Annotated in this window: 35 protein-coding genes and 3 pseudogenes (2 of these 38 cut by a window edge); 15 read left to right on the top strand and 23 right to left on the bottom strand. The window is 60.7% G+C overall.

Going from position 1 to position 57,671, the window contains the following annotated elements; all coding sequences use genetic code 11:
• Both JG746_RS35690 and JG746_RS35685 read left to right on the top strand, forming a co-directional pair.
• A protein-coding gene (locus JG746_RS35690) for an amidase (RefSeq protein ID WP_199202198.1) crosses the window boundary here: on the top strand, positions 1 to 1,471 show its 3' portion. Its footprint begins 47 nt before the window's first position; 1,471 of the gene's 1,518 nt are visible here — the last part of the coding sequence; its start codon lies off the left edge, out of view; it ends in the stop codon at positions 1,469 to 1,471.
• A 123-nt stretch (positions 1,472 to 1,594) separates the two neighbouring features.
• Positions 1,595 to 2,509, top strand: a complete 915-nt coding sequence (locus JG746_RS35685) for a LysR substrate-binding domain-containing protein (protein WP_199202197.1) — start codon at positions 1,595 to 1,597, stop codon at positions 2,507 to 2,509.
• Positions 2,510 to 2,787: 278 nt separating this feature from the next.
• Here the strand turns inward: JG746_RS35685 and JG746_RS35680 are convergent, their stop codons facing one another.
• The 6 genes and pseudogenes from JG746_RS35680 to JG746_RS35655 form a co-directional block, all read right to left on the bottom strand.
• Positions 2,788 to 3,867 carry a GlxA family transcriptional regulator gene (locus JG746_RS35680; RefSeq protein WP_199202196.1) on the bottom strand — a complete coding sequence of 360 codons (1,080 nt, stop codon included), beginning with the start codon at positions 3,865 to 3,867 and terminating at the stop codon, positions 2,788 to 2,790.
• Positions 3,860 to 4,648, bottom strand: coding sequence for a CoA-transferase subunit beta (locus JG746_RS35675; protein ID WP_199202195.1), 789 nt, complete (start codon positions 4,646 to 4,648; stop codon positions 3,860 to 3,862). The genes JG746_RS35680 and JG746_RS35675 overlap by 8 nt, the downstream gene beginning before the upstream one ends.
• Positions 4,645 to 5,501, bottom strand: a pseudogene (locus JG746_RS35670) (CoA transferase subunit A). Before JG746_RS35670 ends, JG746_RS35675 begins: the two are co-directional and overlap by 4 nt.
• Before the next feature lie 58 nt (positions 5,502 to 5,559).
• Positions 5,560 to 6,888, bottom strand: a complete 1,329-nt coding sequence (locus tag JG746_RS35665) for an aspartate aminotransferase family protein (RefSeq protein WP_244731024.1) — start codon at positions 6,886 to 6,888, stop codon at positions 5,560 to 5,562.
• A gap of 20 nt (positions 6,889 to 6,908) precedes the next feature.
• Complete coding sequence (gene fdxA / locus JG746_RS35660) at positions 6,909 to 7,232, bottom strand: ferredoxin FdxA (RefSeq protein ID WP_199202194.1); 324 nt, start codon at positions 7,230 to 7,232, stop codon at positions 6,909 to 6,911.
• 48 nt (positions 7,233 to 7,280) lie between these two features.
• Positions 7,281 to 8,711: a KamA family radical SAM protein gene (locus JG746_RS35655; RefSeq protein ID WP_199202193.1), complete on the bottom strand. Its 1,431-nt coding sequence runs from the start codon at positions 8,709 to 8,711 to the stop codon at positions 7,281 to 7,283.
• A 683-nt stretch (positions 8,712 to 9,394) separates the two neighbouring features.
• Between JG746_RS35655 and JG746_RS35650 the strand changes: the two genes are divergently transcribed.
• Positions 9,395 to 9,799: a hypothetical protein gene (locus JG746_RS35650; RefSeq protein WP_199202192.1), complete on the top strand. Its 405-nt coding sequence runs from the start codon at positions 9,395 to 9,397 to the stop codon at positions 9,797 to 9,799.
• Positions 9,800 to 9,825: 26 nt separating this feature from the next.
• Here the strand turns inward: JG746_RS35650 and JG746_RS35645 are convergent, their stop codons facing one another.
• The 10 genes from JG746_RS35645 to JG746_RS35600 all read right to left on the bottom strand — a co-directional run bounded on the left by JG746_RS35645 (position 9,826) and on the right by JG746_RS35600 (position 27,731).
• Entirely contained in the window at positions 9,826 to 10,236 is a 411-nt protein-coding gene (locus JG746_RS35645; protein ID WP_199202191.1) for a hypothetical protein, read from the bottom strand.
• A gap of 515 nt (positions 10,237 to 10,751) precedes the next feature.
• Positions 10,752 to 12,206 (bottom strand): argonaute/piwi family protein, encoded by a 1,455-nt coding sequence (locus JG746_RS35640; RefSeq protein WP_199202190.1) that lies wholly within the window; start codon positions 12,204 to 12,206, stop codon positions 10,752 to 10,754.
• Positions 12,203 to 13,564, bottom strand: a complete 1,362-nt coding sequence (locus JG746_RS35635) for a DUF4365 domain-containing protein (RefSeq protein ID WP_342216574.1) — start codon at positions 13,562 to 13,564, stop codon at positions 12,203 to 12,205. Before JG746_RS35635 ends, JG746_RS35640 begins: the two co-directional genes overlap by 4 nt.
• Before the next feature lie 257 nt (positions 13,565 to 13,821).
• On the bottom strand, positions 13,822 to 15,927 hold the full coding sequence (brxL, locus tag JG746_RS35630) for a BREX system Lon protease-like protein BrxL (RefSeq protein WP_199202189.1): 2,106 nt from the start codon (positions 15,925 to 15,927) through the stop codon (positions 13,822 to 13,824).
• A gap of 12 nt (positions 15,928 to 15,939) precedes the next feature.
• Complete coding sequence (pglZ, locus tag JG746_RS35625; protein ID WP_199202188.1) at positions 15,940 to 18,441, bottom strand: BREX-1 system phosphatase PglZ type A; 2,502 nt, start codon at positions 18,439 to 18,441, stop codon at positions 15,940 to 15,942.
• Positions 18,442 to 18,445: 4 nt separating this feature from the next.
• Entirely contained in the window at positions 18,446 to 22,012 is a 3,567-nt protein-coding gene (gene pglX, locus JG746_RS35620; protein WP_342216573.1) for a BREX-1 system adenine-specific DNA-methyltransferase PglX, read from the bottom strand.
• Entirely contained in the window at positions 22,012 to 25,569 is a 3,558-nt protein-coding gene (gene brxC / locus JG746_RS35615; protein WP_199202187.1) for a BREX system P-loop protein BrxC, read from the bottom strand. Before brxC ends, pglX begins: the two co-directional genes overlap by 1 nt.
• 7 nt (positions 25,570 to 25,576) lie before the next feature.
• Complete coding sequence (locus JG746_RS35610; RefSeq protein ID WP_446721240.1) at positions 25,577 to 26,179, bottom strand: DUF1788 domain-containing protein; 603 nt, start codon at positions 26,177 to 26,179, stop codon at positions 25,577 to 25,579.
• Positions 26,180 to 26,190: 11 nt separating this feature from the next.
• Complete coding sequence (locus JG746_RS35605) at positions 26,191 to 26,808, bottom strand: DUF1819 family protein (RefSeq protein WP_244731023.1); 618 nt, start codon at positions 26,806 to 26,808, stop codon at positions 26,191 to 26,193.
• Positions 26,808 to 27,731, bottom strand: coding sequence for a helix-turn-helix transcriptional regulator (locus tag JG746_RS35600; protein WP_199202185.1), 924 nt, complete (start codon positions 27,729 to 27,731; stop codon positions 26,808 to 26,810). The genes JG746_RS35605 and JG746_RS35600 overlap by 1 nt, the downstream gene beginning before the upstream one ends.
• Before the next feature lie 291 nt (positions 27,732 to 28,022).
• On the opposite strand from JG746_RS35600, the gene JG746_RS35595 reads away from it, so the two are divergent.
• From JG746_RS35595 to JG746_RS35585, 3 genes are read left to right on the top strand one after another with little or no spacing between them, the layout of a single operon-like run.
• A complete protein-coding gene (locus tag JG746_RS35595) occupies positions 28,023 to 30,677 on the top strand; it encodes a PD-(D/E)XK nuclease family protein (RefSeq protein ID WP_199202184.1) in 2,655 nt (884 codons plus the stop codon).
• Positions 30,674 to 34,069 (top strand): UvrD-helicase domain-containing protein, encoded by a 3,396-nt coding sequence (locus JG746_RS35590; RefSeq protein ID WP_199202183.1) that lies wholly within the window; start codon positions 30,674 to 30,676, stop codon positions 34,067 to 34,069. Before JG746_RS35595 ends, JG746_RS35590 begins: the two co-directional genes overlap by 4 nt.
• A 14-nt stretch (positions 34,070 to 34,083) precedes the next feature.
• Positions 34,084 to 37,425, top strand: a complete 3,342-nt coding sequence (locus JG746_RS35585) for a DEAD/DEAH box helicase (protein WP_199202361.1) — start codon at positions 34,084 to 34,086, stop codon at positions 37,423 to 37,425.
• A 109-nt stretch (positions 37,426 to 37,534) separates the two neighbouring features.
• Here JG746_RS35585 and JG746_RS35580 read toward each other — a convergent pair.
• Positions 37,535 to 37,743, bottom strand: a pseudogene (locus JG746_RS35580) (AAA family ATPase); the annotation flags it as partial.
• 393 nt (positions 37,744 to 38,136) lie between these two features.
• Positions 38,137 to 39,285, bottom strand: coding sequence for an RHE_PE00001 family protein (locus JG746_RS35575; RefSeq protein WP_199202181.1), 1,149 nt, complete (start codon positions 39,283 to 39,285; stop codon positions 38,137 to 38,139).
• A gap of 353 nt (positions 39,286 to 39,638) precedes the next feature.
• On the opposite strand from JG746_RS35575, the gene JG746_RS35570 reads away from it, so the two are divergent.
• Both JG746_RS35570 and JG746_RS35565 read left to right on the top strand, forming a co-directional pair.
• A complete protein-coding gene (locus JG746_RS35570) occupies positions 39,639 to 40,736 on the top strand; it encodes a hypothetical protein (protein ID WP_199202180.1) in 1,098 nt (365 codons plus the stop codon).
• Between the two features lie 9 nt (positions 40,737 to 40,745).
• A complete protein-coding gene (locus JG746_RS35565) occupies positions 40,746 to 41,915 on the top strand; it encodes a site-specific integrase (protein ID WP_199202179.1) in 1,170 nt (389 codons plus the stop codon).
• A gap of 935 nt (positions 41,916 to 42,850) precedes the next feature.
• Here JG746_RS35565 and JG746_RS35560 read toward each other — a convergent pair.
• Complete coding sequence (locus JG746_RS35560) at positions 42,851 to 43,381, bottom strand: hypothetical protein (RefSeq protein WP_202359574.1); 531 nt, start codon at positions 43,379 to 43,381, stop codon at positions 42,851 to 42,853.
• Between the two features lie 345 nt (positions 43,382 to 43,726).
• Here JG746_RS35560 and repA point away from each other — a divergent pair, with 345 nt between their 5' ends.
• The 5 genes from repA (at position 43,727) to groL (ending at position 50,356) form a co-directional block, all read left to right on the top strand.
• The gene (gene repA, locus JG746_RS35555) at positions 43,727 to 44,941 is read left to right on the top strand and encodes a plasmid partitioning protein RepA (RefSeq protein ID WP_199202177.1); all 1,215 of its coding nucleotides are present in this window, start codon (positions 43,727 to 43,729) and stop codon (positions 44,939 to 44,941) included.
• Positions 44,938 to 45,933: a plasmid partitioning protein RepB gene (repB, locus tag JG746_RS35550; protein ID WP_199202176.1), complete on the top strand. Its 996-nt coding sequence runs from the start codon at positions 44,938 to 44,940 to the stop codon at positions 45,931 to 45,933. The genes repA and repB overlap by 4 nt, the downstream gene beginning before the upstream one ends.
• Before the next feature lie 156 nt (positions 45,934 to 46,089).
• On the top strand, positions 46,090 to 47,295 hold the full coding sequence (gene repC / locus JG746_RS35545) for a plasmid replication protein RepC (RefSeq protein ID WP_199202175.1): 1,206 nt from the start codon (positions 46,090 to 46,092) through the stop codon (positions 47,293 to 47,295).
• Between the two features lie 1,040 nt (positions 47,296 to 48,335).
• The gene (gene groES / locus JG746_RS35540; RefSeq protein WP_006203049.1) at positions 48,336 to 48,632 is read left to right on the top strand and encodes a co-chaperone GroES; all 297 of its coding nucleotides are present in this window, start codon (positions 48,336 to 48,338) and stop codon (positions 48,630 to 48,632) included.
• Between the two features lie 62 nt (positions 48,633 to 48,694).
• Positions 48,695 to 50,356 carry a chaperonin GroEL gene (gene groL, locus JG746_RS35535; RefSeq protein WP_199202174.1) on the top strand — a complete coding sequence of 554 codons (1,662 nt, stop codon included), beginning with the start codon at positions 48,695 to 48,697 and terminating at the stop codon, positions 50,354 to 50,356.
• Positions 50,357 to 50,496: 140 nt separating this feature from the next.
• Here the strand turns inward: groL and JG746_RS35530 are convergent, their stop codons facing one another.
• Entirely contained in the window at positions 50,497 to 51,714 is a 1,218-nt protein-coding gene (locus JG746_RS35530; RefSeq protein ID WP_199202360.1) for a DUF1173 domain-containing protein, read from the bottom strand.
• 206 nt (positions 51,715 to 51,920) lie between these two features.
• Between JG746_RS35530 and JG746_RS35525 the strand changes: the two are divergent.
• Both JG746_RS35525 and JG746_RS35520 read left to right on the top strand, forming a co-directional pair.
• Positions 51,921 to 52,424 (top strand): annotated as a pseudogene (locus tag JG746_RS35525) (hypothetical protein); the annotation flags it as partial.
• Between the two features lie 100 nt (positions 52,425 to 52,524).
• Positions 52,525 to 53,484 (top strand): ArdC family protein, encoded by a 960-nt coding sequence (locus JG746_RS35520; RefSeq protein WP_199202172.1) that lies wholly within the window; start codon positions 52,525 to 52,527, stop codon positions 53,482 to 53,484.
• 293 nt (positions 53,485 to 53,777) lie between these two features.
• Here the strand turns inward: JG746_RS35520 and JG746_RS35515 are convergent, their stop codons facing one another.
• The 3 genes in view from JG746_RS35515 to JG746_RS35510 are tightly spaced (each overlapping or abutting the next) and all read right to left on the bottom strand, a layout consistent with a single transcriptional unit that may run on beyond the window.
• A complete protein-coding gene (locus tag JG746_RS35515; RefSeq protein ID WP_199202170.1) occupies positions 53,778 to 55,919 on the bottom strand; it encodes a hypothetical protein in 2,142 nt (713 codons plus the stop codon).
• Positions 55,916 to 56,143, bottom strand: a complete 228-nt coding sequence (locus tag JG746_RS37480) for a hypothetical protein (RefSeq protein ID WP_244731020.1) — start codon at positions 56,141 to 56,143, stop codon at positions 55,916 to 55,918. Before JG746_RS37480 ends, JG746_RS35515 begins: the two co-directional genes overlap by 4 nt.
• Positions 56,140 to 57,671, bottom strand: partial view of a hypothetical protein gene (locus tag JG746_RS35510; protein WP_244731018.1) — the 3' portion only. The gene runs 22 nt beyond the window's last position; the window shows 1,532 of its 1,554 coding nt (coding positions 23-1,554); the start codon falls outside the window, past its right edge; it ends in the stop codon at positions 56,140 to 56,142. The genes JG746_RS37480 and JG746_RS35510 overlap by 4 nt, the downstream gene beginning before the upstream one ends.

Here is a 57,671-nt window from a genome sequence, read left to right as displayed (position 1 = left end):
ACTGGTCCGCAGGCGCGACGTCACCGCCGTGGAGCTCATCCGCCTCGCGCGCGAGGCGCACGACCAGATCAACCCGACGATCAACGCAGTCGTTGAGTTCTACGAGGACGCCGAGTCGGTGCCCGGCTCGGACAGCGGATCGTTCTCCGGGGTGCCTTTCTTGCGCAAGGACTTAGGTGCGAGCGAGGCCGGCCGGCTCCAGGAGCAGGGAAGCCGACTCCTTCGGGGCTATCTCTCCACTGTCGAGAGCTATTTCATGGGGCGTGCGCGGGCCGCGGGGCTGCGCATCGTGGGCCGCACCACCACACCTGAGTTCGGGGTCGGGATGGCGCGTATGAGCGAATCCTTGGCTTGCGGGATTACGCGCAATCCGTGGCAGTTGGACCGAACGGCTGGCGGCTCTTCGTCCGGGTCGGCGGCTGCTGTCGCCGCCGGCATCGTGCCGATGGCCAGCGCCAGCGACGGCCTCGGGTCAACCCGCACACCGGCGGCCTTCTGTGGCGTGGTCGGGCTGAACCCCTCGCGCGGCCGCATCTCCGGCGGTCCGGATCAGCAGGATCCCGGCTACGGCCTGGGCCGCTCGTTCGTGGTCTGCCGCAGCGTCCGAGATATGGCGGCGGCACTCGATGTCTTCAGCGGCGCCCATCCGGGCGATCCGTTCGTTATCGCGCCACCCGAACGGCCCTATGTAGAGGAGCTTGACCGCCCGACCGGCCGCCTGCGGATCGGCGTCGCAACCTCGCCATGGGGCGAGAGGAAGGTCGAACCGGAGATCCGCGAGGCGGTCGAGTGGACTGCGAAATCCCTTGAAGCGATGGGCCATCTCGTTGAGGAGATGGCCTCGCCCTACGTCCTAGCCGACATGCGTAAGCTCGAGGCCGGCGCGTGTGTCATGTGGATTGCGTCGCTCGATGACGCCGCGCGTGCGGTCGGCCGGACTGTCGACGAGCAGACCGTGGACCCCATCAATCTCGAATTCTATCGGGCGGCCAAGCGGCTGCCGCTCTCGTACGCTGCTGAAGTGTTCGAGGCCATGCGCAAGGTCCGCGCCGATGTGGGCCATGCGACCGAAGGCTTCGACGTCCTGCTGACCCCCACCATGCCTTGCACGGCGCTCCCTCACAGTACCAGCACTACGATCAACGGAGGCGTCACGATCGATCAGTTCCGGGATACCTACATGTCCCTCTATCAATACCAGGGGGTCTTCAACGTCACCGGTCAACCCTCGGTTTCGCTACCGCTCTTCCATGCCGGCGACGACCTGCCTATCGGCGTCCAGATCGTCGGTCGCTTCGGCGACGAGGCGACCCTGGTTCGCGTCGCCCGCGACCTGGAGCAGGCCGTCCCCTGGGCGACGAGGCGCCCACCCGTGTTCGCGGGTCATCGATCAATCGACGTGATTGGCGAGGTCGATGGCATCGAGAAAACGCAGCCGTCGGTCACCCTGTCGACGCGATTCCAACGATAGAAGTGCACGCGCCGGATCAGTGTCTCGTCACCACCGAATGCCTGGAGGAGATGCCCGTTGAAATGAACCGGGCGAACGTAATAGATACGAAGCATGAGTTCCGCTCACAAAAGGTGCTAAGCCGTGCATTCGGTGGGTCATCATAATCTGCCTTCCTATGCTCTGTTGCGCAGCTTCGAGTGCGCTGCGCGGCACGAAAGCTTTACCCAGGCGGCGGAAGAACTTCATCTCACGCAAAGCGCAGTCAGCCGACAAGTCAAAGACCTTGAAGACATGATCGGCGCGACCTTGTTCAGGCGGGTTGGACGACGCGTCATCTTAACCGAGAGTGGCAGGCGGTTTGCCGCGGATCTGGCGATCGATCTCGAGAATCTCAGGCAATCGGTGGTGCGGGCGATTGCAGTCGGCGAGCGAATTTCGACATTGCGCATCGGCATCCTGCCAACATTTGCCAGTCGTTGGCTGATCCCGAGATTAGCGACCTTTCTGAATGATCATCCCAACATCGAAATTAGGCTGGAGACCCGCACTCTGCCATTCGATCTCACGCGAGAGCGCTTCGATGTCGCGATCCATTTCGGAAAGGCTGACTGGCCAGACGCACGTATGACCAAGCTGTTCGATGAGGAAATGCTGCCGGTAGCATCCCCCAAATTCCGCGACACGCACTTGCCAACCGAGCCGGCTCGACTAGTGGAGGCTCCTCTTCTGCACCTCATTACTCGCGAGAGCGCTTGGATTGATTGGTTTGCCATGAATGGGATCCGCGACAGGCGGCTGCTGAGCGGCCGACATTTCGATCAGTTTTCCATGATCATTTCGGCCGCGGCGTCCTCCCTTGGCGCAGCTCTTCTACCCAAATATCTGATCGAACCGGAACTCGAGTACGGAATTTTGATCCCGCTGAGCGACAAGGCCTTGAAGACGCATAACAGTTATTTTGTGGTGAGCGCGGCCGGCGACGTCAACCCGCAGGTGAACGCATTTACGCGCTGGCTGATGTCGGCTGCACGACGCACCAATTGCAACCCAGGATAGTGCTCTTACAAGCAAATTTGACGCGATACTTCGTAAGCCCGATGCCCGCGTGGTGGCGGGGTCTCCTTCGCCGATCAAAAATTCGGCAACCGCCATCGTCTCGTTCGGGATGAGCCCAACCCGCTCACGCCGTCCTTCGAGGGCCCACGAGACTCCGCGGCATGTACCGCGGTAAAAGGCTCTGAGGCGCCGACCACTGGAATTCTGACCACGAGCCATGTGACGCGGCTCGGATCAGATACCAGGGTACATGCGCCATTGGTGGGTGTCGCTGCTATTCACCGAACGCTGCACTGCGTTGAAAACTGCCTATCCTCACACAACAGCGCTTGCCATGGACGAGTGTGACTGGGCAGGATGCTGAAATGATCTTTGAAGGCTTTCGAAAAATGAGAAGAGGACACATACCCGCAGGCCACGGCCACCTCAATGACCGACATATCTGTCGCCTCAAGAAGTTGTCGCGCTCTTTTTAGCCTAACCTGAGCGTAATAAGTCATCGGCGTGGTCTTCAAATGTTTTATGAAGAGACGTTCAATTTGGCGACGCGATAAGGACACTATCTGTGCCATTTTCTTGAGCGGCAACGGATCCTCTACATGCCTCTCCATCAGCTTGATGACACGAATGAGCTTTTCGACGGCTCCTGTGGCGAGAAGTCCAAGCGGCACCGATTGACAATGGCTACCACTACGAAATCTGTCCGCATTCAACTGAGCACAAACGCGGCGCGCTAAATCCTCTCCGTACCTAAGGCGAATCATTTCAGCTGCGAGATCGAACGCAGCGAACTCACCGACGCAAGTCGTAACGGAGCCATCCTGGACAAAGAGGCAATCTTCGGTGACCAACTCTGGGAACTTTTCGGCCAAAGCTGCCAGTTTCGACCAGTGAATCGTACATCCCATTCCGCTACGCAAGATCCCTACGTCAGCCAACAGCCAGGCTGCGGTTCCGATCGCACAAATTGGCAATTTGCGACGACTTTTTATACGCAAAAGAGCGGAGACCAGAGGTGATTTTTGCTCTTCGATGTGCGCTCCACCTATTATTACAAAATGTGAATCATCATCATCTTTGTAGGAATTGATATCGGTGTCGGTTGCGATTGCAACACCGCTCGAGCTCACCACGGGGTTTCTGTCTGTCCCGACAATTCGCCAATCAAAAAGCTTTTCGCCGACACTGCAATTGGCTTGATAAAACGGCTCTACGAACGAAGAGAAACTAAGCTGCGAGAACCCTGGCAGAACAAGGATGCTGAACCTCAGCGTGTTGTCAAACAGGGCCTTTTCCGATGAGCTTCCATTGAAATCGAGATCCAGTGCGGGCAAGCCCGCAGTTGCGGTCTCAGTCATGATCACCCCTTCTCGGCCCGGCTCTTCCTTCCCCCCTCCGTGCTTTCAGGTCTCGCAGCGTTGCAAGCTCAAGCCCGCTTGGCGGCGCTGTCTCTTCGAGTCGGTCAGCGAACTTGACCTTCCAGCCGCAAGTCGCCTGCACGGCATCCCGCGTCACCCCCGGATGAAGCGACGTCACCATGGACTCCTTTGTTTCCGGATCGGGCTTCCACACGGTAAGGTCCGTGACAAGGAGTGTCGGGCCCTTGGTCGAGATCCCGAGCTTCGTCCGCGCGTCACCGCCATCGCCGTGACCGAAGGAGGTGAAGAAATCGATCTTCTCTACCATACCCCGCAGTGACTGCTTCATTGTGATGAAGACCTCACCACAAGAGGTTGCGATCTCTGGTGCCCCGCCACCTCCCGGAAGCCGTGTCTTGGGATGGTGATAGCCGCCGATGACTGTGGTGTTGATATTGCCGTGGCGGTCGAGCTGGGCGGCGCCGAGGAAGCCCACTGTGATGCGCCCCCCCTGCAGCCAGTAACGAAACATCTCTAGCACCGAAACGGTCGTCACGGCCGTCTCGCAGAGTTCCCCATCGCCGATCGACAAGGGAAGCACCTTTGGGGCGGTGCCGATCGTGCCGCTCTCGTAGATGAGCGTGATCCCCGGCGCGTGCGTAAGGCGCGCCAGGTTGCAGGCCGAGGATGGCGCACCGACGAAGCAGACATCGTCGCTTGTTAGCGCCCGCGCGGCGGCGACTGTCATCTTCTCTTCCGACGTGAAGCCGAGCCCGCTCATGCCGCCCTCAGCAAATGGCCGACGCGGCTCGCAAAGTCTTCAGGCTTCGCGTCGAGCACGTTTGTTTTCATCCATGCGCCGAAGGTCTCACGGTCAGCGGCGATGGTCCCATTCGAGATAGGCCGCATTGTCGCGCGCATAATAGCCATGTGCATACGAGGGATGCGCGCCGCCTGGCACAACAGCTATCGCACCGATCGTCCACTGAGGCAGAACGCAGCAATTGGGGTGCACGTCGGCGAAGTCCTCGAGTACTTCCTCCACCGTCACCACCGCACGGTTGGCAGCCAGCACCGCCTCTTTCTGAATGCCGGTGATACCCTCGATAAGCACGTCTCCTTTGCGGTTCGCCTTCTGCGCGCGGATGAAGGTGACGTCGGGCCTGAGTGCGGGCACGGCCGCGAGCGTCTCGCCGGTGAATGGGCAGATGACCGATCTGATGTTCGGGTTGACTTCGGCGAGCCCTGCACCGCGGTAGCCGCGGAATACGGCGAACGGCAGCCCAGCCGCTCCCGCCTCGTAGGCGTTCGCCATACCGGCATGGCTGTGCTCCTCGATCTCGAGGGCGCGCGGGTAGCAATTTTCGATCGCATCACGGCAGCGTCGCAAGAGCCCGACGCCGGGATTGCCGAGATAGGAGAAGATGAGCTTCTTCGCTATCCCCATTCCCACCATCTGGTCGTAGACGAGGTCCGGCGTCATGCGGATCAGCGTCAGTTCCTGCCGCCCCTGCCGGATCGCCTCGTGTGCCGCCGCGTAAGGGATGAGATGCGTGAAGCCCTCGAACGCCACGCTGGTCGCCATCAAAGAGGTTCTCCGCAAGAGCTTCGGCCAGGGAGCAGAACTTCACCACGATTGGGGCTCCACGTTTAATTGTTCGCTCCGCGCAGTAGGCGGCTGCGAAGCGCCGGCTACAAGTAAGGCTTCATCTTGCGCAGGGCCACGAGAACCACAGCCGCCATGTCATCAATATCCTGCTCAGACATTGCCGTTGATAGGAAACCAGTACCCGTTTCGACCATGAGCAGGCCGCCGTCGAAAAGATGCCCGACGAACGCCGAAAGGAACGCGTGTTTCTCCGGCGACAAGTAGGCCTGCCGGTAGTTGGCCGGCGCATCGGCGGATAGATGGATTCGAAACATCGATCCCTGGCCTGTAACGCAAGCGGGCACGCCGGCAGTCTTGATAGCCTCGCCGATCGAGTGGCGCGCGCGGTCGCCAAGTGCATTGAGCCTGGCAACAGCTTGCGGATCGTACAATTTCATCGCTGTCAAGCCGGCGACCATCGTAATGGGGTTTGCAGAGAAAGTGCCTGAAAGCGGAAAAGGGGCCGGCCCGTTGAGGGGGTTGAGGACTTCCATCACCTCAGCGCGCCCGGCGATCGCCCCGACGGGAAAGCCGCCGCCGATCATCTTGCCTAGGGCCGTGATATCCGGTTGTGCATCATACCACTGCTGCGCCCCTCCAAAGTTGGACCGGAACGTGATCACTTCGTCGAAGATCAGGAGCGCCCCGTTTTGTTCGGTCCAGCGTCTCAGCGCCTGAACGAAATCTTCCGCGGCAGGAATTACGCCAATACGATGGGGAAGCACATCGATGAGAACGCATGCCATTTGGTCGCGGTGTTCGTCGAGTAGCTCGAGTGCCCTTTTTACGTCGTTGAACGGGATTACAACGACATCGTCTAGCAGGCGCTGAGGCGTTCCGCGCGATACCGCAACGCTGGATGGGCGCTCCGGCTGTCCCCAATTGTCCGGCTTGGCCGTCTGGCTCGCCTCGGCGTAGTCGTAAAGGCCGTGATAGGCCCCTTCTACCTTGGCGATCTTCGGTCGACCGGTGAATGCCCGCGCAGCTTTGAGGCTGGCCATGACAGCCTCGGTACCCGAATTGACGAAGCGGATTCTCTCAAAGGCAGGGTTTCGGCTGCAAATGTGCTCGGCGTAGTCGATCTCGGCTTCGGTGCCGACGGTAAAGGCGGTTCCTTTCCGCATTTGCTGACTGACAGCAGCAATGATCGCCGGATGTGCATGCCCGTGAATCAGGGAGGCCACGTTGTTCGCAAAGTCGGTGCGACGAACACCTTCCACATCATAGACGTGGCACCCTTGCCCTCTCTCGACGTAGATCGGATGCGGCTTGCGCAAGATCGTATTTCGGCTGCAACCGCCGGGCAAAAACGACTTTGCACGCTCAAACAGGGCCGCGCTTTTCGATATTTCGGTATGCAAATTCGTGTCCACGCGAAATCTCCCGATAGCAGCTAGCGCTCCAGATGGCTAAGCTTGCCCTCTATTCCATCCCACGCCGCTGCGTCGGGCAGTGGTTGCTTTGAATCCGTTATGTTCGACCAGTGTCGCGAAAGCTCCTCGTTGAGCTCGAGAAAGTGCTTCATATCTGGCGGCAGGTCCGTATCCCGGTAGATCGCCTTTGCCGGACAAGCCGGTCTACATGCATCGCAGTCAATGCATTCGTCCGGATGAATAACGAGAAAGTTCGGCCCCTCGTAAAAGCAGTCGACCGGACACACATCGACGCAGTCGGTAAATTTGCACTTGATGCAGTTCTCGGTGACGACGTAGGTCACGTCTGGTCCCCCATCCGTTTGGATATACCGGATATCCTGTCCGCGCAGCTATTCCGCCGCCTGCAGGAATGCGGGGTTGATCCCATACATGGAATAGAGGCCAGCCTCGTCGAAGATGACGCGATCATCATAGCCGCTGAACCAGATTGCCTCCGGATTTCGGCCAACTATGGTGACCTTGCAACGGTCCCGTGCATCCGCGGCCGAGCGCAACAATTTGAAGATCACAACGCCTTTTTCACCACCAGGGACGCCAGGTACGGGTTCGTTGGTGACGGCGGCCACTTCGGTCTTGCCCTTGTAGTGAGTGATTGAAAGTCGCGCATGGGCCTCGACGCCGGATAGACCCTTCTGCGACTCGTTCAGGATCTGCCATGCTCGCTCGATCGGCACATTGAATGCCTTGTGCCCGACGATGTCGCGACCGCAGAAGAAATAGTGGTTGTTGATGCCGTTTCGGAGCATCTCGCGTTGCATGATCCGCAGCGCTTCCGCATCGTCGTTGATATCGCGAATGATTGGAGACTGATTGTGGATCGTTATCCAGTGGCGCCGGGCCAGTTCCTGAACCGCAACCCGCGTTTCCGGGATCCAATGTAGCCCACCGCCAGGACTGTCGACATAACCGCCATCCGGGGTCTTGCGGAGAAATTCGTCAGGATGGTTGAAGTGCACCATCATCCGCAGGCTGACCTCCGGGTAGGCCTCGTGGAAAGCGTCGAGCATGGCAAAGAAAGTCTGGTCGAACCGCTGCGGATGAAAAGCCAGCTCCTTGGTCCCGATGCGCATATTCTCGACGCCGGCTTCCGCGAGCCCCGCCAGCCAGGCAGCAATGTTCTTGTTGCCCAGGACCATGGGATCGCCGCCTGACATCAGGATCTCTCGAAGCTTCTCACGGCCGGTCTGCGGATGGCGACCGCCATTCGCGGCCACCGCCCTGTTGTGATCGCGTATGTATTCGACAATCTCGCCGAGCTGCGCCAAGCCTTTGGGAGCAACCGTCCCATCCTCGCGCGTGATCTCTTTGCGGCCGATCAGTTCCTCGCGATAGCAGAAGCGACAGTGGGCGGAACAAGTCGACGCCACATAGAGCAGGCCAAGCTCGTACTTATGAATCAGCCCCTCGCGCGGGCTGTAGGTCATCTGCTTGCCCGGATCTTCGGCGCCGTCGAGATCGTAGGTTTCTTTCGGGCTGGCCTTCACCAGCGTCTGCATGGGTTTGCTGTATTGCGCCTGCTCATAATAGTGCCGCGTGATCTTGATCGGCATCCGGACCTCCAGATCTCTCGGGGTGCCTTTCAGCTCAAGGATCCGGTCTAGCTCTTCCTGCGAATAGAACCCCTGCATGTCCTGGGACACGTCACCGCTGGCGAACTTGGCTATGCCGGTGATGATCTGCCGGTCGTATTTGCCATTGACCACTTGGTCCAGAAACGCCTGCTCACGCTGCGTGGGCAAGTATTTTTCGATGGTATTCACGGCGCGTACCTCCAAGGCTGAAGTATTCCAGTCCGGCGCAGAAACTGGTCGCTGACCCACGTCTTACTTTTACTGCCGCAGTGTCAGATGCCTCGGGCCAACTTACAAACGCATATATGTCACCAGTTTGTGACTCATATTCATGAGAGGAGGATAAGGCGCTTAGATTTGCCATTAGTTTGCTCGCAGTCGGAACCACATGTTGGCGGGTATCTAAGAAGTTGCCCGCAACCGGTGCCTGTCACGACACGAAAGTGGTAGGACGTGCATCTATCCCGTCGCGAGACGCAGCGCCGGCCCGGTCCCATCTCCGCCGATTCAATGGGGAGAACGGGCCGCTTGGCTCTTGATAAATTCCTGCACCATCTCAGCAATACTTTATACTGTTTAATAACTCAACGATATACGACTTTGTAAATTTTTTAAATGATGTGTAAGTATTGTGACGGTCATGATAAATTATTGAAAACTACGGCTATCTCTTCTTGACGCATCGGTTCGAAGCTGAATATTCTCTAACTTTGAAGGAGGTGCTTAAGAGAAGGCTTATAGGAGCCGCAGGCTGTGCGGACGCTTTGTGCGGGAGCTCTGGATCCAGCGTGGCGTTACGGGAGCACTCCTGAAGGCGGTCTGGGCTTTGCTCTGTCGACAATCTCACTACACAAAGGGACAGGGAGATCGAGATGTTTCTGAAAGCGGACGGATCTGAAGTATGGCTCCAGAGTTCGACTAGGTTGCCGTACCTATCCCTCGCCGGCGTCATCGAGACTTCGGAGGACTATCTCATAGTTCGATCGAGGCTCGGTCGAGCCTATGAGCTGCTCTCCGGCGTCGCTTCCGACGACGCATTCTTTGTGCAAGAACTCGCGGCTGGCTGCGCGCTGATCTTCTGCGCCCGATCCGACAAAAATTGCGCCTTGGTGCTGCTGGGAAAATATGATCCCAGCCGGGAGAAGCGAAAACCGTGCGGTGTCCTCGAAGACCTCGTCGAAGTGATCGAGAACAGCGTGGATGGAATTATCCGGCAAGCCGGCGCGACCATCCGTTTCGAAGTCGTGCAGCCCGAGCTCGCAATACGTGCCGGCTGAAGGAAGGTGTCATGAGCCAGCGCGTCTTAATCAGCATCAGCTCGCCAGGCATCGAGACTATGCATCTCTATGCAGAGCGATTGCGGGTTTCCCCTACCGGTCGCCGTAGTTCGAGAAGTCGCTCCTGAATGGTAGGGACGCCAATAGCAGCGTGCGCCTTTCTCGCAGCTGCGGGCCGGGAACCATCTTGTTGCATTGCGCCCGGCGATCTCGGGCACGGCTTCATCACGAGGCCGCCTCCGAAAATGTTCGGTGATCAGTGCCGGCTCGCAATCGCGCACAAGACGAAAGCTCATGCCGAAGCCGGCATACTTGGAGCGGCTGTGGTGGACAGGCGGATCGAAGGCGAGCGAAATTCGGATCGTGCGGCGGCCGTTGGTGCTCTGAAAGAGCTGTGGGATCGGGAGTTCGTAGATCGCGAAGTGGCCGATTGCCACCTCGTCCTCAGCATAAGTAGCTGCGCTGCGCAGCTGAGTTCTTCGAGCCGCTTTACAACAGCAAGGCGAAAGCCAAACGTCATCGACGGTTCATCGACGTGATGAACGACCTGCAGGGTCATCTCGGCAGTCTCAGCGATATCGCCACCGCCCCCAATATACTGCGAGGGCTGGAGCTTTCGGACGTGGCTGTGCGGGGGATCTCTTCAGCGCCGAAGACAAGTCCAAGTTTCTTGAGGAAGCCGCGGAAGCGCACGACGCCTTCGTCAGAACGAGGCGCTTCTGGCGTAGATTTAGTATGCAGAACCAGATGGCCGGCTTCCAGGCGAAATTCCGAGCTTTTTCAACAATATCCGCCTCAAGTCGGTCGTTGATCTTTGCGCTACAGCTTCCCAAAAGCTGAATTCTGCGTTGGACAGCGTGGAGAGGAGGAATACCCGGCCAGCGGCTTACAGTCGAGCACGAGATAGACCCAGCTTGGGCCTGCCGGAGCGGCGGGCAACGGCAGGTTGCGCTCAAATGTATCTGCGGTAGTCGGAACTTACCTTCTCATCGGTGATGTACTTAAGGACCTCGCCTACTTTGCGTGCAGCACGAATGGGGATCGGTAGCTTCTGGTTCATCTGTGTGGAGTTCCAGTTGATTTTCGTTAGACCGAATATCTCGTTCGCGATCTGCGCGACCGTGCTATCGCTGGTTTTGTAGGGGCAGATCAACAGCGGTTTCGGATCATACATGCCGGGGTATGTCCCATAATAGGGAATGCTGCCGTTGGTGTAGAGCAAGCCTTTCCCGTCAAGTTCCACGAACGTGCCGCGCATGACCGGATAATTGCCGTCCCTGAACACCTTCACGAACGACGATTCCTGAACCCACACGAGATCGCGCAGTTCGGTGCCGACCTCATCAAGCGCTTCAAAAATCCCGTCGGCTTCTTCGTCGCGGAAGCGCGATGTCTTCAGCACTATGACCCGGGCCGGATAATTCATGTGATGCTTTTTGTAGGCGGCGAGAGCATCGGCAATCAGAGTCTTCGCATCGTCCTGCGTCAGATAGGGATGCCTGCCACGACTTTCCGTCTGCGCGCCTTTACCCTTAAGGATGAAGCCTCTTCCACGCTCATCGAACATCTGAGCTGCACTCGTGAAGAGTTGTTGTCCACCGGCCTCGCGATAAAAACTCACCCCGATGTAGCAGGCCGAAAACTCTCCCTCTTGAGGCGCCCGCCGCCACGGCACGCGCCCAGACCCTTTGTAGTAAAGGGTGGCCAGGAGATTCCATGTACGGCCGGCTTGATCCTGAATTTGTCGGGCGCTGCTCTCCTTGATCTTCAGAGGGATGACGGCGCGCTCATCGAGCACGTCTTCCCAGACGATCTGAATGGGAAAGCGAAAGTGCATCGCCTTGGCTTTGAGCATGCCGCGGAAATTGGGGGCATCCGAGCCCGAGCTATCTTCCTCCTCCACCGTTGCGTCAGAATCGACCTTGGCGTTCCAGACGCGCTCGATCAGTCCAACCGGCAGAGCAATGATGGCGACGTCCGGCCGTGAACTGCCCTCATCGATCGCCTGCAGCTGCTCAATGATTTCATCGACTGCCATCTCGACTGCTTTGCCGTGATGGGATTCTTTCCTGATGCGTTCAATGCGCGCCTGCGGGATCGCGGCAACCGCGCCATCCGGAATCTCGAACCGGCAGCGGAAAGGGTTCTGATTTCCGAGGCCCGGAAACGGCGGATGAAGGTTTGGATGCTTTTCCGATTTTCCTGCGAATCCGGCCGCAGCGGCTTGAAGGAAGTCGCGAGAGTCCTCGACGGTCTTCGCACTCCCTACTACGGCGATCTTGATGACATCACCAAGCGGCGTCTGGAGCGGCCCAGCCTCGAACAGACCAAGGCGCGGATCGGAATGGTAATGTTGGTCTCCAAACTCGAGAAGCGGTTCATCGAAGATCTTGGTCTCGAACTTCATGCGAACCTCAGCAGCTCTTGGTTGGGATCGGCTTCCTCGCTCGGCCTCTTCGGCGTCCCCCACACGTCCTCGGGCACCTTTTTGGGAAGCTCAACGCTCGGAGGCTCGCCGAATGTGAGGCGCGGATCAGCGGTGGCAACGGCGAACAAATCATCCGCCTTGCGCTCTTCCTCTGTGAGGAAGCGATGCCACATGATTACCTGACCGCGAAGCGATGCACTTTTGTCCAACCGCTTCTTTCCGGCCAGCAGCGCGCTCGGATAGGAGTGCGGAATGAACCCATTGGTGGTGAAGTAGTAAGTCGGGTTGATCACCAAGAACCACTGATCGTACAGGAGTTCGAACCTCGGCACGAAGGCGTGGTGCCGCACGAACTCAACGCGGGTCGGATCCGTCTTGCTGCGAACGGCGTTGACGACGTCTGCTTCAGCCTTCTTCTTCGCTGATTGATAGCGGAATGCGCGGGACTCGTTTTCGGCTCGTGCCCTGAAATAGAGAAGCCGTCCCTCCTTGTCCCATCCCAGATCGCTTCGTACCTGATGACGAAGCGTCTGATTGAGAAGGAAGGCAAAGTTGTTCCGCTCGTCGAGGTCTTCATGGAAGGCCAAGTGTTGGACCTCGATCGCTTCGACCTGATCCAGATCGACGATCTGATCGCACGACGAAGTGCGTGGATCGTGGAAAGACCAGAACGAGCTGCCTTTAATCACCCAATCAAAGCGCGCAGGCTCCTCGGCGTCGAGGAGCATCGCGGTCGCCTGCTTTGCCGTGTACGGCGTTGTCGTTACGAACACTTCATCGGGCAGGCTGACGGGAAGGATATTCACCAGCGCTTCTTCGCCGCCGCCGAGTGGCGGAACGTAGTAGCCGAAGCCTGTCTTCGGAATAGTAAGAGCGGCGAGCCGATCGACCGCCTTCGCGTCTAGGACGTCCAGCTTCTTGTCAAAGCTCAGCCGCCTTTCGCCTGGCCCCGGACCGCTTGAAATTTCCTTCCAGTAATAGGTCTCGTCGCTCTTGCGAAAGAGGACGATGATAATGGGAAGGTTCGACCCGCGCCAGTAAGCGAGGTCTTCACTGCGCAGCAGGTAGGTAAAGCCGCTGGCATCTTCGCCCGTGTAGACACCGGCGTCGGTCGCTTTCACCTGAACCGCGATCATTCGCGCGGTTGGCTGACCTTCGATCATTACCTCGGCGATCCCATCGATTCCAGTTTCGAGGCGCGAGCGCACGTCGAACTGGAAGCCCATGGTGAGGAACCGCAGTTGAACAGCGGTCTCGCCAATCTGCCCCAGCAGTTGATTCGGAGTTATGGTTTTTGCCATGTGTGCATCATAGAGCAGGATGCGAACGGACCCCATGGGATTCTTATCCTGTTCCCGCTATGCACAGGACCAGGGGCCCGCGCGATTGCTCCGAATCATTTAAACCCGGGGCACCGGTTTCGGCGTCAGTTGCGGCAATGATGGGGTAGGTTGGATCTGCAATCAGGCGAGCTATTGTGAAGCGGTTTCAGGAGCCGCTTTCACCCGCCATGGTGACGATCATGACGCCTGAAATGCCATCTTCTGCCCTGAGGAACGACCGTGCCCACAGCTTCGCAATCCACTAAATCCGTTCAAGATGGACCGGCAAGCCGATGCTGATCCAAGCTTTGACGGAGGTAGGTGATCTCGAAGGCTTTGACTTGGCGATAGGCCTGCAGCCGATTGGCTAAGCTAAAAGCATCGTTCATCTCAAACTTCTGAAAGATGTCGAGGCCGCGATCGAGGCTGATTTTCCAGCCTGTGTCGCTGGCGATATGGCGCGCGTGTATGGTGTTCGTCCCATCGAACTCCCAGGTAAACTTGATCCCTGCCGCCTCGCCGGCGGTCCCAACGGCAATCAGATTGGACTGCTGCTTGTCAGGATAGGTGTCATCGATACAGGTGATGAGGTGGATCGCGACTTCGTCCTCAGGCGCCTTGCGAACAGCAACCATTTCGACGAACTCCATCACGTTCCGGACCTGATGGAACATGCGGATATACGGGTCAGTGACGACAATCTTCGTGGCCCCCTCTATCCAAGGCCAAAACAAGTCCGCGAAGGTCACGCCTTTTTGGTTCTCAGTGAAAACCTTGTGTCCCTCGCGTGGGTCCGCGGGCTTGGGCGCCGTTACCTCGGCCACAGCCGGAGCGGCAAGCACCGCAGGCGCCCCGGCGGCGTCGGACCCCGGTTTCACCGATGGCCCGGACTCCTCATGCCGAGCGGCGCGCTTGTGGTAGTATTGAGGATGTTCCGTTTCCTCAAGCGTCGTGACGCTTATCTTGCGACCGTCCCGCGCCGTGAAGGAGAAATTGGTTTCTGGGTATGTGCTGTCGATCCGAAACAACTGGTCCTTGACTCTCTTCCGACCCTCCATTGCCAGATGCAACATCTCCTCGACTTCGGTCTCAGTCGCATTGTCCGACGGGAACAGGAGCTTCATCATGCCCGAGAACGTCTTGTTCACCCCGTCGCGGTCGCGCGTCGAGATGTCCGACGACAGGGTGAACAGGCCCTGGTACCGGTTTGAATAATCGTCGTTGCGCATGTGCCTCAAGATCTCGGCAAGGTAGTCGACGACGAACCCATATCCCGATGCGAACATCTCCCCGCGAATGACGTCGATCTCCCAGCCGGGGACATAAGTGTGCAAGCGATCAATGAAAGCCGAGTCGTAATATTTCTCGGGAAGCTCCTCAAACAGATCAGTGTGCTTCAGCATATAGGGAACAGTGTGTTGGGTGTTCCCGACGAAAACCATCGAAGCCTCGGCACCTAGCGTTTCCACCCCGCGAGAGAAACTCTTGTTGGCCATGAAGTTTTTCATGATGTCGACAAGCGCCTTGTCGACCCGCTTCTGGCGACCTGCGAATTCGTCGAAGGCTACCACGTCCCAGTAGCCGACCAAGCCGATCTTGCCCGTGTTGTTGTTGACGAACAGCTTAGGGACGGTGACTTCCCCGCCGGAAATCAGGATTCCGTGGGGCGAGAATTCCGAGAAAATGTGCGACTTGCCCGTCCCCTTGGGGCCGAGCTCAATCAGGTTGTAATTCCGTTCGACGAACGGAACGAGACGCATCAGCTGCAGGAGCTTACTCCGGCGTCCGAACATCTCCGGATCGAAGCCGACGGTCTGGAAAAGCAGATCAATCCATTCGTCGGTAGTGAAGCCGTTTCGCGCCTCGAGATAGCCAGCGTAATCGAACTTAGACAGCTGAATCGGCTTGATGCTGCCAAGGATCCAAGGTGAGACGTTCTTGTCCTCGCTGTGCTCATACTCAACATCGGCGATGCACCAGACGCCACTGACAAGAAGCTTAGGATGAGTTTTCACCGTGCCGGAATCGATGATCACGTTCTTTATGCCGAGATTGGAGAAGGTCGCCTCATAGGCGTCCTTGTCGGTGTTCAGATCGACGCTGATTTTGTCGATCACTTTCCACCGGCCCTTTTCGCGAATATTCGACCGGATCAAGCCCGCCTCGTTGCGGTGCACGTAGTGCTTCCGCAGAATCTCCTTGACGGTCTCAATCCCCGACTGAATCGAGGCCTCGTCATTGGTGGCGCAGTATTGACCCAGCAGGAACTCGAGGACGTAGGAAGGGACGATTGCATTGCCCTTGACCGCCTTGACCAGGTCCTTGCGCACCACGAGTCCGGGGAAGCGATCGTTGATCTTATCGTCTAGCGCGGTCATCGCTCATCCATCTCAAAAATCAAAATCGTTCGAGAAGCTGCGCTTCAGCCTGTAACGAGCCGTACGGTACTCCCGGAAATGGGAGGTCTCGGCGTGACGCTCGTCGAGTTTCAGGATCACATCCTGATCGTTGAACGCGTCGGCCTGGCGAGACAGCAGGAACCGGACCGGGATTTCGCGCTCGCGGGGATTGTCCGAGCGGAAATCGAACACCAACTCGTGGCTGTCAGAAATTAGCTCGCCCGATTGGGCGTAGATGCCGGCCCGAAGCTGGCGTGGCTGGGTTTTCTCAGTCACTGCTGTGGCCTGGTAGAAGCGGACCGAGATCTGGCTCGAGGTGATCATCTGGTTCGAGCTCCCGATAATTTCGACCTCGACCGCCGAGGTGTCGCTCTGACGCTTCTTGTTGATCTTCACCACGGGGACGACGATCTCCTGGAGTGTCGCCCCACCATGCACGAACCGGCTGCCGGAACCCTGCCGGCGCAGCCGGTTAATCGATTTGGGAATCAACATTTCAACCGAGCCCTGAAGGTCGACCTGGATCGGGGTGAAACGCCGCAGGCCGTGGTTGCCCTTCAAGCCGTGCCCCAAGATGAAGCGACGGTCGCGAAAGAGGATTATGTCGCCGTCGACCGTGGCTGAGGAGAAGTCGCTCTCCTCGATCGGCCGGTGCTGATAGATGAAGCCGTGGTCGGCAGTAACGATAATGTTGGCGGCATTGGCACCGTTGAGCTTCTTCACCAGCCTGACGATCTCCTCGATCGCGTCCTCGGCTGCCTCAAAGACGCGATCCTCAGAGACCTGCTTGTCGCCGGTCGCGTCGATCAGGTTATGATAGACGTAGACGACGTCATGGTCGCGAACGAGCGCGCGAGCCTGATCCTTGTCCATCCCCATCAGCTCCTCGGCCTTCAATGCCGTGGTTCGATCGCCTGTCCGCCCGGTTGCTAGGATTTTCTTGCGGTTTTCCAACCCCTGCGAGCTTTGGCCGTTAACAAGAACGGTGGCGGTGTCGTTGTCTGCAATCTGCAGGTCGCCGTTGGGCAGGAGCGAAGCCATGCCGAGCTGGGTATAGCTCGGCAGGCTACCGAACATCGGCTCGATCCCAGCCTCATAGCGGTCGAGACTTCGGATGCGCCCGAGGAGCTCCTCTGCAATCTCGTAGCGTAGCGCGTCGGAGATGATGACGCAGATCTTCTGATCACGCCGACGGAACTCACCGACATGCTCACGATAGAAGGCCCGCTGCGCCTGAATCGGCGCGGCCGACCAAGTGTCAGCCGTATCAACATGCACCTGCCAAGCCTCGTTCAGGCGCAATAGGTAGCTGTTCACGTAGTGGTTCTCGACTTGCTCGAACAGCTCGCGCATCAGCGTCGCCTGTCCCGACTTCTGCATGTGCCAAACGAACTTCCGATAGAGCTGGTCGATCCGGAACCAGCTCTTCGCATACCGCTGCACGCCCTCGGCGAGGCTGGTCATGCCGAGTGTCACCTGCGACATCGCCTGCTGAAACTCAGCGGCGAAGCCGATTGCCTCATAGAGGTCGCGATAGGCGTCATACCAGTGACTCTGCCGGCGTTGGCGGATCCAGTTCAACACATCGGCCTGCGCCACGGTCCGGGCGCTGACCTCATGGACCAGCGCCCGGATGATCGCTCGGTCGACTTCCTCAAAATGGTCGACCTCGATAAGGGTGCGGAAATCGCGTTTGGCCAGATCCTCCGCGACGCTCAGGACGTGGGCATAGCTCGCCGACAGCTTGGCAAACACCTCCGCGGCATTCCGGTTGTTCTTCCAGCGACGGAAAAACACCAAGGCGTCGGATGTCAGGATAGGATCACCGCCGACGGCGCTGCGGTAGCAAGACTTGAAAAGCGTAATCGCGAAGTCACCGACGCTGGGCTTTTGGGCGCGATACCCGAGGACGCGTGCCATCTGATCCCAGAGGAACCCGTCCAACCCGACGCGGCCGATCAGGCGCAGGCTGTCGTCCCGCCCCTCAGCGGTCTCCGCGAGTAGCGCCTCCACCACGGTATCGAACCCGCCCTCTGAACCGACGCAGATGCTGAGCATCCGCAGTCGCAAAGTGGACTTGGTGTCGTCCCCACGGATCACCGTCTTCAGTTTCTCCAGCCGGCGGCCGGAGCGGAAGAATTCCTCATGCTCGCGCACGAGGTCCTCGAACTTGAGCGGCAGTCCAAGATCGCCCAACCAGATCGCAACCTGATCGGCCTTGAACACCCCGTTCGCGAGTTCAACGTCGAGCAGCCAATTGTTGATATCGGCCGGCCGTGCTCCTTCCCGATAGAGCAGGAAACGCTCTTTCGGGGCCTCACGCAGAATCCGATGCTTCACCGCGAATTCCGTATTGGCGACCTCAATCTTCTCGACGCCATCCAGCGTTAGACCTTCAAATGCCTCACGGAATTCGCTAGTCGGATCGTACCAGAAGACGACACGATGCTTATCGAATTGGGCCGCAAGGCCTTTGGTGACCCGATCAGTCATGAGCTCAGTCTTCCGCGTCGTTCAGGCCCTTGATAGGCTTCAAGGCGGCGCCGAACTTGGGATAATTGACCTTCACACCATCATCGAGGTCGATCTCTATCTTTTGTGCCGCCAGTGGGAACAGGACGTCGCGCTCCCAGGCGTCGAGTTCCTCGATTTGCTTGGCTGTGGCCTCGATCTCCTTCAGCGCTTTGGTTTTCTGCGCCGGAGAAGCTTCGCCACTGATACTCAGCGCCTCCTGCGCCCGGCGGTGCGCCTCCAGTTTGGAGCGAAACTCGCGTAGATAGTCGTTTAGCAGCACGCTGGCCGTGTCTGGACGATAGCGGTGCATGTAGATCAGAGCGTTAAACGTGCCCCGCGGGCTCGAGAACAGCCAGTAAATAGGTCGCCTCTTGTAGAGCTTCACATGATCATTGAAGAAGTCGCGGGTGAAATATTTGCGGATATCCTTGCCAAGCGCTTCCTCAATGAAGGTGAGGTTGTCTTGGAAATACTCGTCACCGAAGGTCACTCGTAGGAATTTTCGGAAGCGCGCGGCGATGTCGTCAGTGAACCACTCGCCGTCGAGCACGGGGCTCACGTTGTCGGCGTCGAGCTCGTAACTCGGTGTCGGAACCTTGGCGAGGTAGTCCTCCTGCCCCTCGCCCTGGCTCGCGAGGATCAGGCCGGGCGCATCGAGGCTATAACGACCGAAAATGCAGCCGACGGCATAGGAGACAAACTCTCGCATGGTGTCGCTCAGTAGAAGGGCCTCCAGCGCTGCCTCGCTCTTTTTCCCGCCATAGCGATAGGCCGGATTGCAAGTGAGCGTGATCTCTTCGAGCGGCACCTCGGGCGTCAACTCATCCTGCAGTCCATAGGCGTCGATGAAGATGCGGTTGTTCTCTTCCTCAAGTCGCTGCATTTCTTCGGTTGTTTCCAGCCAATGCGCGCGGAGCTGAGCGTAGGTGTCGGCCAGCGTCGTCTGCCGGTGCTCAGGAGCGAGCAGCGGAAGCAGGGAGAAGTCCCATGAGGTTTCGTAGGCATCCCAGTCGGATTTCGACAGATTAACGATGGTCTTGAGATGTTCTATAGACGTTTCAGCAAACGGAATTCGAGCGATGTCGCCTTGCTCAAAATTCATAGTCTCTGAAAACGCCGATAAAAAGAAAGGAGCTATCTTTGAGTTCAAAAGACCCAGGATTTGTAGCGGATCTCTCTCCACTATAGGGAAAGCTTTCATTCCCGCGTCGCTAAAGATCGATCCTTCAGGCGTGAACCTAGCGCTAAAATCTCCACTGGTTATTTTCCCCCAGGTAACTCCTGGTAAAAAGTATTTAGAGGGGTTTTTTGCGACAAAGTCAGGATTTCCATTTAGATAAGGATACTTACGAACGATATTGTTGCGAATTTCCCTCCCGTCATCCGCCCAATTTACGATAGCAAAGTTATTGCCGTACCATCTGCGATAATTTCCCCCTTTATCCATGGGGAACCACTTTTTGCACGAGGTCAGGGCCTCTGCGCTATCGCGGCAATGAAATCCAATCTTTCTATAGCCCACCTCGCTCCAGTCCCGGACGAACCGGTTGTTGTCAGTGGTTGCTAAGCCTTGGCACGCAACGGCCTTTTCAGAGAAGGCTGAAAATTTCTCAAAGCAGGACTTAGCCCTGTCGCTTAGCCAATATGAGATCGGTGTCGATGGGATTTTCTCGAAGTCTCGAGCACAAGCATAAGAAAGCCGCTCGTTTTTAACCGGAAACTCAAATGGGACCCCGAGGTCATCGGTCTCATAATATCTTACGCAAACAAACAGTCCTTTTGCGTCAGGATTTCGGCCTTTTTGACATACAAATGCAGAGGTGCCGAAATTGATACCCATGCTGGTTCCACCCTTGCCCAGGTACGGCATGTGAACCATCGAGAAAATAGTCGCCTCTCCAAGAAGCTTTGATCGCAAGGTTCTGAAGGTACCGAGAAACATCCAGCTTTCCATGGTCACCATGGCAAGGCTGCCCGCGCTGTCTAGAAGAGAAAATCCCCGCTCTATAAACATTGCAAACGTATCGGATCTGCCTTTCCCCCAGCAGATAGGGAAGGTTTCCTTTCCCCATTTCTTGAGTCCCTCATTCATTCCACTGCTATTCATATAAGGCGGATTGGCTACCACCACATGGTATTTGGGGGCGAGATAGTCCGCCATCCTCAGCACGGCCTGCACGCGAGCATGCACGTCGCGCATGAATAGGTTGCCCTCGAACTGCATATCCGCGATCACTCGCGCGACTTCGGTCATATCCTTCAGCTTCGGTACAATTAGCGAGCCGAAGTTTTTGGCCTCGGCAAATTGCCCTAGTGTCTCGCGGAGATCGGGGGTCAACAGGTCGCTTCCGGCCTGGGTGATGTAGTCGCTCAGCTCCCCGTCCTTGAAGATCACGTTCTCCAGCACGCAGATGTTTGGCTGCGCAGGCCGCCGCAGAAACCGCTTGCGTCGACCGGCCGCCTTCATCACCAGCGCGAAGGCCGCCAGCGCTCCGGCCCGGTCGTCGATCTCGATCCCATAAAGGTTGTGGGTCAGGATCTTTTCCGGGATTTCGGCGGGATCGTATCCTTCCTCCTCGTAGATTGCGCAGAGTAGGTCGAAGGCATAGGTCAGCATGTGCCCCGATCCGCAGGCCGGGTCGCAGATCCTGATCTGCTCGGGGGAGGAAACGCGCAGGAAGTCGTTCTCCGGTTCTTCCGGTGCGATGTAATAGTCCATCTGCGCCGCCAGCTTCGAGTTCGGGCGGTTGAGCATCCATAGGCGGCCTAGCGAATTTTCCACCAGGTAGCGTACGATCCAGTGCGGCGTGAACAACTGGGTGGCGGCGGGAATGTTCTCGGGCGTGATTTTCTTGTTCTTCTTCAGCCCAGCAAACACCTCGTCTTTCTTTTCTGAGATGTAGAACTGATAGAGCCAACCGATGATCTCGACGTCCTGGCAGGCCTCCTCGGTCATCACCGTGCGCAGCTTGGCGAGGATACTGCCCTGCGATAATAGGTCCTCGGGCATCAGCAGTTCAGTGTAGTCGGCAATCGTCTCGAACATGAACGGCATCGCCGCATGCCAATGGTTACAGGTCGCGACCAGGAGCAGGCGATACGCCTCGCCCTGCGGATCGCGTGACGGCGTACGGCTGTCGAGCAATGCGCGAACCTGCTCGGCGACGGCTTCCGGAACTTCGTCCCCGATGGCTCCCGCCATCGCCTCAGACAGGATATCGGGACGCGTCTGCCCATCAGCTGGCGTCACGACTCGAACGGCCGTATAGCGGTTGGCGTCCATGAAACGCAGAGCGGTGAAGCGGTTAAACCAGGTATAGGCGACCCGTTCGATCACCTGATCGCGCGACGTGTCTCCGATCTCATCTGCAAGCTGTTGCACCACCTTGGGTGCCTCGCGCCGTGCCGCGCTGTTGTCAGCCAGCACTTGAGCGAGTTTCGCCAACACCTGGTCGCGCAGCACCCGGCGGGCTTCCTGCGCGAACTTCTTCAGCGGGCCGGTGTCCATTGATTTGCGGGGCGGGGTGCTCATGGGGGTGGTCGCATCCATCAGATCGTGATCCTTTTGCCCGCACGTATTTCCGCGATCAGCGTCTCGCGCAGGACATCGAGGTAGGTGTCCACATCCCGCTCGTCGGCGAGGAATGGCTTGGCGTAGGCGATCCGCAGCGCCGCCGCCGCGATGTATTCAGTGCGACGCGGCATCTGTGCGGCCGCTGGGCTTCCACTGCTCCGGAAGCCTTGCCGCTCTTCGCCAACGCCAACGCCAACGCCAACGGCCTCGTCCGTGAGCTTTGACGTTGGCGTGGTCACCCGACTGAGGAGCGTGGGATAGGCAATCGTCTTGAAGCCGTTCACCCGTTCGCGGATCACCGCAATCAGGTTGCTATTCTCGATCGTCTCAAGGACGCCAGTGAGCCCGGCTTCGATCTCCCGACGAACGGGATCAGCCAGCATGGAGTATTCGGGCAGTGCCTGCAGCTTTTCCCGCAACACCTCCACCTCAGAAAGCGCTGCCTTACGCTCCGCTATGATTCGGGCGTCGACCTCGGCCCTCAGAGAATCGAGCGAGCTCTTAATCTGCTGAATGGCGTTGCCCTTCAGGCAATTCGGATCGTCCAGAACCGCACGGATTGCGCCTGCCATATCATCGCCGCCGTAACCGAAATTCGCGCTCTGGTCGGAGAGGTAGGTCCGCGCGTCATCGTAAATCTTCTTTTGTGATCCGCCCATGAAGCGGCGGGTCGGGTCGAGAATGGTCTCTTTCAGATCGAGCAGACGGTCCTCGTGCCGGCCGAGCTCCTGCACATACCAGGCATAGGGCTTGCCGGTAACCTCGCGCACGGCCTCCTGCATCTGTGTCAGCGCGACGAGGAAGGGATAGCGCGAGGACTGCGCTTCCAGCCCAGCGAGTTCGTTCTTGAGCGCAACGAAGGCCTCCCCCGTTTCAAGTCCCAGTGCCTTTCCCTCAGACCCCGCCGGCTGCAAGTCGAAGAACTCGCCGAAAAACTCCTTGAGCTTGCGCGTCTGCGCAGGTGTGAACTCCACCTGCAACTCCAGCACGATGTTGCCGTGCGCATGGGAGTTCTGAAGTCCGCGATGCAAGGCCTCGCCCTCCAGCGGGCCGCCGTCCTGGCGCGTCTCGATCTTGCCGCGCCCGATCAGGCTGGCGGTCGTGCACAGGATCGACGGGTAGGACCAACCGTAGGGCTTGCGTTCGAACCGTTCGAGGATGGCCTTCACCGTCGTGCGAATGCCGGTGCGGGCGTTGGCCTGGGCGTAGTTCAGAATCTCCTTCTCAGCCTCGGTCAGGTTGGCGTCCCCGCCCCCGAACATGCCGTCGTTGCCCTGCGCCAGGAACTTGCCGATCTCGTTTTCAGAATAGACGACGCCGCGCAGCATCCCGAAATTGACATGGACCTTGTCGACGAGGGTCTGGAACGCACGCTCGATCCTGGCCTGCGGGTCTTCGGACCGGACATCGATCTCCTCGCCACGCACAAATAGACGCGCCTCGGCCAGCAACAATCGAGCCCGGAGCGTAAGATCGCGCTGGCGACTGCTGTTGTGCTCGCCCTTGTCGCGGATGATCCGCTCGATCGTTGGCTGCTGAGCCACCGCGCGGGCCTGCCGTACATATTTGTCCGTCCGCTTGAACATCATGAGGTCGCTGACAAAGCGCGCGTCGGCGTTCAGGACGACCGCGAGCTCATCGCGCGACATGGTGCGCATGGCTATGGCCTCTGCGTTTCCGCTCTGCTCGTGAAACGGTGTGATGACGTTGATCGCGAGTTCGTAGTCGCGGCCCAGAAGCCGATCGTCGAGATAACGGGCGAAGCTGTAATCCTGAGACGAAGCTTCGTGCCGAAGCTTCCGGCTTTTGATGACCCCATCGAAAACGAGGGTCTCCAGCTCCTTGGCGATCTCAGCAGTATCGACCTCGATCGCCTTAATCTCCTGCTCGACATCCTTCTCCTCGTCGGTCAGGTATTCGAACAGGTCGCCGTTGCGCTGAATGTAGGTGTTCTGCTCAAGGAGGCCGAGCGCCTCCTCGACGTTACGTTTGTCCTTGGTCAAATCGACATCGAACCGATCAAGCATCAGGATAGCGATATTGCGCGCCGTCGGCTTAAAGGCCTTGACGTATTTGACGAGGAACAGCGCCTTCAGAACCCGAGTGGCGAACTCGTTGCCGAGGTTCTTTTCTGCAATGAGGACCGATTGCTGGACATTCGACTTGAGCGCCGTGCGGATACCTTCGAACATCTGATCGAAGGTCGCGATGCCGCCGACCGAAATGTCCGCGAGCCTGACCGCGACCTCTTGGAAGACGCCCAACATAGACCGCTCCCCAACCGAGCTGTGCTTTCCCTCAAAGGCGTTGTGCTGTGACAGATTCTGGATCGCCAACTGAAACAGCGGGTACTGGTAGGGAACAAACGGGTAGCTGTGGATGAAGTGATCGCGGTCCCGGAAATTTTCCAGGCGGATCGAACCGTCTGAAAAGTCGAACAGCGTCTTCAGATTGTTGGCTTCACGATGATACAGGTCCGACAAAACCGAGATGCCGGTTTCCGTCTTCTTCAGCAGCCGTTTCTGGATTACCTCCGCCACATCTGCACTGTTGAGCGGCATCCGGTTCGCAAAGCGCGCCTGGATCTTGGAGAAATCGTTCTCCTGCCGCTGGGTCATGTCGCCGATGACTGCGCCCATGTCCTGCTGCGCCGTCACGATGATCCAAGCCCGACCGCGGCATTTGGTGTTGAGGCTTTCTGCGATCGTCTGCAAGTTTGTCATTAGCTTGACGTTGTCGGCGATATACTGGCCGACTTCATCGACGAAGAAATTAAGCCTGAATCCAGGCTTCTGCGCATCGATGTAAGCCTTCACTTTGTCGGCGAAGTCCTCGATCGACGACCGGAAATCCTGCCGGTACCGCGCCAGGATTCCTTGACCTTCCGACGGATCGACGCCAGTCGCTTGGGCATAGGCCTTGGCGACGTTCGCGCCTTCCAGCAGCGCCTGTTCCCGTCCGCGCTCCCAAGCCTTGCCGGCAATGGCCTGGTAAGCCGTTCGGAAAGTCTCGAGAATGCCCCGACTGTCCAGGTCGCGCTCGAACTGGGCGATGTGCGGCTGCTTTCCGTAATAGCCGCACATCTCATCGAAGACCTTCTGAAACACCGAAAGCAGGGCGTCGATCTGGTCCTTGGAAATCACATCGGCCTTCTGATCGATGTTGAACAGGATGCTTGTCGAGGGGATCGCGACTGCCTTGCGCAAGTCGGCCGCCAGGATCTCGTTGTCGGCGCACTTCTGCTTGAACAGCTCGTAGGCCGGCGTTCCATGCACGTCCCTGTTCTCAAGGAGGAGCGCTAGCATCTTCAGCAGATGCGATTTACCCGATCCGAAAAATCCCGAAATCCAGACGCCGTTAGCCTTCTCATAATGATTGTAGGCATCGAGAAATTGCTCGAGCTGGCGCTCGATCTCGTTGGTGATGACATATTCCTCGAGCTCGACCCGCAGGCTCGCCTCGTCGTCGGCCTTGATGACCCCCTCGATCGCACGATCGACAGGTTTCTCGAAAATATCGCGAAGTTTGGCCATGTCCCCCTCAGATTTCGTAATGCATTATATTGAACGCACGGTAGTATTTGTCGTCACGCAAAATGCCAAACAGGTCGAGCGACGCACCCGTGGCCAAGCCATGGGTGTAGGTCCCCGGAAAGAACATCACCGTCGGTTTTTCCTTGGCCGTGCTTTGGAGATTGTTGAGCACGTTGTGCGACCGGATGTAAGGGTAGACTTCGCCCACCCCTGACAAGAACAGAACATCGAACTCCTGGTCCGACAAGCGCGCGCCGATTTCAGGAATCAAGTGCGTTTCGGGATCGAGAACCCCCTGAAGGAGCTCCTTGAGCTCGTCCTTACTGATGCCGGGCTCGACCGCGAGAACCTCATCCCAGATACCCCTCTCGCGCAGCAGCGCGATGCTGAGATCGTACAAGTTGATCTCGAACGCTCGCACCCCTCGGCTTTCCAACTGATTGATGAGACTCGCGCGCATCGCCTCCATGGCTACGGCCTCATCCGCCGGATATGGGCAGATAAAGAACGGCACCTCATTTCCCAGACCCTGCTTCTTCAGAAAGCGCTGACTCGCGATCACCTTGAGCAGTCGCTCGAACCGGTCTTTCGGAACCACAGCCATTTCCATTCGCGTCATCGTCAATTTCTCCCCACCTGCCGTTCGGCGCCCGGGAAGAACCGAAGTTCGTCGGAATGATCGGCCTGTATAGTGGTCAACACCCGGGCCGACAGCATCGCGCCGAGGATCCGACCATCCGGAGACAGGATCTCAGCCTCCCGCATGAGGCGAAAGAGAACAGCGCGCAGCTTGGCTCTCGTCGTGTTCGACAGGCCTGCCAGCTTCTGCGACCATTCCGCCTTAGCCGCCAAGAAAGTATCGAAGTCATCGTAGGCGAGATCGGTACGGAGCGACAGAAAGCGCTCGTTCAGCACCTCCACCGCGAATTCTCCGATGAACCGGTAAGCGCGGCAGCTAGCAAGCCATAGCAGCGCTGCCTGCTCGCTCCGCTCTCCGTCAATAAGGAGCGCTAGCTCATCGGCGGAAAGCCGGGTCAGCCGGTTAACGATCTCACGAATCGAACGCTGTGCCGAGCTCGCCTTCCGCACCGGGAATGCGCCACTCTGTCGGGCCTTCACAGCCGTCGCATCCCAGCTTTCAGCGGGCGCATGCACACGAGCGACGGCAACACTCTCATTTATGAACAGCCCGCCCGTCCCGAAGGACATGAGGTAAGGTCGCTGTGCTGCGCTCTCCATCAAGCATTCCCGCTGACTGTTGGAGCTTGCTCGACTTCCCCGAACTCGAATTCGGCACGCCTTAACGCCCGCTCAGTCTCGTGCGCATTCAGCGCCACAATATGCTGCGCACGGGGATCTTGCTGGCTCGCATCCCCCAAGAGACCCAAGCGTTTGAGCACATAGAATAGCATCGCGTAGCGAACCGTCAGAACGGCGCGCTCGTTGGTCATGCCGTAGTCCTTGGCCACCACTGCACGCTGGCTCAATGTCAGACTCGGATGAGGGCCGATCTCAATGTCAAAGGTCTTCTTCCATAGCGCGTCTTGATCGCCAGTTGGACCGGGAACGTCCATATTGCGTACGCCGAGAATGCGAGGCAGCAGGAAGTCCTTGAACTTGTCGTCGATATGACAATAGGCGCGAGCGTGCCAACGAAAGCCGTCATAGCCGAAGGCATGCGGTGTCATCCGGCGCCACGTCGGATCGGTACGCCTACTGCTCATCGACTGGTAATGGACCTCGATCGAGCGGTTTTCGCGGACAGCACCAAGGATCGCTTTCAAAACACTTGAATCAACTTCGCGGTGCGGTGTCAGCGCTATGTCGGTCTCGGGGGGATGGGCAATCCAGGATTCGCCCGGATCGGCCAGCCCCTCTCCTAGCGAGCGCAAGCGCGAAAGATAGCTATCGGGATCGGGCTTCAGGAAAATCGGCGAAAACTGCGGGCTTGCGACATAACGCTTGGCACTCTTGTCATAGATTGCATTCTCCGGCGCACGCTCCTGATAGAGCGTCAAATCCTTGGACGCCTGCGGAACGGACACATCGAACATCCCGATGATGTCGGAGCGATTGACCCCGCCTTCCCAGAACAGGCGGAACTCGATGAATTCGAGGCGGCGCTCCACGCCCCATTTCAGCACCGTTGCGCCTTCTGACATGCTTACTCCCATTTTCTTCCAGATACGGATAAAAACTATATGGACATATCGAATTTACCCGTGTAACGAATATTCCCATCTCAGGCGGCCGTCAATGGTGATGGGCGAGAGCTTCGCGAGGGAAGGCAATGCCGAAGCATAGTCCAAACCGTGAAGTGATCAGCAAGAAAGCGGCGACCGCAGCCTCAAAGGTTCTGCGAGATCCCAACAGCAGCAGCGCTGCCAAGAGCGCGGCAGCGTCGGCGCTGGCTCTGCGACCGAACAAGAAGTAACCCGGGCAAGGAGAATGAGATGGCCGCAGCGAGTCGATCCACCCTTATCGTCCACGGCCGTCTCGCCATGCGGGAGGGCCGCCTCGCGGCGGCTCGGGACGGTCATCATGGCCTTCAGATCATGTCTTTCGAGCAGGCAGCAGTGCGACTCGCCGGCGGCTTCGCGCGTCCGATCGACGCCGATACGCTACGCTCGGCCATCCAGGCGGTCCTGCCCACGACGCCGATGGGAGAGTTGGAAAGCATTAAGGCACTTCCCGGCATGATCGACGCGGCCGCCGACACGCTACACAAGGCCTGGCGTGCGGGCATTCACCTGGCAGCTCGCGCGGCAGACCATCCGCGACTTGAGGCCATCGCTCGGCTGGAAGCTGCTGTCCTCGATCAGCTTCCGCCCGGCATGATGCGCCCGATTGACATCGTCGCCGCCGCGACCAGCCGCATCGCCCATGCGCCCGCCGTTCTCGGCCCGATGGAGATCGCTGGCCTCACCGAGTTGTCGCTCTGCTGGCGGCCATTGCTGAAGGGGCTCGTCGCACATATTCCAGTGCAATGGACGGCCGGACCGCGAGCCGTCCCCGCCTGGCTGCCAGCCACCGGCGTCAACATTTCGCGCGGCGCGCCCGAAGCGCCGGCACTCAGTTCCATCAGTGCGGCGACAGCCTATCACGAAGCCATCGAGGCCATGCGCTGGGTGCGGTCGCTGCTGGCCTCGGGGGTTGCGGCTTCCAACATCGCCATCGCCACCGCCTCGCCCGCGGACTACGACGATCACTTCCTGGCGCTACGCGCCGACACCAATATTGACCTACATTTCGTTCACGGCGTCCGGGCGGTCACCACGCGTGAGGGACAGGCGGCCGCGGCGCTCGCCGACATCGTCGTGCGTGGGCTGTCGCAGTCGCGTCTGCGCCGTCTCGTAGCGCTGTGCCGGGATTCTGGTCCCTTGGCCTCCCTCCCTGAAGGCTGGCTGCGCGTTCTGCCGAGCGATGCTCCTTTGTCCACGCGTTCCGCCTGGAACCGCCTGTTGGCGCGTCTCAAGCCGAACGATTGGTCCGATGGCATGGACCACGTTCCCGCGCTGCGCGCTGTGGTCGATCTGCTGGGAAAGGGGCCGGCCGCGGCGCAGCAAACGGGCGAAGCCTTCCTGAAGGGTCGCGCCTTGTCCATCTGGCGCAAGGCGCTGCTGGCAGGGCCTGCCGCGTCGATCGACAGCACACTCGAGGCGCTGAAACAGGATGATGGTCTGGAGGCTTGCGTCTCCGTAGCCTGGATGCCGGCCAGCGCGCTGGCCGCATCACCCCGGCGTTTCGTTCGGCTGATCGGCCTTAACTCCTCACGCTGGCCTCGCGGGATCGCCGAGGACCGGTTGATCCCCGATCACATCATCCCCACCGCAGAGCTCGACCCGCTTCCCGTCAACCTTGCCGATCGCCGCGATTTCGAGACCATCCTCGCCACCACGAGCGGCGAAGTCTCCCTCTCCCGCGCCCGGCGCGATAGCGACGGTCGACTGCTTGGCCGAAGCCCCCTGCTCGCCGCCTATGGCGACGAAACCTATCTGCGCCGCAACGCCGTTCCCGCGCATGCCTTCAGCGAGACCGATCGATTGATGGCGCGGCCGCAGGAATTCGCAGGCGATCCGCGGGCATTGAGTGCGCGTGCCTGCTGGCGAGACTGGCGCCTCGCCGAGATGACATCCCATGACGGCCTGGTCCGGCCTGATCATCCCCTCATTCTCGCGATCCTCGACCGAACCCAGTCGGCGAGCTCTCTCAAGATGCTGCTGCGCAGTCCGCTCGGTTTCCTCTGGCGCTATGCCCTCGGCTGGAAGGCCCCGCAAAGCAGCACCGAACCCCTTGTGCTCGACGCGCTGCAAGCCGGCGATCTCATCCATCTCGTGCTCGACCGCGCTTTGCGAATCCTCGAAGTGACTGGCGGCCTGGCGGCGGCCGATACATCGGCCATCGAGGCTGCCGTATCCGAGGCCGCCGGTGCGGTGTCTGCCGAATGGGAAAGCGAGCGCCCCGTTCCCCCCGCTGTTATCTGGGGCCGCACGCTCGGCGATGCCCGAGTTCTTGCCGGGCAGGCGCTCGCCTATGGCGACGATCATCTGCCGGGCAGCCGATCCTATGGGGAAGTCCCGTTTGGCGGATCCGAGCCGAAGTCAGAGGCGGCACTTCCCTGGGACGCGAGTACGCCGGTGACCATCCCGGACACCGGATTTCGCATCGCAGGCTACATCGACCGGCTTGACATTGCTGGTGACGGCAGCCGGGCACTCGTGCGCGACTACAAGACCGGCAAGCCACCCAAGGGCGATATCCGCCTGAACGGTGGGCGGGAGCTTCAGCGCTGCCTCTATGCTTTCGCCGTCAAGGCGCTGCTGGGCGACCACATCGCGATCAGCGCCTCCCTACTCTACCCGCGTGAACCGCTGGATCTCCAGCTTGACGACCCCGAGGCCGTACTGGCCGAGATCTCGGGTTTTCTGCGCGCGGCGCGAGTGACGTTCGCGAGCGGCGCTGCGCTGCCGGGTCCGGATACCGGAGGCGACTATGACGATCTCGCCTTCGCCCTGCCGGCAAACGCTGGCGCCACTTATTGCAAACGCAAGCTACCCGCCGCGACCGAGCGGCTCGGCGATCTCACTCAGGTTTGGGAGGCGGAATGATGAGCAGCATGAAGATCCTCAAGGATGACGGCGCCCGGCGCGATGCGATCAGCTGTCATGATCGCTCCATCCTGGTCGAAGCCGGCGCAGGATCGGGTAAGACCGCTGTGATGGCCGGGCGTATCGCCGTCATGCTGGCGCAGGGCGTCGCGCCGCGCGCGATCGCTGCGGTCACCTTCACCGAACTGGCCGCGAGCGAACTCCTTTCGCGCGTCCGGGATTTCGTCGCCGATCTGGCCGCAGGCCATATCGCACCCGAACTGCGCATCGCCCTGCCCGACGGCCTCTCGCCCCCACAGCGCGACAATCTGATCTCGGCCAGCGCCGCGATCGACGAGATGACTTGCTCGACAATCCACGGCTTCTGCCAGCGGCTGATCAAGCCCTACCCGGCGGAAGCGGATATCGATCCGGGCGCCGCCGTCATGGACCGCAATCAGGCCGATCTCGCCTTCCTCGAAATCGTCGATGGCTGGCTGCGCGAGCGCTTGTCCGGCGACCAAGACGGCATCCTGGCTGAGATGGTGCTGCATAGCCCGGGCGAAACCGTAGCGCTGATGCACAAAATCGCTGAAGCTCTCCGTCGCCGCAGAAGCCTTGTGGCGCCGGCGGTGACCCCGCTCGCTGACCATCTTCAGACATTTCGGCTGGCAGCCGCCCACCTCCTGGCATTCATGCAGACGGCGGGCGTTCATGAGCCAGAAACGGAAGTTATAGCCTCGCGCCTGTCCGAAATGGCAGCGGCTCTGCCGTCCGCTACGGACGCCGCCACGCCCGCAGGCCTGGTAGGATTGCTGGTCTCCTGCCCACATCCGGACCTGTGCACCAAGTCGGGCAGCTTCTCCTCCTACCGAAAGAAGGGCAAATGGGCCGCCGCCGCCAAGCAGGCGGGCCTTTCCAAGGCGGACGGCGACAGGCTGAACGACGCGGCCGGTGGGCTGTACGAGGCCTGCTGCACCGCCTGGACCGTGCTGCTTCAGGCCGCCTCCGCTCAAGTGCTGTCGGCGTTGATCGACGAAGCCCGGCCCATCCTGCAACGCTACCGCGAACACAAGCGCGCAAGCGCCCAGCTCGATTTCGACGATCTCATCCACGCCGCGCGCGACCTGCTGCGCGATCATGGGGCCGTGCGGCAGGCGCTCGGACAGCGCTACGCACGGGTTCTCGTCGATGAGTTCCAGGACACCGATCCGCTTCAGGCGGAAATCTTCTGGCGCCTGTGCGGAGATCCCGGCGACGATCCGCAGGACTGGACCAGCTTCCGAATCCGCCCCGGCGCCCTTTTTCTCGTCGGCGACCCCAAACAGGCGATCTATCGCTTCCGTGGCGCGGACGTCGGCGCCTATGTCCAGGCCCGCACTGCCTTTTCGATTCAGGACGCGGATGGCCTTGTGTCGATCTCGACCAATTTCCGCTCCCGCGCTTCGATCCTCACCTTCGTCAACGAACGGTTCGAGGCCATCCTGTCGGCCGATGGTCAGCCCGGCTTCACTGCGCTCGATCCTTTCCACGACGATCGCGACGATGGCCTTTGCGTCGCCGCGCTGGACATCGCTGTGGCCGACGAGAGCGGCAAGGCCAGCGCCGAGCAACAACGCGACGCCGAGGCCGACGCAGTGGCTGAACTCTGTGCCCGGATGATCGGCAGCCATCCCGTCCTCGACCGCAAGACCGGCGAGGACCGCCCTTGCCAGCCCGGCGACATCGCTCTGCTCGCCCCGACCGGCGCAGACCTCTGGCGGTATGAGGAAGCTCTCGAGCGACGCGGTATCCCGGTCGCGACCCAAGCCGGCAAGGGACTGTTCCGCCGGCAAGAAGTGCAGGACCTCATCGCATTGACGCGGACGCTCGCCGATCGCCGCGACACGCTGGCGCTCGGGGCGCTGCTGCGTGGCCCATTGGTAGGCATCAGCGAAGAAGATTTGCTCGACATCGTCTGGACTCTTCCGCGGTCCGAGGAGGATCCCGACCGGACTCCGCGCTTCGACCTCGGCGTCGATCCCGCGACAATCAACCATCCGCTGGCCCGCGATGTTATCGAACGGCTGCAGGCGCTCCAACGGCGCGGCAACAGCACGACGCCGCACGACCTTCTTTCGCAGGCGGTGGACGTCTTTCGAGTCCGACCGATTCTCTTCGACCGTCATCGAGGTCAGGCCGAGCGCGCACTCGCCAATGTCGATCTTTACCTCAGTCTTTCGACCAGCTTCGCCGTGCGCGGCCTGCGGGCCTTCTCCGAGGCAATGACCGCTGCCTGGACCGAGGAGGCCCGCGCGGTCGAAGGCCGCCCCGATGCGCAGGAGGAAGCCGTCGCCCTCTACACCATTCACGCGGCGAAGGGCCTCGAATGGCCCGTCGTCATTCCCATCAACACCATGACAGGTGTTATGGCGCCCGACAGCGCCGTGATCGATCGCCTGACCGACACCTTCTACTGCCCGATCCTCGGCGTTCCGCCATCCGGCTACGACATGGTCCGCCAGGCTGAGAAGGATGAGCTGGATCGCGAGCGGGTTAGGCTCTGGTATGTCGCAGCGACACGTGCTCGGGAGCTCCTGGTGCTGCCGCGGCTCGATGTGGTGCCTTCCAAGTCGGCCTGGATCGGTCTGGTCGATCTGTCGCTCACCGCGCTTCCGGCCCTCGACGCGTCGCATCTGCCCCTCGATCCGATTGCAGTGAGAGTTGATGAAGGCAATGATCAGACGCGCGAGCAATTCGCCGTCGAGGCCAGCGCGATCGCCAGCCGGCAGCTTCGCCTGACATGGCTTGCGCCGAGCCGCGACGAGAACGCGACCAGCCCAGTGCTTCAGTCAGAGGAACCAGACGTCTGGGTCGGCCCGGAGGATGGTCCGGCGCCCGAGCTCGAAACTTCTGCACTGATCCAGGGCGGGCGCGAACGCGGTCTCATCCTGCACAAGCTCATGGAAGAGGTGCTCACCGGAGAATGTGACGAAGCTGCAGGGACGCTCCGCGCGCGGGCCGAAGCTCTCATCCGTGCGCTCGGCAAGGCCCCTTCCCCCGATCCGACGAACGGGCTCACTGCCGACGAACTTGCGCTTTGTGTCACACGGACACTGGCCCTGCCTGAGATCGCTGCCCTGCGGCCTGCGCTGCTCGCCGAATTCCCGATCTATACCCTTCGTCGTGGAGATGCCGAACTCGTCGCGACCGCCGGCATCGCGGATGCTCTGACGATCGCTCCGGACGGCCGACCGTTGGTGGTTGTGGACTGGAAGAGCGACGTGAACCCCGGCCCGCAGACGCTCGATCATTATCGGGCTCAGGTTCGGGCCTATCTCGACATGACCGGCGCCGAACAGGGCCTGATCGTTCTGATGACGAGCGCGAGGGTCATCCACGTCATGCCCTCGCCCCAGACGATGGCGGCCTGATGGAGGGCGCCACCATGGTTTCGCGCACACGCGCCGCCCGTCCGCGCCAGGACGATCTCTTCAACCCGGAGATCGAACTGCTCCTCCCAGCGCGGCTTGCAGTCGAGGGCAAGGTGCTGGGAAGCCCGGTGCGGCAGTTGGCGGTTCCGGCCCTGCGCGTGCGTTGCCGGTTGCGGCCTTTTTCGATCCGCCGCGTGGCGGGTCATGAAACCACGCTCCCTTCCGGCGAGACGCTGAAGATCATTAGTGCGAAGACCGCGACGCCGTTGGAGGCCGATCTTATTCTGCTGGTTCGTGGCGTGACTGAGCCGGAGCGGATCGCCGAGGCGCTCGACCTCGGCGAAGGTCGATGGATGAATGCACTGCCGACCCGGATCGAGGTGCTGGACCGCCCTGCGCGCGTAGAGCGGCTGACTGCGGTATCGGCATCGTGGACGGATGCCGTTCATTTGCGTGAAGGACGAGCCGCCACCGCTGGCCAGCCGGCGCGGCCAGGGTTGCGGCGTCCGCAGATTGGCGCGCTTCACGCGGCTCTTGCCCATGCGACGCGGTCGACCGATCCGGCGACCATCGTCATGCCGACCGGCACCGGCAAGACCGAAACCATGCTCGCGCTCAATTCCCACCAGCGCTTCGAGCGCCTGCTCGTGGTGGTGCCGACAGACGCCCTGCGCGAGCAGATTGCCGGCAAGTTCGAGACCTTCGGTGTGCTGCGGCAACAGCAATGCCTGGAAGATAAGGCGGCCCTTCCCTTGGTCATGCGCCTCTCGCACATTCCGACCACCGCGGCGGAGGTCGATGAGATCTTCGACAGCGCCAATGTCGTCGTCACCACGATGCAAATTGCCGGCCGCGCCGAAGCGGCGGTGCAGGAGGAGATGGCGGCACGCGCCTCAGCGCTGTTCATCGACGAAGCGCATCACATCGGCGCCCCGACCTGGGCCCGCTTCCGCGGCCTGTTTACCGACCGTGAGCCGCCGCTCCCGATCGTCCAGTTCACCGCCACGCCTTTCCGTGAGGACGGTCGGCGCGTCGATGGCGAGTTCATCTACACCTATCCGCTTAAGAAGGCGCAGGCCGAAGGCTATTTCAAGCCGATCCGCTTCGAGGCGGTGTTCGGCCTCGACCAGGCGGACGCCGATTTCGCCATCGCGGAGAAGCTTGGCGAAATCCTTCAGGGCGACCTGGATGCCGGACTCAATCATCTCGCCATGGCGCGCTGCCAGACCATCGAGCGCGCGAAGGATCTCCACCAGCTCTATAGCGCGATATATCCAGAATTCCGGCCAGTCATCGTTCACAGCCAGCAGCCGATCCGCGAGCGACGCGCGAACCTTGCCGCACTGCGCCGCTTCGACAGTCGCATCATCGTCTGCGTCGACATGCTGGGCGAAGGATTCGATCTGCCAGAACTCAAGATCGCGGCTCTGCACGACCCGCACAAGAGCATTGCCGTTACCATCCAATTTGTCGGCCGCTTTACCCGCCAGGACCCGCGCCTGGGCGATGCGACCGTCATCGCCAACACCGGTGTGGACGACATCGATCGATCCTTGGCCAAACTCTATGCAGAGGACGCCGACTGGAACGCACTGGTTGAAGCGCTCAGCACTGCAAAGATCGACCGCCAGGTCCGCCGCGCCGAAATGTTTAAGGGATTCGTTGGCGATCTCAGCGACATTCCCTTACAGACGCTCGAACCCAAGATGAACGCGGTGGTTTATCGCACGAACTGCGATGGCTGGGAGCCGCTGCGAGCGGAGGATCTGTATAATCCTGGCGTTTATCTGGGCATGAAGGTCAACCCTCACCAGCGCGTCGCCATCTTCGTTACTCGTTCCGAGGAACAAGCCGGCTGGACGACTGCTCAGCATGCGACCAACGTCATTTGGGACCTGCATATGATGCATTGGGATTCCGATCGGCAGCTTGTCTATATCAGCAGTTCGGCTAAGGGCCCCTATGACCGGCTGGCCAAGACGGTGTGTGGCGACACAACGCGCCGCGTCGAAGGCGAGGAAGTCTTCCGCAGCTTGCATGGCTTCAATCGCCTCATCCTGCGCAACCTCGGTCTGACCCACCACCAAGGCCGTGGCGTTCGCTACTCCATGTATATGGGCGTCGATGTCGCCGATGGCCTCGACACGGCCAAGTCCCAGTCGCGTATCAAAAACAATGTCTTCGCGACCGGTTTCCTCGATGGCGTTCCTGCCTCACGCGGCTGCTCGGCGAAAGGTAAGTTCTGGTCAATTTCTCCGGTCCGCGATCTGACCGATTGGGTTGAGTGGTGCGCGGACATCGGCAAGGCGGTGAATGATCCGGGGATCACCACCGACACCGTGTTCAAGAGCGCGATGCGGCCCCGCCAGATCAGCGAACGCCCCGCTGTGCCGCCGGTCGCGATCCACTGGCCGGAATCGCTGCTGACACAGATCGAGGACCGTATTGAGATCAGTTTCGGCGACGAGGCTGTGCCCTTCGCCGAATGCGACATCGAGCTGCTGGATCATGAACGCACCGGGCCGCTGCGCTTTGCGGTGCGCAGCGATGGTTACGTCGCCGAGTTCGAAATCATGTTTGCCGAGGGCGGCGCGCGTTATCCGCAGCGTTCGGGTCCGAAGGCAACCATCAAGGTTGGTGGTAAGGTGAAGCCCCTGTCGGAATCCTTCGGCGAGGACTCCCCACAGATCGACTTTGGGGACGGCTCGCTGCTGATCTACAGCCACCTTTACGCGTTGCCTGACGGCGTCGTTTCTGAGCCCTATCCCGTGGGCGGGATCGAGCCGTGGGATTGGTCGAAGACCAACATCCGGGCCGAGGCGCAAGGGCCGGAGAAGCGGATGGACTCGGTGCAGCGGCGCGTCATCGAAACCTTGCTCGAAGAAGGCAACGCCTATGATCTCATCTTTGACGACGATGGTGCCGGTGAGATCGCGGACGTGGTCACGCTTCGTGTGACCGAAGGCCTCGTTCAGGTAACTCTCCACCACTGCAAATATTCCAGCGCGGAAACGCCGGGCGCCCGCGTCAAAGATCTCTATGAAGTCTGCGGCCAGGCCCAGAAATCCGCGCGTTGGCGCGATCGTCCCAATCGCATGTTCACGCATATGCTGAGACGGGAGAAGCTCCGCCTGGAAAAGGGTCAGACCTCTCGCTTCGAACAGGGAAACGCGGCTTTCCTCAAGAAGCTGAAGGCGAGCTGGCAGGACTACCGATATGAATTCGATGTCCGCATCGTCCAACCCGGTCTGTCGCGGGCAGCCATCACCGAAGAAGGCCTGCATCTCTTGGCTGCGGTCGAGACATATCTGCTGGAGACCCGAGCGATGAAACTGCGGGTCATCGGCAGCGCCTGATCCGCCACATTCCCGATTGTCTAGATAGCTGCACAGTCCCTGCCAACTGAGCTGGACCAGACCGGGGTAGCGGGCCGAATCCAGGATCACCCTGTCATGGCGGAGCAGCCGGCACCCTGCCCGTTATTTCGGAGCGGGCCAGTGGCAGCATCTGGAGGGTTCCATCCGTCCAGCCAGGCTGTCGGCGACCCCGGGGCAAGTGAGCACGTTGGCGGAGCCGGTCAGCAGAAAGCGGCCGGGGCGGTAGTCTTCGTCCACCGTCTTCTTGATCGCCAGCAGGAGGTCGGGCGCCCGCCGGATCTCGTCGACGATGGCCCTGTGTCGCTTTTACTTGCCGATTTCAATCGCCCGAACGTCATATGCCGGTTAGGTTTGCATGCTGTCAGAGGCGCAAATTTTCGCTAACGATTTCAATGACCGCTCGATTGCATATCGATTGCGCTCGCAAAAACTGGTTTACCCATTTCCGCCGCCATCTGGCGTGAGAGCGCTTAGGCCACCGCAGTTCCTGCTGGACGCCAAACGGCAGTGGTTTACTCCCGAGGGTACCAGCTGGGCGCAAATCCGCACAAGCGCCGGGCCGATCGCGTCGCGCCGCGGACACTTTTCCTCGGTGGCAACCGGTCGTGCCAAGATCTGCGCGCTGCCGGTCGAGGTCCGGGCCGCGCATCGACAGCAGCCTTGGCCGCCCGCTGCCGGGACCAAGCGCTATCAGAGGATTCCCCACGCCCGGTAGCGTCCCCTGCCCGTGATCTCGCGCAGGCCGAGTTCGGCGACGAGATTAAGCGCCCCGCGCGTCGTCACCTTCAGGTCCTTTTCGATCATCGCGCTGGAGACGAGCGGCCGTGCGAGCACGAGGTCGACGAGTTGCGGCAGCTTCGAATGTCCCCGCCGGCCGCGCAGGCGGCGCCCCATCTGCTCGCGGGCGAGCATCAGCCGATCATGTTCCTTCAGCCCGGCCATGGCCGCTTCGGTGACGCCCTCCAGAAACCCGATCAGCCGCGCCGTCCCGTCGCGGGCGCGCCGCCTTTCGCGCGGAATGGCGCGCAGCCCGGTGTTGAGACAGACCAGGTGGGCGCTCGTTTTTCGGGCCTGCCTGAGCATGGCGCCGACGAGCAGGTTTCCGAGCCAGGGCAGATGCTGCAGCGGTTCTTTTGTTTCCCACGCATCCCATAGCAGGGCGGCGCTCAGCACGGGCGGCTTGCCGGTGGTCCGGTTCAACACGGCCCGCCACTCCGACAGCCGTTCGTCCTCGTTCCAGTCCAGATCGTAGACGAGCGGACTTTTTTCGCCCATCGGTACCTGCTGCGGTCGCGACACCGGCGCGGCGGCGAGCCCGTCGAGCACATTGCGCGTGCGATCGAGCAGCGCATCGATGGCGGCAAATTCGCCGCCGAGGCCATCGTTCAGATCGTCGTTGGCCGGCTCGTCCGCCGCTTCATCGCCGCCGCCCATCGCCGCCGCCGCATGACTCTCCGGTGGCAGAGCGTCCTGAGTGCTGGCGCCACGCCCGCGCAATTGTCCTAGGCCGTTCGGGCTCAGTGCCCAGTCCGGCCGGTTGGCAACAATCAGCCGCCGTGCCCGCAGCACGGCATGGGCACGGGTGAGTTCGTGGGTCGGCGTGCGGATGTCCATGTGGGTGTCGTGCAGGACCAGATCCTCGACATGGACAAGCTCGCCCTCGAGCCACAGTGCGGCGGCGGCGTCGTAGAAATGCGTGCGCGCGACAAAACCCTCGCGCACCGCACTTTTGGCCAGCCGCTCATCGAGGCGCGCCAAACAATCCTCCGCGGTGACGAGCGGCCCCGCAAGCTCGCGCCACGGGATCGCATTGGTAGGATCAAAGTCAAAAAGAGTCATCGGGCGTCGTTCCGGCCTTCGCCCTGCCGCTGCCAATTGAAATTCTTAGGTAAAAATCGGCGCACCCGCTCGCGGGCCGCCGCGAGCCTCTCCTGATGCAAACTGGCGACTTCGTAAGCCATTGATATCGCTTTAGCCGATTCGCCGTGCTGAAGCTATTGTACACTTTACTTCACTCACACTGGGTCTCTCAGCGGCGTATTATCACTATCGATAAGTACCTCTTATCGATAGTGATTGTTTTCGCGGCGCAAATCAGCCAGAATCGCCCTTCAGATGCCCGCTGGCGACGTTCGGCACGGGCTAAAAAGCAAGGCGCGGGCGTTTTGCCGCGCAAAAAAGGGCCGCCCGGCATGAGCGAAGAAAAACCCGTCCGCCTGCCCGACGCCGCAACCGTCGAGGCCGTGCTCGCCAGCCTCAATCCCGCCTCGGCCGACGCCGAGCTCGTCCCTGCCCTCGCCAACGCTTTTCCAGGCTTTGATTTCACGACCGCGGCGGTCGACGATTTTTACTGGCGCGGCGATGCCCGCACGGTTCTTGCCGCCGACGGCACGCGCATCGGCGACCACCGTGCCTGGGTCGAACGCGAGCTGGAAGAACTCAGCGGCGACCTCATCGCCTTCTGGAACCGGTATCGTACGGGCGCGCTGAGGTTTGCCGAATGGCGCGGCACCTCCGTCGTCGCCTTCGCGCCGACCGGCCCGGGCGTCGCCGATTTTGTCCAGCTCTCGCTTGGCCGCGAGATCGAGGTTCTCGCCGGCCCGGTGGTCGATCCCGATTATCGCCCTTATAGCGCCGACGATCTTTTGGACCCGTCCTGGGTGCGGCGCGAGCCAGCCACGGACGCGCCGCTGCTTTCCGGACCGCTCTACAGGCTGGGCGGCCGCGCCGCCGGCGGCATCGTTCACATGCGCAGTTTCCTGGCGCGTCGGGCGCGCATCGAAGCAGAACAGCGGCAGGCACAGCGCCCGGAACTCGAGGCCCGCATCATCCGTCAGGTCGGCCCCGACGGCACACGCGACACCGCGTTTTTGGACGCCAATCCGGACTGGTTCGATTTCGTGCCGCGCGAGAACCGCTTTTTTGCCGACTGGGAGCGGTCGAGCGCCTGCACCCACCGCATCTTTCACCATTGGGCCTTCGACATCCACGATCTTGAGCATGGTGGCCGGCGCGAGATCGGTTTTATCCCGCGCCCGCTCAAAATGCCTGCCGAGAAGCTGGTGTTGGAAGACGGCCTTTCGGTGCACCGCCTGATGGAGCGGACCGAGGCGATCGATACCGAGATTGGGCTCCGCTTCGCCTGGTTTTTTCTGATGACCCACGGCCACTGGGTCGATCCGGACGTCGGCGAGGCGATCGCTGAAGGCGTGCGCCAAGGACGGGTGCGTTTGCCCCGTCGAGACGCCGGCGTCCTGCTCGCCTGGGCCGACCGGCGCTATCTGTTCTGAGCGGTCGCCATGGACCTTCGCCTGCCAAAACCCGTATCAGACCAAAAACTGCGCCGTGCAGAGGCGCTTGACGCACTGGATTCGGTGCTGCCCTTCGACCGCCGCGACCGCCTGGCCGAGCTCCTCTCCGACGATGACGTCGAGACGCTGCGCCACCTCGCCAGGGAAGGGATTGGCGACAACTCTCTTCGGGCGCTCGCTTCCGACCTTGGCTATCTCGAGGCCTGGTGCCAGGCGTCCACTGGACAGCCCCTACCCTGGCCGGCGCCGGAGGCGCTTTTGATAAAATTCGTCGCGCATCACCTCTGGGATTCTGCGAAACGCGAAACCGATCCGGCGCACGGCATGCCGGCCGACGTCGCGGCGACGCTGAAATTGCAAGGGCTTTTGCGCAGCGACGGACCGCATGCGCCGAACACGGTGCGCCGGCGTATGGCCAGCTGGTCGACGCTGACGCAATGGCGCGGCTTTGCGGGAAAATTCAATGCGCCGGGGCTGCGCAGCGCCTTAAAACTCGCTGTCCGCGCCAGCCCGCGGCCGCGCGGACGAAAAAGCCAGAAGGCGGTGACGGCCGACATTCTGGGCGCGGTCCTCAAAACCTGCGCCGGCGACCGCCTTGTCGACCTGCGCGACCGCGCCGTGCTGCTCGTCGCCTTCGCCTCCGGCGGCCGCCGTCGCAGCGAGGTTGCGGCCCTGCGCGTCGAGCAGATCGTTGCGCAGGATCCGGTCCCGGCCGATCCGAAGGATCCTGAAAGCCCATCGTTGCCTTGCCTGAAAATCCGGCTCGGCCGAACCAAAACCACCGAGGCCGACGCGGACGCTTTTGTCCTGCTGGTCGGACGGCCCGTGCTGGCGCTGCAGGAGTGGTTGGAACGATCGGCGATCACAGAAGGTTCAGTGTTTCGCGGCATCGACCGTTGGGGCCATCTCGAGCGAAAGGCCCTCACCCCACAAGCCGTCAACCTGATCCTGAAACGCCGCATCGCCCAGGCCGGGCTCGATCCAAAGCTTTTTTCCGCCCACGGCCTGCGCTCCGGTTTTCTGACCGAGACCGCCCGCCGCGGCATTCCGCTGTCGGAAGCCATGCAGCAATCGCAGCATCGCTCCGTGCAACAGGCATCGCGTTATTACAACGACGCCGAGCGCCAATTGGGACGCGCCGCGCGGCTGATCGTCTGACCTGCCCACGCATCGCATGAGCGTCGTGTTGGACGGCCTGGACATTGGTTCGCCCGCGCCGGTGCCGATAACTGATGATCTTGTCGGATCTCGCAAGCTGCTACTCAGTGCGAAGCAGTCTGTCTGTACCTATTTCTCTAAAAACGACCCCTCGGCGCTGCAATAGTCGGGTTGCGCGCTCGGGCAGCCATATCGCTACGTGAGATCGCTACCAACTCGAGCACCTGCATGAGCGAACCCCATGAGCGACTGCAAATTGGTCGGACGCATCAGTCAGAAACCTGCTCGATCCAGCCCCCCGGGTTGGTCTCGTCGCCGAACCGCCCGCCACCTGACGAATGACCAAAGGACGTTGTCCTCGCTTCAGATCAGCCTTCAGTCTTTGATCCGCGGCTGACCGTCGACATCTTCGAACCGCTTGTACACGGCCCAGGCATCGGCTGGAACGGCGCTGCCAGCCCGCGTCAGCCAAGCCGCGCGATCAGCCTCGGAAAGTGAGTTCACCACACCATTCCGGCGGTTTCATCGGGCGTCGGTTCCCGGTCATGCTCGGTTTTCATGCCTTCGATGATGCTCGTCGAGACAAGCATTGCAGCCACCGTCTATGCCCCATGGAGCGGATCGAGCCCCCCTCTTCGTGATCTGCACCCATGTCGCTCTCGGGGCCTAGGTAGACGCGCTTGCCGTCGGCGTCCGCTCCGATAGTGACCTCTGGTTGATCTCGCCGACCAAATCGACCAAAATTCCTCCAGATGTCGCCGGCGATGACAGTCGGCCTTGCCACCGATACGCGTTTCTTTCGCTCTGCCGAAGAGAGCCTTGCCTGACCACGGGACCCCTCTGCCCGACCGCGCTTCCGTCGAAACCGAGCTCGCATCTGTGAAGTAGCAGTCGGTCGACGCCAAGCTCGCCCCTGCCCTCAATAAGGCCCCTTTCTAGGCTTTGCCTTCACCGTCGTGACGATCGACGATCCCAATTGGAGGAATCCTCACGCTGTTGTCGCTGCCGACGGCAATTGTTGCGGCAACCACCGTGCCCTGGATCGAAGGGAGCTGATCGAACTCAACGGCGACCTCACTGCCTTCTGGAACTGGTATCGGCGAGGACAGGAAAAGCTTCGCCGAATGGCGCGGCGTCAGCGCCTTCGCCTTTGGGCCGACCGGGCCGGGCGTCGCGGACTTCGCCGACCTGGGTGCGGCGCGAGCCTGTGATCGACGCGCGCGCTTGCCGGACTCGTATACCGGCTGCCCGGCCACGCCGGTGGCGGCATCGTCCACATCACGCCGTGCTGTTCGGCTGAAAATGCTCCCGCCGGGCTCCAAATGCCTCTGACACGCAAATTCGCGCTTCCCGTCGACACGAGAGGCAGAGCAACTTTCCGCGATGTCAGAGGCTGTAAAATTCGACGCATGTTTTGGCGCGAACGCAATACTCATCGCGCGAACCCAGCCTCCCGGCTTGACCATAAGTTTGCCCCAGTGCGTTGTCGCCGCCTTCTCGGCTAATTGCCCGGCGCGATCTAGCGACGACTTCGCGCAGTCACCAGCCGGCCGGGCCGGCGAGCAGCACAATAGCGGCGGTGCCAGAACGTCGAGTTGGCCGCGGCCAACTTTGCACTTTGACCATGACGGAGGCACTATTGGCGGCAAGCGATTCTCCAGAAATAAGCAGTTGGCCGCGGCCAACTTTGACCGTGGTTCGCCGGAAACCGTTGAATCCCAAGGGTTCTTGGCATGGTTACCGAATCGTGCCATTTTCAATACGGTTTTTTAGCAATTCGCCGCTAAAAAGCGCATCGAAAGGGGAAATCGATGTTGCAGACTCAAAACGTATCGACGGCCATTTCTTCCGACGCGCGGATTGCTCATCATGCGCGCCAGCTGTCCATGCAGCTGCAGCTACTGCGAGAGCGCCTGTTCCCACCGTCCTCCCAGAAGATGTTGAAAACGTTCACCTCCGGCGAGGCCGCTCAGCTCGTCGGAGTATCAGACGGCTATTTACGGCAGCTTTCCATAGATGGCAGAGGCCCTACGCCTGAGGTGTCCCAGACGGGACGACGTTCGTACTCTCTCTCCCAAATTCATGAGTTGCGTCAATACATGGCTTCTATCAAGCCGAAGGATGCACTCACTTACCTTCCGTGGCGGCAGAGAGGTGAGAAGCTCCAGACGATTGCCGTCGCCAACTTCAAGGGCGGTAGTGCAAAGACAACGACGTCCATCTACCTCGCACAGTATCTTGCTCTGCAGGGATATCGCGTTCTCGCGGTTGATCTCGACCCGCAGGCTTCGTTGTCGTCGATGCTCGGTGTTCAGCCGGAGTTCGATCTCGCGGAAGGCGATACCCTCTACGGTGCGATCCGTTACGACGAGAAACGGCGGCCGCTGAAGGAAATAATCAGAAAAACGTACTTCGCTGGCCTCGACCTCGTTCCCGGAAATTTGGAACTGATGGAGTTCGAACACGAAACCCCGACTGCGCTGATGGGGCAGCGGAAACCAAGCAATAGCGGAATCTTCTTTCGGCGCGTCGGCATGGCCTTAGCCGAAGTTGAAGCCGATTATGATATTGTGGTGGTCGATTGCCCGCCGCAACTCGGATACCTGACACTCGGTGCGGTTTGTGCAGCGACATCGCTTCTCATCACCGTCCATCCTCAGATGGTCGACGTGGCGTCAATGTCGCAGTTTCTGCTCATGACTTCCGACCTTCTGTCGGTCGTCCGGAACGCAGGCGGCGATCTAAACCACGATTTCATCCGGTATGTCATAACGCGCCATGAGCCGCATGATGGTCCGCAAGCACAGATCGTTGCCCTGTTGAGAAGTCTCTTTGGGGAAGAGGTTTTGGCGGCGACAGTCTTGAAATCGACGGCGATCGCCGATGCCGGGCTTACGAAACAGACACTCTATGAGATCGAACGTGGACAAGTTCGCCGCTCGACATTCGACCGGGCACTCGAATCTCTTGATGCAGTCAACGGGGAAATCCTCGGCGACATCGAAAAGGCATGGGGGAGGTCATGAGCAGGCGAGACGTTCTGAACGGAATATTTGCCGATACGACGCGAGAGTTGGCCGCGGCCAACTTTTCCAGAGAGACGGATAGCGGTCGTGTTCTGGCGGGGCCTGTAAGGACGATGGGACTTGCCCTCGACCGCATGGACCAGGAAGCCAGAGAACTTCAAGAAGCCTTGAAGTCCGGCGAGAGGGTTGTCGAACTCGATCCCGAACTCATTGACGGTTCATTCGTGCGTGATCGTCTCGACGGCGAGGTAGCCGCTACGGACGATATTGTGAGGTCGATCGAGGAAAACGGCCAAGAAGTGCCCATCCTCGTCAGGCAGCACCCCGATATCGAAGGACGATATCAGGTTGCCTATGGCCATAGGAGGCTTCGTGCTGTCCGGCTCCTGAGGCGGAAGGTAAGGGCGGTTGTCAGGCCATTATCGGACAATGAACTCGTAGTCGCGCAAGGTATCGAAAACACCGCGAGAAAGGATCTCTCTTATATCGAGAGAGCCGTCTTTGCCCTAAGCCTCGAAACACACGGCTTCGGCCGCGATCTGATCATGCAGGCGTTAAGCACTGACAAGACGGAACTGTCGAAACTGCTGTCCGTCGCCAAGGGCATTCCAGACAGCCTGGTCAAAGTCATCGGTGCCGCACCCTCTATGGGCCGTCGCAGGTGGATGGATATTGCCGAAAAGATCACTGATCCCAAAGCGCTAGAAGCCGCCAAAAATGCCATCCACAGGCCTGAGTTCGAGGCCTTGGGCTCGGACGAACGCTTCATGATGGTTTTGGCTGAAGTTTCGAAGAAGCCGCAGCGAGAACAGATCAGGGAGTGGAAACCGAACGGCGGCAAGGTCGCGGCAAAGATCAAGGACACCGGGAGGGCCTATACGCTCTCCCTCAAGACTGCCGGAGCCGATGAAGGTTTTGGCGGATATCTGACAGAACGGCTGGACGATCTCTATGCCGACTGGCAGGCAAACAGAAAATCGAAGCAGGAGTAAACCGCAAAAGAAAAAGGCCCCCAAACGACCTTAGCCGTGGAAGCCTCTTTCAAAGTTGTCGCAAACTGAGAATCGCATTTCCACGAATCACTGTCAAGAGTCTAGGCGTCGATTCGGCGAGCGGATTTCTTTTGCCTAATTGAAGGCGAAGGAAAAATGGAGACGGGTATTGCAACGACGCCCTTTGGGCGGCGGCCGATGTCGCTTGCCATGCTGGCATCGCAAAACGATTCACGTGAAATCCCCAAGGGCAGGGTCGTCGACAAATGGCAGATCTACCGCAATCTCTGCGAGGGCAAGAGCATCGTCGGCATCGGCGATCGCGCTTTGGCCGTGCTCAATGCGTTGCTATCATTCTATCCCGACAGCGAATTGAGCGAGGAAAACGATCTCATCGTCTTTCCCTCGAACGCACAGCTGTCGCTTAGGGCGCACGGGATGCCGGAGCCCACGGTCAGGCGGCACCTGGCGGCTCTTGTTGACTGCGGGCTGATCATCCGTCGGGATAGCCCGAACGGCAAGCGTTACGCCCGCAAGGGCCGGGGAGGGCAGATCGAGGAAGCATTTGGCTTCTCCCTGGCTCCGCTGCTGGCCCGTGCTTACGAGTTTGAGGCCGCGGCCGAGCGTGTTCGTGCCGGCAACCGGGCGCTCAGGCTTATGCGCGAGCGGATCACCTTGCACCGCCGTGACATCCACAAGCTGATCGAAGCGGCCGTTGACGAAGATGTCCCGGGCGACTGGGGAGGCCTGTGGAAGCGTTTCCGCGGCGTTGTGGAGGCAATCCCGCGCCGAGCCTGCATTGCCGAGCTGGAACCGATCGTGGCTGAGCTTGCCGCATTGCATGACGAAGTGGATAAGCTGCTGGAAATTCACATGAAATCTGCAAATCCGAGCGGCAATGACTCTCAAAATGAGCGGCAGCAATCTGATTCAAACACCGACTCTATTCTTGAATTTGAACCTGCTTTAGAGAAAAGCGAGGCGACGGCCGAGCCCAGGACGAGGACCGCGGAGGCGCCGAAAACATACCCGCTGGGGATGGTGCTGAAGGCCTGTCCCGAAATTGCGGATTATGCCGTCGACGGGATCGGCAATTGGCGCGATCTCATGATAACGGCCGCCCAGGTGCGGGGTTTTCTGGGGGTTTCGCCTTCAGCGTATGAGGAGGCTTGCCATGTGATGGGCCAGGAGACCGCGGCGATCGTGATTGCCTGCATTCTGCAACGGGCGCAGCACATCAACTCGGCTGGCGGTTATATGCGGGTACTCACCGAAAAGGCGAGGGGAGGGGAGTTTTCGGTTGGACCGATGCTGATGGCCGCGCTGAAAGCCAATGGGACGACCTCAAGGATGACAGGATGACTCGCGGCCTGTCATATATCCGGATGGTGGCCCCTCGGGCCGCGGTCATCGGCTTGCTGGTCGCAAACCGTCTCCTGCTGACAGCGAAACCGAACCAGGACCCTCGGTGCAAGACGGATCCGTCGAAAACTGGCTTTTGAGAAGGCCTGTCGGGTCCGGTTTTCAAGCTAAGTCTGAGCACCAGGTCAGCCGGTATTATGTCGCGGGGGATGGCAACGAAAAAGCGCGGCGGATCTGCCCCGGCATGGTCTGCTTTCGGTTGAACGCCGACCCGAAGGATATCCGCCCAGCGCGCTTCGCCGAATTTGTAAACGGCTAGCTCCAGCGACGCCCCTGGCGAGGGGCCGGCCTTCACTGCCATCGCCGCCGGTTGCGCGGCCGAGAAATGTTGAAATTTCCACAATTGACGATAGTCTAGACGCGTCAAAGGCGGGGTCAGAATTGCGTAGGGGGAGATATCATGGAGTATAGATCGCAAATTCCTAATAAAGCTTCTTCTGTATCTACCCATGTCCCTTGAGAAGAGATGGCCGAAATATTGGGTATCGATCCGTGGGAGGAGCCAGTTCGCGCCCGCGACGCGGTTCGCAGTCATCTCGATCGGCTGGTGTGGCTCCTGACTACGGGACTTTTCAAAGACTGACGGCAAAAGCGCTCATAGAATCGGCGCGAATTCTTTGCCGGTTGATGGACCAAATCCGCAGCCGTTGCGCTCGGATGGAAAGCCGTGAAGCTTCCGCTTCGTGTTGCCGTCCGGTGTACAAGGAGTTTCTGACTGTCTGAACGTATGATCGAATGCGGTCTTCGGTCAGGCCTTTGAGCGCGGCACTTGTCGAAGCTGCTGGTCGGTATGGTGATCTGCGGATCGGGTGCAAATCTCACGTGCGTGCTTGTTTTACTCTTCACTCGTCTCCTCTTCCGTCTTGACTAGTACCAGCCGACCGCCTATCCCACCGTCGCGTTAGCACTCGCGTGTGGCGAGTGCTAACGGGCTCCGGCGACGGAGAACCAGTCAACATCCGCACCAGGGATATCCAAAAATGGCAAAGTCGAAGTTCCGCCCGCTTCATGACCGCGTGGTCGTTCGCCGGGTTGAATCCGAATCCAAGACCGCCGGCGGGATCATCATCCCGGATACGGCGAAGGAAAAGCCGCAGGAAGGCGAGATCATCGCCGTCGGTTCCGGCGCCCGCGACGAAGCCGGCAAGCTCGTCCCCCTGGACGTCAAGGCTGGCGACCGCATCCTGTTCGGCAAGTGGTCGGGCACCGAAGTCAAGCTCAATGGCGAAGACCTTCTGATCATGAAGGAATCCGACATCATGGGCATCATCGGCTGAATATCGGCCTCACCGTCATCTAAATCTGCGGGCTCGATCAAAGCCCCTGCCAGGAGCTAAACATGGCTGCCAAAGAAGTAAAATTCTCCCGCGACGCCCGTGAGCGCATGCTGCGCGGCGTCAACATCCTCGCCGACGCGGTGAAGGTCACGCTCGGCCCCAAGGGCCGCAACGTGGTCATCGACAAGTCGTTCGGCGCCCCACGCATCACCAAGGACGGCGTCACCGTCGCCAAGGAAATCGAGCTTGAGGACAAGTTCGAGAACATGGGCGCGCAGATGGTCCGCGAAGTTGCTTCGAAGACCAACGACATCGCCGGCGACGGCACCACGACCGCGACGGTTCTCGCGCAGTCGATCGTCCAGGAAGGCCACAAGGCGGTTGCCGCCGGCATGAACCCGATGGACCTGAAGCGCGGCATCGACCTCGCCGTCACCGAAGTCGTCGTGGCGCTCGGCAAGGCCGCCAAGAAGATCAAGACCTCCGAGGAAGTCGCCCAGGTCGGCACGATCTCGGCCAATGGCGACGAGTCGGTCGGCGCCATGATCGCCGAAGCGATGCAGAAGGTCGGCAACGAGGGCGTCATCACGGTCGAGGAAGCCAAGACCGCCGAGACCGAACTCGAAGTCGTCGAAGGCATGCAGTTCGACCGCGGCTACCTGTCGCCCTACTTCGTCACCAACGCCGACAAGATGGTTGCCGATCTCGAGGACGCCTACATCCTGCTCCACGAGAAGAAGCTCTCCAACCTGCAGGCCATGCTGCCGGTCCTCGAGGCCGTCGTGCAGACCTCCAAGCCGCTGCTCATCATCTCGGAAGACGTCGAAGGCGAGGCCCTGGCCACGCTGGTCGTCAACAAGCTGCGTGGCGGCCTGAAGATCGCCGCCGTCAAGGCGCCGGGCTTCGGTGATCGCCGCAAGGCCATGCTGGAAGACATCGCCATCCTCACCGGTGGCCAGGTCATCTCGGAAGACCTCGGCATCAAGCTCGAGAACGTCGGCCTCAACATGCTCGGCCGCGCCAAGAAGGTGTCGATCTCCAAGGAGAACACCACCATCGTCGACGGCGCCGGCAAGAAGGCCGAGATCCAGGGCCGCGTCGCCCAGATCAAGCAGCAGATCGAGGAGACCACCTCGGACTACGACAAGGAGAAGCTGCAGGAACGTCTCGCGAAGCTCGCGGGCGGCGTTGCCGTGATCCGCGTCGGCGGTGCGACGGAAGTCGAAGTCAAGGAAAAGAAGGACCGCGTCGATGACGCCCTCAACGCGACCCGCGCGGCCGTGGAAGAAGGCATTGTCGCTGGCGGTGGCGTGGCCCTGCTGCGCGCTTCGGCCAACCTCAAGGCCACCGGCGCCAACTCCGACCAGGCCGCCGGCATCAACATCGTGCGTCGTGCGCTGCAGGCTCCGGCCCGCCAGATCGCGGCCAACGCCGGTGCGGAAGCTTCGATCGTTGCCGGCAAGATCCTCGACAACACGGGCGCGACCTTCGGCTACAACGCCCAGACCGGCGAATATGGCGACATGATCGCCATGGGTATCGTCGATCCGGTCAAGGTCGTTCGTACGGCTCTGCAGGATGCGGCCTCGGTCGCCGGCCTGCTGGTCACCACCGAAGCCATGATCGCGGAGGCTCCGAAGAAGGAGTCGGCTGGCGGCGGCATGCCTGGCGGCATGGGCGGCGGCGGCGGCATGGGCGGTATGGGCGGCATGGGGGGTTTCTAAGTCCTCACGGCTCAACAACTCGGGAGGGCGGCAGCAATGCCGCCCTCAGACCGCTGATATTCCCCGTCGATTTTCGGCGGGGTTTTGTTTTATGTGATTGAAGTGCGTTGGAAAGGCGGGCGAGACTCGCCGCCATGGCGTCATGTGACGGGCACACGGTCCTGCCGGACGGGCAATGGCGGCATCTCACCATCGGCCGTCCGCCAGATCCAGGAATCGAACTCCGGTCGTGATGCGATCAATTCGCCCAGCGTCTCCTCATATGCGTGATCGGAAGAAGGAGGAACGACGTAAAGTCCAACCGGTCGCGGCGGAATTTGCAACATCGCGGCCACGGCCGGCTTGTCCAGCGGCAAGCTGTAGCGCAGACTCTTCACACTTCGCTCTCTCACCCTGGCGAGCGCATCGAGCAGCTTCTTTTCATAGGCGGACTCGTAAGGCACCCAATTCTCCGCCACCACCATGACTGCCATTTCCTCGATCACCGCCAGCCCCGCCGGCGTCAACCCGAAGGTGGCAATAGCGATCAAATGGGATGCCTCATCCGCACCCCAGAGAGCCATCTCGGGTTCAAAACGGGTTTGGAGCCGACGGTACAGACCATCGTCGAGAAGGAACACGAACCCGGGCATGTGCTTGACGACCAGCTTGTGACCGCTGCGGGCAACGCCGAATTCCTTGACCTCACCGACAAGGATCATCAGCTTTCTTGGACCGCTCTTGGGGGGTACCGCAGACGCAAGCGCCTCCGCGCGTCTCTGTTCTATCGCGGTTTTGTCGGGGGACCGGAACGGTTCTGGTACGAACAATATGTCGCTCAGCGGTCCGCCCTTGACCGTCATCTGGCGCGCGGCCTCGATGAGGTGCCAACGGATGTTCCACCAATGGCGTTTACCAGCCCATCGGGATGTCCAGACGTTGAGTTCGGCTTCATGCCACAGGTAATGAAGTAGGCCGCGCGGCGACAGTTTCTTCGTGTCCCCGGCCACACTGTCCGATCCTCCGGCGCCCACAGGAGGCGCCGATCGAGCGCCAACTTTCGAAAGACTGAAATCCAGCTTGAGCGCCGCCATCCCGCTCTCTGAATCGACTTGGATCGCGCTGCCCATCAGCACGCCGAGCCCTGACAGTTCGTCGGGCGGCTCGTACGAGAAACAGGAAGGATCATGACCACCGCCGGACAGCGGCATCCGTTTGACGACATATTGATCACCAACCTGCGCGATATACATCGCGGGGCCCGGCTCCTTGCACAGGCAAAGCGGCCGGACTTTCCTCCGATAAGCATCCGCAAGCGCATCCTGAAGATCCGGCGCCGCCTCCTCGATCACCTGGTCAGCAAGACTGAAACGTCGCATCGCCTCCATTGCTCCGGACGCCGCCGCATCCCCACGCCCCCATTGACTCATAGTTTTGCCATCGAAGCAAGTCGGCGCGCCCTTGACGGAATGACGGACGCGTCAGCGCGGCGGACCGGCCAGCAGAGGAAGAGGGCAGGCGGGGCTTGCGGTGGCGGTCGCAGGTCCGGGAGAGAGGCTCCCGGCGTCCGCCGCGGAGCAAACCCATGACACAGATGGAAATTCAATCGCCAACGCGGAACATGCGGGCAGGCTATAAGGTGGATGTGAGCCGCGGCCAGCGTATCGGCCGCGTGTCTTCGGAATGGTTCAACCGCCCGGCCGACGAGCGATACCTGTCCCTCAGCGACCTCTGGAATTCGGTGAAAGCCCGGTCCCAGCGCAGCCGTACGCGCATCGTCGAAAGCGAACGTATCCGCGTTGAAGCCAGTCGCAACGACGCGGAACGTCTCACGCTCATGCTGCCAGACGCGGAGGCACCGGTTGCGCCCACACACTGGAGTTTTGGTCAGCTTGCCAGCCTGGTCGGCGCGCCGGCCACCTATCTGCGCCAGCTCCCGGCCCCGCTGGCAGCGATCAATCTGCAGTACGGCCTGACCTCACAACGGGCAGAGCAGGTCAAAACGCTCGAGATTGAGAACGGCCGCCTCGAACTGCGAGCGGTTACGGGTCCGGATTATGGCCGTTATCTAAACAGTCAAGCTGTCTCACCAGCTTTTCACTGATCCCATTCCACCGACGTTGCGCCCGACGCTGCCCGCGAGCGGTGGCGATCTCGTGCGCTTGCGTCGCTCCCAAGGAGCTATCACGATGTCTACCAGGATACAGTCCGGAGCGCGCGCCGACGTTTACACGCGCATCACCGCCGAGATCATAGCGGCAATCGAAGAAGGTGCAGGTGATTGGCGCGCGCCCTGGTTCCACAACGGAACCAGCGCCGCCCGCCCGACCAACGTCGCATCGGACAGGCGCTACCGCGGTATCAACACGGTGGCACTGTGGGTCGCAGCCATGGCCAACGGTTACGGCGATGGCCTATGGGGCACCTATCGGCAATGGCAGGACGCCGGAGCGCAGGTGCGCAAGGGCGAACGCTCGACCACCGTCGTGCTGTGGAAGCAGATCGCTTCGTCCGACTCGGCGGATGACGATGATGGCGACGACAGCGGCCGTGTTCGGATGTTCGCCCGAGCCTTCTCGGTGTTCAACATCGCGCAGGTGGATGGATACGAACGTCCGCCAACGAGCATCTTGCCGGAGGAAGAACGTCTGGCTCACGCCGAGGCCTTCATCGCCAACCTCGGGATCAAGACCGTGTTCGGCGGTTCGGAAGCCTGCTACGTTCCTTCCTCGGACACGGTGTTCATGCCGGACTTCGCTTCTTTCCGGGATGCCGCGTCGTTCTACGGGGTCTGGCTGCATGAGAACGGCCACGCCTCCGGGGCAAAGCACAGGCTGGACCGTGATCTCTCGGGCCGGTTCGGCTCGGCTGCCTACGCGGCCGAGGAGTGCTGCGTGGAGATTCTCAGCGGGCTTGTGCTTGCCGATCTCGGCATCGCCCACCATCCGCGCCCTGATCATGCCGCGTACATTGCCTCGTGGATCAAAGTATTGAAGGAGGATCCCCGCGCCATCTTCACGGCTGCCGGCAAAGCCCAGCAGGCAGCCGATTGGATGCATGAACAGCAACCTGCGCCCGCGTCATCCAACGTCACCGATGAGACGGAGGCGGGCCACCTTGCTTCTCCTGTTCTCGTCGGCGCGTTGTAGCAAAGCGCGAACCTGGACGTGCTGGGCGATCACATTCTCCCGATCACGCCGCTGCCGCTCCACGTCAATCTGCGAGGGGCGGGGCTCCTCGAGCCGGCACAGCTTCGCCGCCTCGGCCGCCTCCCGCAGTTCTGCGAGTATGGCTGGAGCACGGTTCGCGGTTGCGCGGCTGACGCCGGCTTCCCGTGCCAGATCGGCAACCGTCAGGCGGCCCTCCGACCTGAACGCATTCCCTGAGACAAGACGGGTGAGCGCTTCGCGAAGCGCTCCCTCTGTTGAAGTGCTGACAGGCTTCACGAGCGTTCCTCCAGCAGCGGCGCTATCAGCTTGCGCATTCGGTCCCGGTCCTGCCGGATCGCGGTTCGCTGCACGTTCGACAATCTCTTCTCTTCCAGCATCGCCTCGGCGTGAGCGATTGCGGCCTGCCATGGCGGCAGATGACGACGGGCAATGCAGGAGTTCGGGCAGCGGTCAGGGGCGCAGTTCGACAGGATGGGCTGGCTCTCCGAACCTGTCGACCGGCCAAGACAAAGCGCGGTCGCTGGCTCGAAGAAGCAGTCGTTCAGGTAGCCGACGTGCAGCGTGCGCGCGAGGTGAGCAAGCATCGCCTTCACCCGTTTGCCGTCTGCGATCGTTCCTGGCAGAGGACCGACCTCCCGGGCGGCACGGTCCATCTCGTGCGTGACGCGGGAAGCGCCGGGGCCGGCCAGTCGTTCGCCACGCTGCGCCGCTTCGTAGTGCGCAACGATGTCGTCGAGCTGTCCCAGATAATGTTCTTGCTCCACCTCCTGACGGAAGCCGGAAGCCGATGATCCGGCATAGCCGTCGAACATTGCGACAGAGGCATGCTTGTACTGGATCTTGCCGGCGACCACTCCGAATGGCCGGTTGGCGATATACCATGCCACGGTTCGGCGGAACTGCCGTGTGTTGAAGATCCAATTCCGTCCTTCAACAAGCGGGATTGTCGGCTCATCCGGCGCGCCGAAGTGCTCGTCCAGATGCTCGCGATACCGATTGATCTGCCGCACCACATGGGGCACGCCGCGATCGAGCGCAACGGCGCGATGCAGAACGATCCAGATGCCGTCGTCCTTGCGCCATGGCCTATGCCTTGCCGCCAGATGTTCGGCAATCTCCACGGCGCGGCCGACCGGCTCGATCGTCACCCATTCCTCCGGGTCTCCGCGCTCCTGCCGACCCTTGTAGACGACGCTGCGTATTGTCAGCCGTTCGATCATGCCGTCGGCGCTGCGCCTGCGTTGAAGGCAACCGGGTTGCATGGCCTGAACTTCACTGTCGCGCATGCCGGTCAAATAGGCGCACAGGATGTAGGCGGCGGTCTGAAGCTGGCGTTCCTCGTGCGCCAGCACAAAAGCATCGAAGCGCGACCGCCATGGCTGGCCGCTCTCGGGATCGTTGGAGATCGGTGTGTCCATGCCGCCTGGCTCGACGCCGAGTTCCTTCACAGCGTCGAGAAGCAGGCCATAGGCCGTCTTGTTCTGGATGAGGTTGGTGGGATGCACGCCGCTTTGCAACGAGATCAGCCGGATGTTCAGGACATGGCCATCCAGCCGCTGGTCGAGCGCGATCGCACCACAGATGCCACCCATGCGCTCGGGCTCGTTCCAGACGGGAATGCCTCGTTCCGCTTGACGTCGCCGCTCGATCCAGTCCGCCAGCCGCCCTTCGACGCTGCCGCGCCGGGCATAGCGCGGGCGCGCTGCATAGGCGGCCTCGAGGGAATCGAGTTCGTCGCGAGCAGCGAGGATATCGGTCGAGAACAGCTCGACATAGCGCAGCGACCAGCGGAGCAATCCGCCGATCACCGGCTCGGGAATGCGTGGCGTCATGTTCTCATATGGTCGGCCGCCGCAGCCGGCTACCTTGAAGATCGGCGTTCCGTTCCAGGGCACGAAGTCGAGGCCACCATGGGTCAGGAAGCGGGCCAGCCGATGAAGCTGAACGGCCGGTCTGAGGCAGGCGCCAACCCGGGTCGGCAACACGGAACGGTTCTTCTGGAGAGCGAGGTAAGCGTCGAGCAGATCCTGATCGATGAGCGCGGCATCGAACCGGCCCTCTCGTTCCCGAACGAACGCCATGAACTGGCGCAGGGTGGCAAGCGCTGCCCGCGCGCTCAACGGCCGCAGCCGTCCCGAGCGGTCCGGCAGGCGTTCGTTGAGCCAGGCGAAGATGTATTCCTTGGCCGTCACCCGCTCCACCGGGCAGGCAATATCGGTGAAGTCGATCGTTCGGAAGGCATTGCGCGCAGTCACATGGAAGATTACCGGATCGAGATCCCATACGTCGTCGCCGAAGCGCGAGAGCGTGTTCCGATCGGTCCCGTCCTTGAGCTTCATCGAGCAGAGCACGATGTCGCTGGGGCTGCGTATCGCCGATGGGCCTGTAGCCTGCGCGCTGTTGAGCGCCGTCATCGTGCCGTCGCCTCCACCGGTAGATAAAGGACCGTCGGCCCTTGCTCCGCGATCCGTGCCGCTTCAACGGCCTGCGGCGCAAAGGCGGGCAGGATCTGCTTCGTGATACGATGCCAGGGGCGGCCAAACTTGATCGACCACTCGGCGGCGTCGAGGACGGCGCGCTGATCGGTCATGAAGGACTGGAATGCGATGAGCGCCGGCAGCTTGCGCTCGGTGATCACGGCATTCTCGCATTCGAGGCGCCCCAGAACGGGGTCGGGCAGGGTTTGCCAGCTTCCGTGAACAGGCTCTCGTAAAAGCCGCCGCATCGCGCGAGCCAGACATCCTGTTCCTCTGTCGCCGGAGGCGGCTCTTGCCGCTCCACGACAAGGTCTTTCCGCTCGCTCGTGGCGATGCGCGGCTTCAGCGCAGCGTCGAGAGCATCGTGGAACGCGGCGGCCAAGGTTTGCTCGTGAACATGACGAAGGGCGGGTATGTCCGCATAATGACGGGCTGCGACGCCGATCGAGTGACCGACGGCGAACTGCTCGAGCTGGCCGTTCGTGCGTCGATACCATTCGGCCTTGTGGGTCTTGCGCAACCGCGACAGTCGCAGCCGCAGCGGCGCGCCATCGTCATCGACCAGGTGGTAGCGATCGACGAAGGTGGCGATGCCCTGGCCGCCTTCTTCGTTGGCCGGGCGCAGGCCGTCGATAGTCCAGAGTACCCACAGACGATCCGACCCAGTGTGACGCCGAGCGCGTTCGGTGAGCGCGATCGCCATTCTGACCAGCCCGCCGGGCGTGGCGCTCGACCCGTCCCGAACTCGCAGACGCTTCCACTCCGAGCCCCGTGCCCGGCGTTTGTAATACTCGATCTCGACATAGCCCTTGGTGGGATTGCGCAGGCAGTCGGCCTTCAGGCGGACCAGGCATTCCATCTCCATGCCCGTCTCCAGCGACAGCAGGGTCATGAACGCCGCAAGGTCGATCGGCGTGAGGTGGAACCCGCGATGCGGCACTTCGATTCTGCGATCGACCTTGCGGTAGGCAGCGAGATTGACGAAGCGCTTGAAGGCAGGGTGCCGCGTCTCGATCTGTCCGGATCGCACGATCTCGGCGATGACGACATCATGATGTACGCGCAGCCGCGCGCATGTATCCATTCCCGGCGGCGGCAGCGGAACGTCGTCGCCGAGCGCGATGCGCTGACGAGCCTCGATGATCTGAGCTCGTGCCGCCGCACGTAGTGCCTCGGCGATCCCGCTGCTATAGGCGTCGCGGGGCCGGCTGCCCCCACTGTCGCCATGACCGAGATAGCGCAGGCGGGACACGACGTCCGGGGTCAGCGCGCCGGGACGGTCCTCGACCGCGATGCGCAGCACGCTGATCAGCGCCGCCAGAAGGTGCCTTTGGAATAGTCGGCTCCCGGCATTCTGTTCGAGCCACGTCTCATAATCGTTGATCAACTCGACGGTGATGTCGCCCAATCCGTGCGGGACGATCTTCCGATCATCCAGGAACGACCAGAACCGGCGGAGATTGAGCACCTTGCGCTGCACCGAACGTCCGATCGGCGTCGGGCCCATCTGGCGGATGCGTTCCCGCATCAGCGGGGCGATCTCGGCAACGAAGGAGGGGTTCGACCAGGAACTCAGGTCGACGATGATCTCGCCGCCCGTATCGACGCGCACAGCGAAGCGGCGGGGATCGGCGACGATCACGGCGGTAACGGTGCTCTTATCCGGAGCCTCCGGCTGCGGCGGGAATG

The organism is Mesorhizobium sp. 113-3-3, assembly GCF_016756495.1.
Classification (GTDB): Bacteria; Pseudomonadota; Alphaproteobacteria; order Rhizobiales; family Rhizobiaceae; genus Mesorhizobium.
Note: the sequence above shows the minus strand (reverse complement) of the source record. Positions and strands in the feature narration are given on the sequence as shown.

Coding starts and splice junctions, on each gene's coding strand:
- JG746_RS35575 (WP_199202181.1), bottom strand. CDS start 39,285: ATGACTCTTTTTGACTTTGATCCTACCAATGCGATCCCGTGGCGCGAG.
- JG746_RS35600 (WP_199202185.1), bottom strand. CDS start 27,731: ATGTCAGAAGGCGCAACGGTGCTGAAATGGGGCGTGGAGCGCCGCCTC.
- JG746_RS35680 (WP_199202196.1), bottom strand. CDS start 3,867: ATGACTGAGACCGCAACTGCGGGCTTGCCCGCACTGGATCTCGATTTC.
- JG746_RS35590 (WP_199202183.1), top strand. CDS start 30,674: ATGATGAGCAGCATGAAGATCCTCAAGGATGACGGCGCCCGGCGCGAT.
- pglZ (WP_199202188.1), bottom strand. CDS start 18,441: ATGACTGATCGGGTCACCAAAGGCCTTGCGGCCCAATTCGATAAGCAT.
- repB (WP_199202176.1), top strand. CDS start 44,938: ATGAGCAGGCGAGACGTTCTGAACGGAATATTTGCCGATACGACGCGA.
- brxL (WP_199202189.1), bottom strand. CDS start 15,927: ATGACCGCGCTAGACGATAAGATCAACGATCGCTTCCCCGGACTCGTG.
- repC (WP_199202175.1), top strand. CDS start 46,090: ATGGAGACGGGTATTGCAACGACGCCCTTTGGGCGGCGGCCGATGTCG.
- JG746_RS35635 (WP_342216574.1), bottom strand. CDS start 13,564: ATGGGGTCCGTTCGCATCCTGCTCTATGATGCACACATGGCAAAAACC.
- JG746_RS35605 (WP_244731023.1), bottom strand. CDS start 26,808: ATGGAGAGCGCAGCACAGCGACCTTACCTCATGTCCTTCGGGACGGGC.
- JG746_RS35530 (WP_199202360.1), bottom strand. CDS start 51,714: ATGCGACGTTTCAGTCTTGCTGACCAGGTGATCGAGGAGGCGGCGCCG.
- pglX (WP_342216573.1), bottom strand. CDS start 22,012: ATGGATGCGACCACCCCCATGAGCACCCCGCCCCGCAAATCAATGGAC.
- JG746_RS35610 (WP_446721240.1), bottom strand. CDS start 26,179: ATGGAAATGGCTGTGGTTCCGAAAGACCGGTTCGAGCGACTGCTCAAG.
- JG746_RS35640 (WP_199202190.1), bottom strand. CDS start 12,206: ATGAAGTTCGAGACCAAGATCTTCGATGAACCGCTTCTCGAGTTTGGA.
- JG746_RS35560 (WP_202359574.1), bottom strand. CDS start 43,381: ATGGTCAAGCCGGGAGGCTGGGTTCGCGCGATGAGTATTGCGTTCGCG.
- JG746_RS35585 (WP_199202361.1), top strand. CDS start 34,084: ATGGTTTCGCGCACACGCGCCGCCCGTCCGCGCCAGGACGATCTCTTC.
- groL (WP_199202174.1), top strand. CDS start 48,695: ATGGCTGCCAAAGAAGTAAAATTCTCCCGCGACGCCCGTGAGCGCATG.
- JG746_RS35595 (WP_199202184.1), top strand. CDS start 28,023: ATGGCCGCAGCGAGTCGATCCACCCTTATCGTCCACGGCCGTCTCGCC.
- groES (WP_006203049.1), top strand. CDS start 48,336: ATGGCAAAGTCGAAGTTCCGCCCGCTTCATGACCGCGTGGTCGTTCGC.
- JG746_RS35650 (WP_199202192.1), top strand. CDS start 9,395: ATGTTTCTGAAAGCGGACGGATCTGAAGTATGGCTCCAGAGTTCGACT.
- JG746_RS35675 (WP_199202195.1), bottom strand. CDS start 4,648: ATGAGCGGGCTCGGCTTCACGTCGGAAGAGAAGATGACAGTCGCCGCC.
- JG746_RS35565 (WP_199202179.1), top strand. CDS start 40,746: ATGGACCTTCGCCTGCCAAAACCCGTATCAGACCAAAAACTGCGCCGT.
- repA (WP_199202177.1), top strand. CDS start 43,727: ATGTTGCAGACTCAAAACGTATCGACGGCCATTTCTTCCGACGCGCGG.
- JG746_RS35520 (WP_199202172.1), top strand. CDS start 52,525: ATGTCTACCAGGATACAGTCCGGAGCGCGCGCCGACGTTTACACGCGC.
- JG746_RS35570 (WP_199202180.1), top strand. CDS start 39,639: ATGAGCGAAGAAAAACCCGTCCGCCTGCCCGACGCCGCAACCGTCGAG.
- JG746_RS35515 (WP_199202170.1), bottom strand. CDS start 55,919: ATGACGGCGCTCAACAGCGCGCAGGCTACAGGCCCATCGGCGATACGC.
- brxC (WP_199202187.1), bottom strand. CDS start 25,569: ATGGCCAAACTTCGCGATATTTTCGAGAAACCTGTCGATCGTGCGATC.